We start from the raw sequence: 43,561 nt of genomic DNA, 5'->3' as shown, positions 1-43,561 counted from the left end.
CCCAAAGAGGGCGGGGGGCTCCGTTCCCGTGGTCCACCGGGGGTGGGGGGGGCCCGGGGCCCATGGGGTGGCCCGCGCCCCCGTGGGGGGCGGGGCGCCCCAACGAACGGCTGGCCTCGTTCCGTACGACGAGCGGCGGCCACGGACAGGTCCTCGTCCGGGACGCAGGGCTCGTGGATGCCGCGATCGAGGATGTCGCGGGGCGCTCGATCCGCCGTCCGGGCCGCTGAGAGGCCGTCCCGCCCCGGAGCGCGGTGTCAGGGCCGGTGGCGCAGCGCGCTCGGCCACCAGACCGTGGGTCCGATGTCCCTGACCAGGGCCGGCACCAGGAGCGTCCTCACGACGAGCGTGTCGAGCAGGACGCCGAAGGCGACAATGAAGGCGATCTGGACGAGGAACGCCAGCGGGATCACGCCCAGCGCCGCGAACGTCGCCGCGAGGACGACGCCGGCCGAGGTGATGACCCCGCCCGTGGCGACGAGGCCGCGGCGCAGGCCCTCACGGGTGCCGTGCAGCGCCGTCTCCTCGCGCACCCTCGACATGAGGAAGATGTTGTAGTCGACGCCGAGCGCGACCAGGAAGACGAATCCGTAGAGCGGAACGGCCGAGTCCGTGCCCGTGAACCCGAAGACGTGCTCGAAGACGAGAGCCGAGACGCCCAGCGTCGCCAGGAAGTTGAGCGCGACCGTCGCGACCAGGAGAACGGGCAGCAGCAGGGAGCGGAGCAGTCCGACCAGGATCACGAGGATGATCACCAGGACGACGGGGACGATGAGCGTCCTGTCGCGTTCGGCCGTGACCTGGGTGTCGTACTGCTGTGCCGTCGTGCCGCCGACGAGAGCGTCGGCACCCGGCACCGCGTGCAGGGCGGCGCGCAGCGCGGCGACGGTCTTCTTGGCCGCGTCGGAGTCCGCGGAGTCCGCGAGGGTCACGTCGACCCGGACCCGTCCGTCCGCGACCAGTGGACGGGTGCTGCCGGGGGCGGAGAAGAGGGCCGCGGAGTCGACGCCGTCCACGCCCTCGGCGGCCGCGCGCACCTGATCCGCGGCGCCCGCGTCGGCGATGACGACGGCGGGGTTGCCCGCGCCGCCCGGGAAGTGGTCGCTCAGGCGCTGTTGCGCGCTGACGGAGGGCGCGTCGTTGACGAAGATCTCGTCGAGCGGCACGCCCTTGGAGTCGAGCGTGAAGGAGAACGCTGCGCAGGCGAGGAGCGCCGCGAGGGAAGCGGCCCAGACCTTGCGGGGCGCGCGGTCGACGAGCGCCGCGATCCTGCGCCAGGCGGGGTGGGCCGCTTCGCCGCCGACGGCGGCCTTGGGGCGGGCGGGCCAGTACGCGGCGCGGCCCAGCAGGACGAGAGCGGCGGGGAGGAAGGTCACCGCGCTCAGGACGGCGCAGACGATGCCGATGGCGCCGACGGGGCCGAGGGCACGGTTGTTGGTGAGATCGCTGAAGAGCAGCGCCAGCAGGCCGAGCGCCACCGTGGCGGCGCTGGCCACGATCGGGCCGAAGGACTGCCTGAGGGCGGCGCGCATCGCGGGGACGCGGTCGCCGTCGCGCGAGGCCAGTTCCTCGCGGTAGCGGGCCGCGAGGAGCAGGGCGTAGTCGGTGGCGGCGCCGATGACCAGGATGGACAGGATGCCCTGGACCTGGCCGTCGACGCGTACGACGCCGTGGTCTGCCAGGACGTAGACGACGGCGCAGGCCAGCCCGAGGGCGAACACCGCCCCGATGATGATCAGCAGCGGGAGCAGGACGCTCCGGTAGACCAGGAGCAGGATCACGAGGACGGTCACCAGGGCGACGAGCAGCAGCAGGCCGTCGATGCCCGCGAACGCGTCGCCGAGGTCGGCCTGGGTCGCCGCGGGGCCCGCCAGCCACGCCTCGGTGCCCGGGACCCCGGATGCCTTCGCGTCGACCTGCTCCAGCACGGCGGCCAGGTCGTCACCGAGGTCGGGCCGCAGCTGCACGACGCCGCGCAGTGCCTCCCCGTCCTCGGAGGGGAAGGCGGGGGAAGGCGCGCCGACGACTCCTTCGGATCCCTGGAGGGAGGCCAGGGCCCGGGTGGCGTCGGCCCGCGCGGACGCGGGGACCGAGCCGCCGCCCCGGGCGGTCCAGACGACGAGGACGGGGAGGGTCTCCTCCTGCCGGAACGCCTCCTGGGCCCGGAGGACCTGGGTCGACTCGGCACCACGGGGCAGGAAGGCGGCCTGGTCGTTGGTGGCCACCTCGCCGAGCTTGCCCGCGTAGGGGCCGAGCCCTCCGCCGATGGCGAGCCAGAGGACGAGCACCAGCAGCGGCAGAAGTCTGCCCACCCAGCGCGCGGGTGTGGACATGGATCACTCCCGGACTATCTCTCGATGGTTAAGTATCTCAATGATCGAGACATAGTGCCACGACATCCGGGGCGCCCCGCAACCGCCCTCCCTCCGGGCCCCACCCGCACCGCTCGTCATCCCCCTTCCGTACTCCAGCACGGCGTGGATGCACTCGGGCCGAAGGAGCTGCCCGGGCGCGCCGCGGCGTTGCCCCGAGCGAGACGGAGAAGGGCTCCGCCGGGGCCGCCTCCGCGTCACCCGCCGAGGCCGCATCCGTCGCCGCCACTCGGGGCGAAGGAGTACCGGCGGTGCGCAGGGGCATCGCGCGGGCACGGACGGATGCGGCATGACGGACACTCATTGGCTCTTCGGGGACCAGCTCGGCCCCTCCTTCCTCGCACCGGGCGGGGAGGGCCCCGCGCGGGACGCGCCGGTGGTCATGATCGAAGCGCGGTCCGTCTTCCGGCGCCGCCGCTTCCACCGGGCGAAGGCCCATCTGGTCCTTTCGGCGATGCGCCACCGCGCCGCCGAACTCGGCGACCGGGTCACGTACGTCCGTGCGGACACCTACCGGGAGGGCCTCCGCCGGGCCGTCGGACACGGCCCGGTGACGGTGCACCACCCGACCTCGCGGGCCGCCCTGCGGCTCGTACGGTCGCTCGCCGGCGTCACGGTGCTCGCGCCGCGGGGGTTCCTGGTCCCCCCGGAGGACTTCGCGGCCTGGGCGGGCGGACAGCGCACGCTGCGCATGGAGGGCTTCTACCGGCAGGTCCGCCGCGACCACGACATCCTGATGGAGGCCGGGGAACCGGTGGGCGGCACCTGGAACCTCGACCACGAGAACCGCCGGCCGCCGCCGCGCGGGGCCCGCTCGCTCGGTGCGCCCGCGCCGTACCACCCCCGCGAGGACGGCATCGACGAAGAGGTCCGGCGCGACCTCGATCGCTGGGAGCGGGACGGCGACGTCTCCTTCGTCGGCCGCGACGGTCCGCGGTCGTTCCCGGCCGACCGCCGGGAGGCCCTGGCCGCGCTGCGGCGGTTCGTGAGCCACCGGCTGCCGGAGTTCGGCGCGTACGAGGACGCGGTGCTCGCCGACGACGGGACCATGAGCCACAGCCTGCTGTCCTCCTCCCTGAACCTCGGACTCCTCGACCCCGCCGAATGCGTGGAGGCGGCGGAGGCCGCGTGGCGGGCGGGCGGGGCGCCGCTCAATTCGGTCGAGGGGTTCGTCCGGCAGATCGCCGGGTGGCGCGAGTACGTCTGGCACCTCTACTGGCACTTCGGCGAGGGGTACCGGACGTCGAACGCACTCGGCCACCACGGCCGCCTGCCCGGCTGGTGGAACGAGCTCGACGCCGACGCCGTGTCGGCCCGGTGCGTGGCCACGGCCCTGCGCCAGGTCAGGGACACCGGGTGGACGCACCACATCCCGCGTCTGATGATCCTGGGCAGTTACGCCCTCCAGCGCGGCTGGGACCCCGCCGCCGTGACGGACTGGTTCCACCGCTGCTTCGTCGACGGGTACGACTGGGTGATGCTGCCCAACGTGGTCGGCATGTCGCAGTACGCCGACGGCGGCCGGATGACGACCAAGCCGTACACCTCCGGCGGGGCCTACATCGACCGCATGAGCGACCTGTGCGGGGACTGTCCCTACCGTCCCGACCGGCGCGTGGGCGAGGACGCCTGCCCGTTCACGGCCGGGTACTGGGCGTTCCTCGACAGGCATCGCGACGCCCTCGGCCGGAACGCCCGCATGGCCCGCGCGGTGCAGGGCCTCGACCGGCTGAAGGACCTGCCCGCCCTCCTGGAGCAGGAACGGGCACGCGAGCGCCTGCACGGGGGCGAACCGCCGTGACGGCGGACGGCACCGCGCGCACGACCGACGGATCGCGCGGGACCTCGGCCGGAACCGGCGTCGACGGTACGGGGAGGACGGCTCAGCGGCGCGGGGCGCGGGGCGCGCCGAGCTCCTCGTTCAGCGCGTCCAGGTACCGCAGGACGATGTCGAGCTCGTCGGCGCTGAACCGGTCGCACGCACGCGCCGCGGCCTCCGCGAGCGGCATGAAGTGGACCCGTGCCAGGGCCCGCGCTCCCGGGGCGTAGTGGATGCGGACCACCCTGCGGTCGTCCGCGGCCCGGCTGCGCCGGATGTGTCCGGCCTTCTCCAAGCGGTCGAGACAGGCGGTGACCGCCCCCGAACTGAGCCCGAGGTACTCCCTCAGGAGTCCGGGCGTGGCCGTGTCCGGGTGGTCGAGCACGAGCCCCAGCGCGTGGACGTCGGTGGGGTGCAGGCCTTCGTCGGACGCGAAGTCGTGGACCAGGCGGTTCATCTCCCCGATCGTCCGTCGCAGCGCGACCGCGAACCTCTGCAGGTCGGCCCTGTCCCTGTCGTCCGTCACGGTCGTCTCCGTCTGCGCGTCACCCACGCGCCCAGCCTATGCGGACATTCCGCGAACCGGCGCACCCCTCTCCTCGGGCCCCGCGACCGACCGTCGCGCGACAGATGTCGCATGCCGGACGCATCCGTGGGGACACGCCGGGCCGAACCATTGGGGAGAGTCCCGTCCCGCTTCCGGAGGCAGTCATGACGGACGTCAGGAGCGTGCTCGTCGTCGGGGCGACCGGAGTGGTCGGAGGGCTGGCCGCACAGCTGCTGGCCGGCCGAGGTGCCTCGCTGGCCCTTGCGGGGCGCGACCCCGCCCGGCTGGAAGACCGGTCCCGGCGGCTGGACGGCTGCCCGACGGCGGCCTTCGAGGCCTACGACCTCGACCGCTGCACCGGCCTCGCCTCCTGGGCCGCCGGAGAGCTGGGAGGGCTCGACGCGGTCGTCGTCACCGTGGGCGTCGCGGGCTTCGGCCCCGCGAAGGACGTCACGAACGCGGCCGCCGAGCACCTCATGACCGTCAACGCGCTCGCCCCCATGGCGGTGGTACGGGGAGCCCTGCCGGTCCTGCGGCCCGCGGGCACCGTCGCGGTCGTCACCGGCGCGATCGTCGACAGGCCGATGCGCGGCACGGCGGACTACGCGGCGGCGAAGACGGCGCTCGCCACCTGGCTCCGCGTGGTGCGACGCGAACAACTCGGCTACGGGATCTCGGTCGTGGACGTACGGCTCCCGCACCTCGACACGGGCTTCGCGGACCGGGCCGTGTTCGGCACCGCCCCGGCCCTGGCTCCCGGTGCCGACCCCGCCACGGAGATCGAACGCCTCCTGGTCGCTCCGGTGATGGGGCCCGCGGTGAGCTGATGCGTCCGAACGCCCCGGGTGCGCCGCGGGACGTCAGCCGTCGGCCAGCGCCGCCACGACGAGGTCGGTGAGCAGCGCGCCGGCGGTGCCCTCGGGGTCGAGGTCGGGGTCGTAGATGGTGACGTTGAGGCCGACACAGCGCGGCGAGCGGACGAGCGGGCGCAGGAGCGCGATCAGCTCGTCCGGAGACAGGCCGTCGGGGTCGGGGCTGTCGACGGCCGGCATCACGACCGGGTCGAGCACGTCGGCGTCCAGGTGCACCCAGAAGCCGTCCAGGGCCGAGGTCTCCAGGCTGACGGCCGTCGCGGAGCCGAGCTCCCCCGGCCCCCACGCGCGCAGTTCGGAGACGGTCACGACGGGGATCTTCAGTTCCCGGAGCTGGATGATCTCGGGGTCGTCCGCGTAGGCGTCCCGGGTGCCGAGCGCGCGGACGTCCTCGTCGCGGAGGTACGGGCGCAGCCCCTCCAGGTCGGTCAGGTCCCGCTGGCCTCGACCGGTCGCCAGGGCCAGCTCCTCGCCACCCGCCGCGCCGATCCGGTCCGAGTTGGCCGGGTTGCGGAAGTCCGGCGAGGCGTCGACGGAGGCGAGGCCGTAGCGGCCGAGCCGGCGCAGGGCGAGCGCGGCACCCAGCTGGATGGAGCAGTCGCCGCCGAGGACGAGGGTGAAGTCCCCTGCCGCCACGTGGTGCTGGATCCGGTCGGCGAGCCTCACGGTGTACGTGGCGAGGGCGGCCGCGTGGAACACCCCGTCGCCCTCCTGCCAGTCGCCGCGGTCGTACCGGGGCGGCACGACCACGCCGCCCTCGAACGCCTTCAGGCGCCGCACGATGCCGTTCTCGCGCAGCGCTCCGGCGAGTTTGTAGCAGCCGGGCACGGTACCGGGGGCGGGCGGGCGCAGGCCGAGATTGGAAGGGGCGTCGATGATCACGGTGTTCCGCATGGGGCCATCCTCACGTCGCCGGGGCCTGCGGGCAACGGCCTTCTGAACGTCGCCGGTCGGACGGTCCGCCGGAGGGCGGGTGCTGCCTGTCCGTCGGTTCAGTGCGGCCCGGTGGTCGGCTCGGTGAGTGTCCGTCGGTTCAGTGCGGCCCGGTGGTCGGCTCGGTGCGGAGGCCGAGGCGGGGATTGGGGGACGCCCGGCCTCGTGGGTCGTCCTCGGCGCGAGGGTGGCCCACGAGGCCGGGGCCGTCACGCCGCTGCCAGTGCCAGGGTCGGCGGCTGGCGGGCGGCGCGGATCGCCGGGTACAGGCCCGCCACGGAGCCGATCGCGAGGGTCGCGACGAATCCCGCGCCGGCGGCCCAGGGCGGGACCACCCAGGGCAGTCCGCCCGTGGACGCGTACACGGCCGTCGCCGCCGCGCCCAGCGCCACTCCCGCGATGCCGCCGAGGCCCGACAGCATCAGGGACTCCGTCACGAACTGGATCCTGATCTGCCCTCGCGTCGCACCGAGCGAGCGGCGCAGGCCGATCTCGTGACGCCGTTCCAGGACCGAGATGATCATGGTGTTGGCGACACCGACACCGCCCACGAGGAGGGCGATCCCTCCCAGGCCGAGGAGCAGCGTGGAGAAGGCGCCCTCTGTCGCCGCCTTCGCCTTGAGCACCTCGGAAGGGTCGCTCACCGCCACGTTCTGCGGGTTCTGCGGATCGATCGTCGGGGCGAGCAGCCGCTGGACCTGCCGTACGGAGGCGTCAGTGGACCGCTCGTACACCGAGGTCGGATGTCCGTCGAAGCCGAGGAGCCGCTGGGCGCCGTCCCAGCCGACGAGCGCCGAACGCTCGATCTCGGGGGCGAGCGGGAGGGGGTCGAGGATGCCGACCACGGTGAAGTACCGGTCGTCGATCCAGACCTGACGGCCGGGGCGGTCGATGCCCAGCCGTTCCGCCGCGACGTGCCCGAGCACCACGGCGGGGTAACGTCCGTTGGCCGCGTTCAGCCAGGTGCCGGACGCCGTCGTGCCGCGCAGCACGTCGAGCAGCCCCAGGGTCGCCGCCTTCACGGCGATGCCGCCGGTCTCCTCCTGCGGGATCAGCCGCGAGCGGCGCACCGTGTGCCGGAGGTCCCCGGTCGCCCCCGCCTCCTCCACGCCCTCGATGCGCCCGACCATGCCGACGGCGTCCTTGGGAAGTTTCACCTCCTGTCCACTGAACATCCCCTCGCCGGGCTTGGCGACCAGCATGTTCGTGCCGAGGGCGTCGAGCCGCTGGAGCAGCTGCGCCTGGCTGGAGGCCGAGATGCCGACCACCGCGATCATCGTCGCGATGCCGATGGCGATCCCGAGCGCCGACAGCACCACGCGCACGGGCCGGCTCCGCAGCCCGGCCGAGCCGACGTGCAGGACGTCGCGCGGGCCGAGCCGGCGGACCGTGAGCGCGACGGCCTGCCGTTCGGTCGCCCGGAGCGTCGTCCGCCTGCGCCTGCCGGGCATCAGACCACGACCTTTCCCCGGGCCGAGTCCGCGACGATCCTGCCGTCGCGGATCCGGACCGTTCTCGGCAGGCGCTGCGCGATGTCGGTGTCGTGGGTGATGACCGCGATCGTGGCGCCCTCCTCGTTCAGGGCGTGCAGCAGTTCCATCACGGCCTCGCCCGATGCCGTGTCGAGGGCGCCCGTCGGCTCGTCGGCGAGCAGCAGGTCGGGCCGCCCCACGACCGCGCGGGCGATGGCGACGCGTTGCTTCTGCCCTCCGGACAGTTCGTGCGGCCGGTGCCTGGCGCGGTCGGCGAGGCCGACGCGGGCGAGCGCCTCGGCGGCCAGCGTGCGGCGGCGGGCCCGGGGAAGGCCGGAGTAGAGCAGTCCCTCGGCGACGTTGTCCAGGGCGCTGACGCCCGGGGCCAGATGGAAGGCCTGGAAGACGAACCCGATGTGGCGGGCCCGCAGCGCGGAGAGCCGGCGGTCGGTGAGGGAGGCGACGGCGTGGCCCGCGATCGCGACCGTACCGTCGGTCGGGCGGTCGAGGGTGCCGACGATGTGGAGCAGCGTCGACTTGCCCGAGCCCGAGGGGCCGACGATCCCGACGAGTTCGCCCTCGCCGACGGTGAGGTCGACGCCGTCGAGCGCCCGGACGCCTCCGGCGTACTCCTTGACCACTCCCCTGAGCTCGACGACGCCCGGGGCCTGGACGGGGACGTCGTCACGGTCCGGCACGGCGCTCGCGGGCGAGTCCGAGCGAGGCGTCGGGGGTGGGGGCGTGCCCCGGGTCGGGCGGGAGTCCTCGGCGGGGCGGATGCTGTCGTTCATCAGGACGGCACCCCCACCTTCATGCCCGCACGCAGTCCCTCGCCGCTGATCTCGACCCTGCCCTGGGCGAACAGTCCGAGCTCGACCCGGACGTCCCTCGCCGCGCCGTCCTCGACGACCTGGACTCCGAACCCCCCGTCGGGGAGGGCGAGCAGGGCGTTGACGGGTACGGAGAGGACGTCCCGGCGCGTGGTGCCGCTGAGCTCCACGGTGACCGGGGACCGGTCGACGCCCTTGGCCCTGGCCGGGTCGTCGAAGGAGACCGTGATGTCGATCTTCGGGGTCCTGTCCTGCGGGTCCTCCCCCGCCGTCGCGGTCCTGCCGACGGCGGACACCCTCCCCGGCAGCCGGGTTCCGTCCGGGAGCGTGACCTGGACCCGTGTCCCGGTCCTCGCCGTGCCGGCCTGCGAGGCGGGCACCTTGAAGCTCACGACCTTCTCGGACCCGGTCACCGTGAGCACCGGGGAGCCGGGGGTGACGCGGTCGCCGGTGGCGATGCGGTCGCCGCCTCCCGAGCCCGTGCCGGAGTCGGCGCCGGTCTCCACCCGTACCGCGCTGCCCGCGAAGGCGATCCGGTCCGGGCCGAGGGTGCCGGTCTGCTTCAGGTCGTGGGACTTCTGCCAGCGTGCGACGGCCGCGGCGGTCTTCGCCGTGTACTCCTCGTCGACGTCGAAGCCGGTGTACCCGAGTGCGGCGAGGTTCTCCTCCAGCTGCCGTACGTCCTTGCCCTTGTCGCCGGTCCTGAGGGTACGGTACATGGGCTCGTCGCCGTACATCAGCCGGACGGCCTCGCCGTCGACCTCGTAGAGCCGCTCGTCGCGCCGCACGACGGAGCCGGGCGCGGCGAGCCAGGTCAGGGTGCCTCCCGGGCCGCCCGCGTTGATCTTCCGTTCGCCGAGGTGGCCGAGCGTGCCGTCCTGCTGGGAGCTGTCGGTGAGGTCGCCGCGGGTGACGGGAGCCGTGGCGGGCGGCAGCCCCTTGCCGTCCGCGGGGTCGGGCGAGGGCTTCTCCGGCGTGGCCAGGGCGGTGACGGCGACGCCGCCGCCCGCGAGGGCGACGACCGTGAGCAGGGCCAGACCGAGCCGGCGCCGCCCCAGCGGCCGCCGCTCGCCCGGGTGCGGGTCGGTCGCGCCGCCGCTCATCGGGCCGCGCCTTCGCATGCCTTGGCGGCCTTGTCGAACTTCTCCTTCTGGGCGCCCTGCGGAATCGGCATGGCCTGCTGCGCTCCGCCGTCGAACTTCGGGTCGGGCATGTTGAAGCTGTTCTCGCGCATGCACTTCGCGTAGGCGAGGGCCTTGTCCTTGTCGGCCTGCGTCGGGTCCTTGCCGAAGCCGGCGCCGCCGGCCTTGCTCGCGCAGGCCTTGAACGCCTTCTCCATCTTCTCCTTCGACATGCCGTCGCCTCCGATCGTGAGGCCGACACCGCTCTCGCCCGGCTTGGGCTCGGGCACGTCGAGGCCCTGCTCCCGCAGGCACTTGCGGTGTTCGAAGGCCTGGTCGGCCTTCTTGCCCTCCTCGTTCACGCTCCCGTCCTCCTTCGCGCCGGGGTCGTTGCCCGAGCAGGCGGTGGCGAACAGGGCGAGGGCGGCGGCCAGGGAGGGGGCGGCGGCGGTCCGGATGATCCGTCGAATCGTCATGCCGCCGAGCGTGCCCGGAGGGGAGGTTTCGCTTCTCTCAACGGTTCCGTTTACATCGGCGAAAGGTCCCTTTCGGATAGACAGGGGCCATGCGCGTACTGGTGGTGGAGGACGAGGCGTTCCTCGCGGAGATGATCGCCGAGGGGCTGCGCCGGGCGGCGCTCGCCGTGGATGTGGCGGCCGACGGCCTGGAGGCTCTCCGGAAGATGCAGCTCGGGGAGTACGACGTCCTGGTCCTCGACCGTGACCTGCCGGGGATGCACGGCGACGACGTGTGCCGTCGGGTGGTGGAGCAGCGGCTCATGACCCGGGTCCTCATGCTGACGGCGGCCGGAACCGTCCGCGACCGGGTCGAGGGACTCGGTCTGGGCGCCGACGACTACCTGACCAAGCCCTTCGCGTACGACGAGCTGCTCGCCCGGGTGCTGGCCCTCGGCCGCCGCGCCCGGCCCGCGCTGCCGCCGGTCCTCGAACGGAGCGGGATCGTCCTGGACACGGCACGACGCCAGGCCGCCAGGGACGGCCGGCACCTGCACCTGTCGCCGAAGGAGTTCGGCGTCCTCGAGGCGCTGCTGCGGGCCGAGGGAGCGGTGGTCAGCGGCGAGGATCTGATCGAGCAGGTCTGGGAGGAGCACACCAGCTACCGCACGAACGCGGTGCGGGTGACGCTGAGCAAGCTGCGGGCGAAGCTCGGCGAGCCACCGGTGGTGGAGACGGTGCCGGGCGCGGGCTACCGGATCGCGTCGTGAGCCGCGTACGGAAGCTCCGCACGTCGCTGCGCCGGGGCCCCGGCGGGCCGCGCACGCCGGATCCCGGAGCACGGTCCGGTCGAGTGCCGCCCTTCCGGTTGCTGCCCTTCCGGCTGTTGCCCTTCCGGTTGCTGGTGTTCCGCACCGAACGGGCCCGGCTGACGGCCCTCTACACCGGGCTGCTCGTGCTCGCCGGGGCGCTGCTCACCGGGGTCGTGTACGTGCTCGTGGAGGAGGGCCTGTACTCCTCGATCAGCATGGCCGTCACCACGGCCGTTCCGGCGCAGCGGCTGGAACGGCTGCCGTCCTCCTGGCAGACCGCCCTGCCCACCGGGGTGCCGAGCGCCGCACCCGCCAGCCCCGCCCCGTACACGGGCACGATCGTCCCGGGCGAGGCCCTGGCGATCACCCGGACGGTGAGTGACGCGGCCGGGTCCGCGGCGCTCGACCGGCTCCTCACCGTCTCGGTGATCGTCTTCGTCTGCTACGCGGTCCTGTCGCTGGCGCTCGCCTGGTGGACGGCGGGCCGGGTGCTCCGTCCGATCGCCGTCATCACCGAGACCGCCCGCCGCCTGTCCGGTGAGAACCTGCACGAGAGGATCGCCCTCGACGCGCCGCCCGGCGAACTCAAGCGGCTCGCCGACACCTTCGACGGCATGCTCGGCCGCATGGAACGGCTCGTCTCCGCCCAGCAGCGCTTCGCCGCGAACGCCGCGCACGAGCTGCGCACGCCGCTGGCCGTCCAGCGGGCGGCCGCCGAGATCGGACTCGGCGGCGATCCTTCCCCCGAGCGGGTGGCACGCATGCGGGCCAAGCTGATCGAGGTCGCGGACACCAGCGAGCAGATCATCGAGGGGCTCCTGCTCCTCGCGGCCTCCGAACAGGGCCTCAAGGAACGCCGCCGGGTCGCCGTGCAGAAGCTCGCCGGGGAGGTGGTGGCGGCGCTCGACGACGAAGCCGTGGAGCGGGACGTGCGAGTGAGCCTCCGGACCGAGCCGCTGTCCATCGACGGGGATCCCGTTCTCCTGGAGCGGCTCCTGCACAATCTGGTCGCGAACGCCGTACGGCACAACGTCCCCGGGGGCCAGGTCGACGTGCGGACCGGCCCGGACATCGGCATCGAGGTCACCAACACCGGACCGGTGGTGCCGGCCGCCACGGTCCCTCTGCTCTTCGAGCCGTTCCGCCGGCTCAACGAGCGCACCCACGCACCTGGGGAGGGCACGGGTCTCGGCCTGTCGATCGTCGACGCCGTCGCCCGGGCACACGGGGCCGAGGCGACGGCCCGGGCCAATCCTGAGGAGGGCGGCCTGACGGTCCGGGTGGTGTTCCCTCCGGCCACGCCATGACACGGCGGCCTGACGGTCCGGGTGGTGTTCCCCCCGGCCACGCCATGACGCTCGGGGCGGCCCGGGACGCGGGTGCGGCCACCCGGTGGAGAAGTGGTCGCCGACCTCGACGTGTTGGGTCAGCGGGCGATGAACGGCTCGGTCAGGTGCGGTGTCGCGAGGTGGACGGTGTCGGCGTTCCGGCGGCGGAGCACTCGCTCCCTCGACGCCCTCGCCCGAGCGGGGTCCCTCTCGTGGGCGTAGGCGAGTTCCGGATGGAGAAGCTGGACGGCGTGGACGAGCAGATCACCGGTGACGGCGACCCGTTCGCGCCCTGATGCGACGAGCACGCTCTGGTGCCCGGGCGTGTGACCGGGCGTGGCGACCACGCGTTCGCCCCGGCGCAACGAGGTGTCGCCGTCGAGGAGCCGTAGCCGGCCTGCCTCGCGGAGCGGGTCGATCACAGCGGATCGCACGTGCGGATCGGCCTCCTCGATCGCGTCGAGTTCGGCCTGTTGCACGAGGTACTCGGCGTTCGGGAAGAACGGCCGCGCCTGCGCGCCGCCGACGACGGCCCAGCCCACGTGGTCGGTGTGGAGGTGGGTGAGCACCACGGTGTCCACCGCGGACGGTTCGATGCCGGCGTCGGCCAGCGCGGCGGGGAGCTCCCCGGGGACGGGCGCCCAGGAGGCGGCAGGGCTGTCGGCGGGGCCGATTCCCGCGTCGACCAGCGTGACACCGCGGTCACTGCGGATCGCGAACGCACGGAACTGGAGCCGCCAGCGCCCGTCGGGGCCGACCGCCCCGGGATCGAACCGGTCCGCTGCCGCCCACTGCGCGGTGGTGGCGTCGGGGAACGCCTCCGCCCTGGAGGAGAAGAAGGGGCCCGCGCCGTCCGCGAGCGCGATGACGGTGTAGGGGCCGACCTGGAGAACAGGGAGCATCCCGCAGATCGTGCCACCGGCGGGCGGCCCGCGGCCAGACACCGCCGTACCCGGGGGTCAGTCGTGCGGTGCGGCCGTCCAGGTGACGCGGGGCGGCACGACCCGTGCGCACAGGGGTTCGCCGCGGGCGTCGGTGAGGCCCAGTCGTCCGACGAGCAGTCCGCCGTCGGCGGCGGCGTCCAGTTCACGGTCAGGGACGGCGTCGAGCATCAGCTTGGCCCGTCGGAACATGGTGAAGGAACCGCCGTCGTCGACCGCGCCCCACGACAGATAGATGAATCGGTCGCCGGGACGTCCTTGGACGTAGGGGCCTTTCACGTCCAGGCCGCCGGCGGGCGAGGCGACGGTGGTGCACTCCAGCGTCCAGGTCGCCCGCGCCGCGTCTCCGGGCTGCGGGTCCAGGAGTTCGGCCGGGCGGTCCCGGCGTTGGACCGCCACATGGACGTTCCGGTGGGCGGCGTCGGAGGGATCCCCGGGCGGACAGGTGAGGCCGGGGAGGTCGACGGCGTCGATACGGATGCGCATCGTCCCAGCATCCCGGAACCCTCCGTGGCCTCAGCGCCTTCTGGTCCCGTGGCCCGGCAGCAGCGCCTCGGTGGCGACCTCCGCGACCGCCTCGGCGACGGCGGACAGCGCCGGCGAGTCCAGTTTCCACTGCTGCCAGTACAGCGGGACGTCCATGGGCCGTTCTTCGGCGAGCTCCACGAGTCGGCCGGCCCGCAGCAGCGGCGCGGCCTGCGGTTCGGGCACCAGGCCCCACCCGAGTCCGGCGGCCACCGCGTCCCGGAACCCGTCGGAGGCCGGGACCATGTGCCGGACCGTCCCGGCCCCCGACCGGCCGCGGGTCAGGGCGCGGACGAAGGTGTCCTGGAGCTCGTCCCGCCGGTCGAACACCACCGTGGGCGCCTCGCACAGATCCTGGGCCAGGGATCCCGTCAGGTGCCGGGCCGCGAACTCCGGGGTCGCCACGGCCAGATAGCGGGCCAGTCCCAGCAGGCGTACGGTGCACCCGGCCACCGGGTCGGGCGAGGAGGTGACGGCCGCCATCACCTGTCCCTCGCGCAGCAGGGCGGTGGTGTGGGACTCGTCCTCCCGGTAGAGCTCGAAGCAGACGGGAGGCTCCTGCGGAACCCGGGTGAGCGCGGGCAGGAACCAGGTGGCGAGGGAGTCCGCGTTGACCGCCACCGGAACCCGTGCGGCGCCCTGGTCCGCCGCGAGCCCCAGTTCGGCGCGGGCGTCCCGTTCCAGCCGGGCCAGCTGCCGCGCGAACCTGACCACGACCTCGCCGGACTCGGTGGCCCGTACCGGCTTGGTGCGCAGCAGCAGGACCCGCCCGGTGCGCTGCTCCAGCGCCTTCACGCGCTGGCTGACGGCGGAGGGTGTCACGTGCAGGGCGGCGGCCGCGGCGTCGAAGGTGCCTTCGTCGACCACCGCCAGCAGGGTTCTGACCTGATCCAGGGGAAGCTCGTCCATAAGTAGGGCTAAGGCTACTTAAGAATCCTTAGCTGTACTCATCCGCCGTCGGTTCGTACGGTCGACGTCATGACCAGCACCATCGCCGCCGTACTCGCCGGATTCGGTACGGGCCTCTCCCTCATCGTGGCCATCGGGGCCCAGAACGCCTTCGTCCTGCGCCAGGGCGTCCGTCGCCACGCCGTCCTGGCGGTCGTGGCCATCTGCGCCGTCTCCGACGCGCTCCTCATCACGCTCGGAGTCGCCGGGGTGGGCGCGGTGGTCACGGCCTGGCCGGCACTGCTCACCGCGGTCGGTCTGGCGGGTGGGGCCTTCCTGCTCTGCTACGGGTTCCTGGCGGCCCGGAGGGTGCTGCGCCCGGATCCGGCGGCCTCGCTCTCGGCCGCCGGGCCGGGCACGGGCTCGGCCCGGCGGGCGGTCCTGACCTGCCTGGCGATGACGTGGCTGAACCCTCACGTGTACCTGGACACGGTTCTCCTCCTCGGGTCGCTCGCCTCCGACCGGGGCGACCTGCGGTGGGCTTTCGGCGCGGGCGCGGCCGTGGCGAGCCTGGGCTGGTTCTTCGCCCTCGGTTTCGGCGCCCGGCTGCTGTCGGGCGTGCTCTCCCGGCCCAAGGCCTGGCGCGTGCTGGACGGCCTGGTCGCGGTGACCATGCTGGCGATGGGCACGATGCTGGTCGCGGGCGCGTAGGGCGCCGGGCCTCTGCGGCCTCCGGGGAGCACTCACCGCCCGCTACGCGGCTTGGGGCGCCACGTCGTCCGGCGGTTCGGGCACGGGCTACCGGCGCGGGGCCGGGACGAGGCGCAGGAGCGTGTGGAGGACGGCGTCGATCGTGTCCTGCGCGGGCTCGTCGCTCACATGGGTCAGCAGTCGCGCCAGCACCCTCAGCAGGTGCGGCGAGGCCATCACCCGGGGGTGCAGCAGGGGACGGTAGCCGAAGCGGGAGAAGAGCAGATCGCCCGCGGCGTTCCCCAGCCGGTAGTAGCGCGCCCACCGACGCCGGATCTCGGCCGGGTAGTGGTGCAGTGCGTGTTCCCGGCGTGGTCCGGCCGGTCGGGCCAGCGCCAGGGCGATGATCTCGGCCGCCACCTCGGCGGCCTCCATCGCCTGGGCGATGCCCTCGCCGCTCCACGGGCTGACCATGCCGGCGCTGTCGCCCACGAGGAGCAGGCCCCGGCGGTACTGCGGACGCCGGTTCAGCCCCATCGGCAGCGGCGCGCTGCGCAGCGGGGAGTCGGCGCTCCCCTCGTGCACGTCCCACTCCTCGGGCAGGCGGGGAATCCAGTGTTCCAGCGCCGCCCGCAGGTCGACGGGACGGCGCCGACGCTGCTGTGGCAGCGCGCCGAGGCCCACGTTGACGCGACCGTCCCCCATGGGGAACACCCATCCGTATCCGGGCAGGTCGAGTCCGGTGCGGGGACAGCGCAGGTCGGCCCACAGCTCCAGGTAGGGGTCGCTGGTGCGGGCCGCGCTGCGGTAGTACCGGCGGGCAGCCGCCGCGACGGGGCGCTTCGCGTCCCGTTCGAGCCCGAGGCCGAGAGCCGTACGTGCCGAGGCACCGTCGGCCGCGACCACCAGGGGGGCCAGGTAGCGCACCGGTTCCTTCCCCGGCCCGTGGGAGGCGGTCACGCCGATGACCTGCCCCGCCCGGTCGGTCAGCGGGCCCGTCACCTTGACGTGGGTGCGCAGGCGTGCTCCGGTCGCGCTCGCGTGCGTGGCGAGCAGGTCGTCGAAGTCGTGCCGGCTCCGGGTCAGTCCGAAGTCCGGGAACGCGCCCAGTCGCGGCCAGTCCAGCTCCGCCCGGTGTCCCCCGCAGACCCAGCGCATGCCCCTGTTCCGCATCCAGCCCGGCGCGTCGATGTCGATGCCCAGCCGCACCAACTGGTGCACGGCGCGCGGGGTCAGCCCGTCACCGCACACCTTCTCCCGGGGGAAGCCGCCCTTCTCCAGGAGCAGGACGTCCACACCGGCTCGTGCCAGGTGCGCCGCGGCGGTAGAGCCGGCCGGGCCCGCCCCCACCACGATGACCTGGGCCTCCTCGTCACCCGCGCCGCCGGATCCGCCGCGGCCGCCACCACTGCCGCCACTCTCGTCACTTTTGGTGATCACTCCCCTACTATGCCCCTCGACGGGCAGCCGCAGTCCGTGCGGCACGACCGAGGCCCCGGACTCACCGAGTCCGGGGCCTCCTGCACGGCCGGCGTCAGAACGGCGGGCCGCCGAAGGGGCCGCCCAGGCCGTAGTACTTGACCAGGTCGTCGCGGTAGCGCGGCTCACCGAGGTGCGTGTCGCGGTGGAACTCGGGAGCGTCCTTGATCTGCTCCTTGGTCCGGTCCACGAAGATCTTCCGTTCGTCCAGGTCGATCCGCACCACGGTGCTCGCCGGAAGGAGGACCTCCTTGCCGAAGATCCAGACTCCGGTGTCCACGACCAGATAGGCGTCGTCCACCTCGTCGGAGTGCTTGTCCACCTTCCCGATGCCGCCGTCGACGGCCTCGACCTTGTAGCCCTTCAGGTCGGTGCCGGCCAGGTGGCCCGCGGTCGACTTGTAGCCCCACGCGTGCTCTGCCATGAAAGAACAACTCCTCTTGTCGCCGGGGACGGTTGTGCCGCTGCCGTCCCTCGTCCCGTCTCGGGTGGGTGGTGTTGTGCCGGCGTCTCCGCTACCAGCGGTACCAGCGGCCTGTGCTGCCCTTGGGCCGGGCCACGAAGCCCAGCAGCCACACCACGAGCACGATCACGGCGATCCACCAGAGGGCCTTCAGCGCGAATCCGGCGCCGAAGAGAAGCAGTACGAGCAGAAGAACCAGCAGAAGGGGAACCATTTCCAGATACCTCCAGACCTTCGAGCACCCGCGCCCACTCCCTCTCCACACGCAATCGACGCGCATGTGATCTCGGGATCACGAAGGGAGCGGCAGGCGGGATTCTCTTTCGACGTCTCTGAAAAGAACGGCGTGAACAACGCCGGTCATTCGTAAATCGGCGCGGTACCGCTCAGATACGGCCGGCCATGAGCCGGGAGAGCGGGCCGCGGGAGCGCCGTCCGCTCCGGCGCCACCGGACGTACGCGCCTCCGAGGGCAGCCGCGGCGACGACCGTACCGGTGCCGACCAGCACCTTGTGGTCGCGGAGGGCGGCCCCCGGCCGGGCGTCGGCGTCCCGGACCGTGGACTCGTCGTCGGTCCAGGTCGTCTCGTCGCCCGCTTCCCCGAATTCCTCCGGTTCGGGCAGGGAATTGTCCACGCCCCCGGCGGCGTCCTGCGGGATCGCCACCGAATTGACGTGACCCAAAACCTTCTCGTTGTCCTCTTCCGATGCGCTCATAATCACCGTCTAGCCGCGCACGGCCCGACCAAACCTGCTCGATTTCTTCGACGGCTTCGGTCGATCCGTCTCGGCGAAGCTGTACGGCGGCAGCGGTCCCGTCGCCCGGGTCCGGAGGTGCGCGTGTTCCTGCCGCAGGGTGCGGAGAGACTCCTCGAACTCGTGGCGCCGTTCCCTCTCCACGAGGAAGGTCAGGTCGGCCAGTCGGTCGGCGGCCTCCGGCCCTCGGACCACCGCGGCCGCGTGGGCGCCGAGCACGCGCTCGACGAGCACCGCGTCGGACTTTCCGCGCCCGGAGACGGCGCGGGCCACCAGTTCACCGAAGGTGACGTTGTCCTCGATGGTGGCGCGGCGGCTCATCAGGTGGGGTTCGTCGGCGAGCACCACCTGTCGCACGGCGTCTTCGTCGTGATGCACCGTGACGTTGAACTCGTCCTTGCCGGCGACCTCTTCCATCCTGTGCAGGTAGTGGTCGTGACGCTCGTCCAGGATCGCGGCGACGTTCTCGTCGTCGGGAGAGACCTCGCCGAACCTCAGCGGGAGGACCGTGCCGTCCCGGCCGGCCTCGATCACGACGTGCTGATGTGCCAGCAGGTCGGTGCGCCTCGGGACCAGGTCCGCGGGAGCGTCGCTGCAGAGGGCCACCAGGTCCCCGCTGCGTACGACGCGCAGGGGCATGGGCGGGTCGCCCACGCCCTCGATGCCGTCGGGGATCCTCTGGTCGGCCGGCGTGATGCCGTAGACGTACGTGGTCATGGCGTCTCCTCCCGCACAGTGCGCGTCTCTTCCGCTCCCCCGCCACGGGGACCTCGCGGAAGGACTCGGGCTGCGCCGGGGGACCCGCTCAGGCGCCTCGGGACGGGAGCGGGCACCGGACCGAGTGAGGCCGTGGGGCCGGTTCGGTGCCCTGGTCCTTCTCGTGTTACCGGCCGTGCCGCCCGCAAACCGGGCACGTGCTCCCCCGTCACCCAGGGGTGTGTGGCGACGGGGCTGTTCCGTCCGGAGCGGCGAGGGGCGGCACGGCATCCGGCTGAGGTTCGGCGGAGGACGATGAGAACGCGCCGGCGGGGGGGGGGGCGGGGCGGGGGGCGCCCCCCCCGCCGCCCCCCCGCCCCCCCCCCGGGGGGGGGGCCGGGGCGGCCGGCGCCCCCTGGGTGGGGGGGGGGGGGGGGGTGGTGCTCGTGTGGTGGTGGGGGGGGGGGGTCCTCGGGCGGGTGGGGGGGGGGGGGGGCCCCCGCGGGCCCCCCCCCCCCCCCGGGACCTCGCAGAGGTCAGCCCGGGCGGTTCGCCGGGGCCGCGGCCGCTCCCTCGCGGTGGTTCGGGGCCGTGGCCGCGCGGACGGCCTCGGCGTCGGCGCCGCTGTGGCGTTCCGCCCATGCCTCCAGGGCGGCCCGGCAGGCGTGGTCGATGTGGTGGACACCCGTCAGGTCCAGGACCACCCGCCGGTCGCTCGGCAGGGCTTCCAGGCTGTCGAGTATCTGGGGCAGCCGCAGGAAGGTGACCGTCCCGTGGAGCCGTACGCGGATCACGTCGCGTCCGTCGTCGCTGCGGTCGATCCTCAGCTGCGAGGCCTCCCACGCGGCCTTGCCGATCGACAGGGCGAGGCCGATCAGGACACCTTCGAACATGCCGACCGCGACGATCGCCGCCGCCGTCGCCACGAGGACGACGGCCTCGCCCCGGTGCCGCCGCCACAGCGTCAGGACGCCCTTGAAGGGGATGAGCTTCCAGCCGGTGTGGACGAGGATCCCGGCCAGCGCGGCCAGGGGGATGTACGCGAGGACGGCGGGCAGCAGGGCGACGAAGAGCAGCAACCAGACGCCGTGCAGGACCCGGGACGCCTTCGTCCTGGCGCCCGCCTCGACGTTGGCGGAGCTGCGCACGATGACCGCGGTGAGCGGCAGTGCGCCGAGCAGGCCGCACAGCGTGTTGCCCGCGCCCTGGGCGATGAGCTCCTTGTCGTAGTCCGTGCGCGGTCCCGCGTGGAGCCGGTCGACCGCCGCCGCGCTGAACAGCGATTCGGCGGAGGCGATCAGGGCGAACGCAAGGACCGTCCCGAGGAGTGCCGGCTCGGCGAGGGAGGAGAGGGCGTCCGTACCCGGCAGGTGGACGGCCTCCAGGACGCCGCTGACCCGCACGGTCGCCACCGGAAGGCCGAACACGGCGGTCGCGAGGGCGGCGAGCAGCACCGCGACCAGTGCGCCGGGGACCGCCCGGGCCCGGCGCGGTGCCCGGCGCCATCCGACGACGACGAGGACGGTGCCGGCGCCGACGGCGAGCGACACGAGGGCCGTACGGCTGCCCAGCGCCTCGACCAGGGCGCCCGGCAGGCCGGTGATCTTGTCGAGACCGGAGTCCGGGGCGGTGATGCCCGCGGCCGCGTAGAGCTGCCCGGCGATGATGACCAGGCCGATTCCCGCGAGCATGCCCTCGACGACGGAGAGGGAGATCGCGCGGAACCAGCGGCCCCACCGGAGCAGGCCCATGGCGATCTGCAGCAGACCGGCCGCCAGGACGATGACGCCGAGCGCGGCGAGACCGAAGGCGCGGACCGCTTCGAGGACGAGGACGGTGAGGCCGGCAGCCGGACCGGAGACCTGGAGGCTGCTGCCCCGCATGAGTCCGGTGACGATGCCGCCGACGATGCCGGTGATGAGGCCCAGTTCGGCGGGGACGCCCGAGGCGACGGCGACGCCGATGCAGAGCGGGAGGGCGACGAGGAAGACGACGAGCGAGGCGGCGAAGTCCTGCCGCGGGAAGGGGAGGGAGCGGAGCATGCGGAGGTCCTTCCTCACAGCGCCTCGAAGGCGTCGGCCCCGGAGCGGTACTCCAGGACGGCACCGGTGTGCACCTCGTAGTACCAACCGCGGAGGCGGACGCGGCCGTCCGCCAGCCGCCGTTCCACGCACGGGTAGGAGCGCAGGCGCAGCAGTTGGGCCAGGACGTGCCCGTGGACGGCGTCGGTGACGGCCGGGTCGTCGGCGCGCCCCGGGGCCCCGTCGGGGGCGGCGTGCGCGAGCCAGTCCCGTACGGCGGGGACCGAGTTCAGGTCGTCGCCGCGGACGAGGGAGCCCACGGCGCCGCAGTGGGAGTGGCCGCAGACGACGATGTCCTCGACGCCGAGGACCTCGACGGCGTACTCGATGGTGGCGGCCTCCCCGCTGGGGGTGCCCGTGCCGTACGGGGGCACGATGTTGCCCGCGGTGCGCAGTTCGAAGAGCTGGCCGGGCCGGGCACCGGTGATCAGGGCGGGTACGACCCTGGAGTCGGAGCAGGTGATGAACAGGACGGCCGGGGACTGGCCCGCGGCGTGCGCGGCGAACTCCTCCGGGTGCTGTCCGAATCGGCGGGCGTGGTCGATGAGGGGCTGCATGGATGTTTCCTCCTGGCGCGCCGTGGGGGCGCGTCGGGCTGACAGGTCGGCGCAGGGCGGGGCGCCTGTCAGCAGCGGAACACCTGCAGGGTGGAGGAGTCGTGGGGGGCGAGCGGTCTGGGCCGGGCGTCCGCGTCGCCGGGGCGGCCGGCCGGCGGCTCCGCGCGTGCGGCCGTGCGCGTGGCCGGGGGTGGGCCCGGGAGGCCGGCGGTCGTGGTGACGGGGCGCCGCCGGTCACGGTGGAGGAACGAGCCGCCGGCGATGTCGGCGCCGCCGTCGCCCGCGCGCGGGGGGTCGAGGGCCGCGGTCGGCGCGGTGTGCTGGGCGCAGGGCCGCTGCAGGTGTGCCGGGGAGCTCTCGGGGGTGAGGGGGAGGTCGGCGCAGAGGAGCGCGAGGACGAGGAGGAGGGAGGCGCGCAGCAGCGTGGACACGCGCGGTGCCGGGGGCGCGCGGAAGGGCCTCATCCCGGTGTTCCTCCCTCTGATTGAACCGTCATCAAACTTCGCCAAAGCAAGCCCAAGGGCGGGTCAAGAAACAGTAAGGCACGCAGGTGAACCGGTGTCGTCAAAGCCGTTTCCGTACGAATGTTTTCGAATGGAATCAGCCTGAAGTTGACGCGAACGGCGGCATGTTCAGGGACGCGCGGCTCGGAATCCGTCAAGTCCGCCGCCGCGCCGGGCGCCCCGGGAACGACGAGGGCCCACCAGAGATCCTGGTGGGCCGCTCCGGTTTCCCTCTTCGTTCAGTCGCAGCAGTCGCAGCAGCACTTGCAGGGGTTGCAGCAGCCTCCGCCGCAGCCGTCACACCCGCCGCCACCGGAACCACCGGAGCCGCCGGACCAGTTGCCTCCGCCGGAACCGCCCGAGCCACCGGACCCGCCCGAGCCGCCGGAGAAGCCGCCCGAGTTGCCGCCGCCGTGCCCGCCGAACCAGCCGTCGCCTCCAGAACCGTCCCTCCCGGAACCGCCCTGACCAGAGCCGTCCCGACCGGAGGAGTCACGGTTCGAGCCACCGCCGTTGCCGCCGCCGTCCCCGAACTGCCAGTCGCCGTCTCCCGAATCCACGTCGTCGTCGCAGCGGCAGCAGTCGTAGCAGAGCCCGCAGTCCGGACACAGCCGACGCTGCTCACGACACCGGCGGCACTCCCCCTCCGGCGGCCGCCCCGACGCCGTCGGAGCACCCTCAAGGGCTGCCCCGGCGAGCGCACCGACGCCGCACGCCGTACCCGCGCCGGCCTCCGGGGACTCTTCCGCGGCCGTACGGCGCCCCAGCCACGGCACCATGCGCAGGCCCCGCGCCGGGCGGCTGTGCTGAGCGTGGCGATGCCGGGGGTCGAAGACCCGGTCGACGGCGCGCTCCAACTCGCCGCCGAGAAGGGCCCGTACGAGCCGGTCGTCGACGAACACGGCGTCGGACAGGGAGAGCCTGATCCCGTGAACGGCGTCGTCGCAGAGCCTGCGCACCTCGGCGCGGTCCGCCCCGGTCACGGCGATCGGGTTCCACGCCCCCGACGCCGCGTCCGCGTCCAGGTCCTCCACCGCGTCCAGCAGATGCGCCAGGCGCCCGAAGAGACGGCCGGCCTCCGCCAGCGGTTCCGCGTTCTCCGGTCGCGCCGTGAGGACGGCGGTGTAGGCGAAGGCGGCGGCCGTGGCCGTCTCCGTGGGCTCCGTGACCGTCAGCAGGGAGCCGCCCGGGCCCGTCGAGCGCTCGATCCGCGGCTGGCGCTCGACCGCCTCGATCAGCACCGAGGTGTCGAAGCCGAGCCGTTCGCCACCCGCGGCACCCGCACGGTCCCAGCCGCGCGCGATCCGGCGCGCCGCCAGCGCCACCGGACGACGCCCCAGCAGGCCGTCGCCGTCGGCCGCATGGTCACGCAGCTTCGCGGCGGCGAGCACCAGGGACACCGTCGCCGCGAGCCGGGCGCCCTCGCCCTGCGCCACGTCCGCCGACCTCATCCCGCGCAGCGGGCACGGACCGGCCCCTCGCCGCCAGTCGCCGGTGCGCTCCGACTGCGCTTCGGTGAGGACGGAGACGATCAGGCCGTCGTAGTTGGTGGCAGCCCTGGCGAACTGTCCGTACTCCCCGCGCAACGCCAGGCACAACCCGCACAGGTGCGCCATCCACTCGGTACGCAGGCCCTCGCCCAGCCGATGACGGCACGGCCTGATGATTCCGAACACCGAAGATCCCCCCGTAGAACAGCTACCTGTGCGCAGAGCGGTCGTCATACTAAATGGGCGCCGCCGAGAGCGCCGACGCGCGCCTCTGACCTGCGGGTACAGGACGAAGCCACCGTCCGCGTCCCGCGGGCTGAAGTGGGGACGCGGTCCGGCCGATCACTCAGGCATGACTTCCGAGAACGTCTCCCCCGGCACCCCGCCGACGCACCCCCTTTCCGGCGAGTCCGAGCGGCACGCCTCATGGCTGGAGTTGTTCTTCGATCTGATCGCCGTCGCGGGAGTCGCCCAGCTGGCCCATCTGCTGCACGGCACTCCGGGCGCGGGTGACCTCGGTCTCTACTGCCTCCTCTACCTGGCGTTCTGGACGGCGTGGATGTGCTTCACGACGTACGGAAACGTCGCCGCGGACAAGGTGCACACGCGAGCCGTCCTGACGGGCATGTTCGGACTCGCCGTGATGGCCGCCGCCGTGCCCGGCGTCCGCACGGACCACGCCCGGGCCTTCGCCCTCGCGTACGTGCTCGTACGGGTGCTGGCGTCGAGGATCTGGCAGAGCCGCGGAGAGGTCGTCGCGGACTGGCCCCTCGCGCAGCTGTCCGTGGGGGTCGTCCCGTGGATCGTGTCGGTGTGGGCCGAGGCACCGGCCCGCTACTGGCTGTGGGGGGCCGGACTGGCCGTCGACCTGGGGCTCACGTTCGCCCTCTCCCGCAACCGGATCCTGGCCCGGGCCCAGGAGGAATGGCAGAAGCACTCCGCCGGGCGCGGGCCACGGGCGCACCCGCGGCCGGCCGCCGCCCTCTTCGACTCCGGGCATCTCGACGAGCGGCTCGGGCTGTTCACCCTGATCGTGATCGGCGAAAGCGTCGCGCTGACCGTGGAGGCCTCCTCCGAAGCCGAGTGGACGTCGCGCCTCGGCTCGATGGCGGTGGGCTCCTTCGTCCTGCTGCTCGCCCTGTGGGCACTCGCCGTGCGCCGTACGTGCGGGGTGCCGCTGCTCGGCTTCGGCGTGCTCGCTCCCCGCTTCGCGCTGCCGCTGCACTGCGTGACGACGGGTGCGCTCGGCGCTCTCGCGGCCTCCCTCGGCGGGGCGGTGGAGCACGTCGACGAGCACCTGCCGGCGGGGATGCGCTGGCTCATGTGCGGCAGTGTCGCCGTGTTCCTGGCCGTCGGCGTCGTCGCGGGGGTGGTGTCGGACCGTGGTGTCCGGTGGGCCCTGGGGGCCGGCGTGCCCATGGTCGTCGCACCGGTCCTCCTGGGCGCCTTCGCCGGCCGCGGGTCCCCGGCCCTGCTGGTGTGGGCGCTCGTGGTGGTGGCCCGATGGCCCTGGCTGTACGAGAGGCTGGCCGCTCGCCGTCCCGGGCGGCCCGTGACCCCGGGGTGAACCGGGCTGGTGACGCCCCCGCGCGGGGCGGCGAGTCCGATGGCCTCGGGCGGTCGACCGTCGGCCGCCCCGCCGAGGATTCCCCCCCCGAGCGTGTACGCATCAAAAACCTCGGCACAAACCCCTTGCGCAATGGTCAAGAAGTGTTGACCATTGGAGCATGCCAACTGACGATCTTCCAGAGACGTTCCGCGTCACCACGGACGAGCAGCTCCGAGCCGTCTCCAACCTCACCCGTCACCGGATCATGGCGGTGCTCCGCTTCGAGCCCGCGACGATCACCCAGATCGCCGAGCGCGTGGGGCTCGCGAAGGGCAGTTCGAGCTACCACGTGCGGCTGCTGGAGCGGGCGGGCCTGGTCAAGGTGGTACGGACGCGCAAGGTGCGGGGCGTCACCGAGCGGTACTACGCCATGGCCGCGCGGTCGATCGAGCTGCCGGATCCGGGCGAGGGAAGTCCGGACGTGCTGATGCGCCACGCCGTGGCCGACCTGGAGGCCGCCCCGAAGGACGGCGAGCGGCACGTCGGGATGATGCACCTGCGGCTCACCGACGAGCAGTTCGCGGAGCTGGGCGCGCGGCTGGAGGCGCTGGCGGTCGAGTACAGGAAACTGTCCGACCCCTCGCTGCCGGACGCGTCGCTCGTCTTCGCGCTGTTCCACCCGGGGTCGCGCGGCCAGGTCGGAGGGGATGCCAAGTGACGCAAGACGTACAGAAGTTGCCGGCCGGGTTCGGCCGCCTGTGGACCGCCCAGACGGTGTCCTCGCTCGGCGACGGGGTGATGCACGCCGCGCTGCCGCTGCTCGCGCTGACCCTGACGCGGGACCCGATGGCCCTGGCCGTCGTCACCGCCGCCGGAACGGTGCCGTGGCTCCTCTTCGGGATACTCGGCGGCGCGCTGGTGGACCGCTGGGACCGCCGCCGCACCATGTGGGTCGCGGACGCGGCCCGTGCGGTGCTGCTCGCGATACCGGCGGCAGCGGCCGCGCTCGACGTGCTGAGCATTCCGCTGCTCGCGGTCGTCGCCTTCCTCCTGGGCCTCGGCGGGCTCTTCTTCGACACGGCCGCCACGGCCTATCTGCCGGATCTGCTCGGCCGGGCTCCCGCTCTCCTGGAGCGCGCCAACTCCCGGCTGCGCGGCACCCAGACCGCCGCGTCCGGGTTCGCGGGACCGCCCGCGGGCAGTGCCCTGCTCGCGCTCGGGCGGTCGGTACCGCTGGTCGCCGACGCGGTGTCGTTCGCGGTCTCCGCCCTGCTCGTACGGTCGCTCCCCGCCACGCCCCGGCCCGTACCCCAGGCCCGTGAGTCGCTGCTGCGGCAGGCGCGGGCCGGAGCCTCGTACGTGTTCCGGGATCGGCTGCTGCTCGGACTGGCCCTGCGTCCGGCGGTCGGGAACATCGCCTTCGTCGCCGTGGAGACCGTGCTGGCCCTCTTCGCGCACTCCCGTCTCGGCGTCGACACCTTCGGCTTCGGTCTGCTCCTCACGGCGGAGGCCACCGGCGGCCTGCTCGGCGCGGGCATCGCCTCCTTCCTCGGGCGACGACTCGGCACCGGCGCCGCGCTGACCGTCACGGCCGCGGTCGAGGGCCTCGCCGTCCTGGGGCTCGCCTCCGCCCGGGACCCGTACGTCGCCGGCCTCGCCCTCGCCGTCTGCGGAGCGGGCGTGGGCGCCACGATGGTGCTCGCCCCCTCCCTCCGGCAGTCGATCGTCCCCGGCCATCTGATGGGCCGCGTCGCCTCGACCTCCCGCATGCTCTCCATGTGCGCGGCCCCGTTCGGCGCCTTCCTCGCCGGCTGGCTGGCCACCGCGTACGACGTGCGCACCCCGCTCTACACCGCGGCGGGCCTCCTCCTGACCATGACCGCCGTCACGTCGACCATGACGACGAACCGCCGGGTGGAGGCGGCGCTGCGCGCCGCCGCGGACGCCGCACCGGATCAGCCCGGGTCCCCGACGCGGCCGACCGCCGCCTCCGCTCCGGCCGGCACGGCCTGACCCGGGGCGGGCGTGGCGCCTCGGCCCCGCGAGCCCCCGCGGACGGGTGCTCCGAGGCACGGCCCGCGGGCGTCCGGCACCGCTGCGCGACCTGCGCGGCGGTCCCCGCTCGGCCGCGGTGCTTGAATGGAGCCTCGTTCCTGGTCCTGCAAGGAGATGCGCTGTGCCCCTGGTGTCTGTCGTGATGCCCGTGTTCAATTCGGCCTCCACCCTCGGCGCCGCCGTCCGCTCCGTCCTCACACAGACCCACACCGACCTGGAGCTGCTGGTCACCGACGACCGGTCCTCCGACGACTCCATGGAGCTGCTCCGCGAGTTCGCCGCGCGGGACGAGCGCGTCCTGGTCGAGTCGGCGCCCGAGCAGGGCGGTGCCGGCCGGGCCCGCAACCTGGCCATCGAGCGGGCCCGTGGGGACTACGTCGCCTTCCTCGACAGTGACGACATGTGGCTTCCGGAGAAGACGGAGAAGCAGCTCGCCTTCGCCGCCGAGGGGACCGCGCCCCTGACGTTCACCTCGTACTTCAAGATGGACGCCGACCACGACGGCGACAGCACGGACTGGGTCCCGAACGGGCGGGTGGTCCGTGCGCGGGAGCACGTGGACTACCGCGCGATGCTGGTCAGGGACTACATCGGCGCCCTCACCGCCATGTACGACCGCAACGCCCTGGGCACGAGGCTGATGCCGGAGATGCGCAAGCGCCAGGACTACGCCCTGTGGCTGTCGATCATGCGGGACGGCGCCGACGCGCGGGGGCTGACGGAGCCGCTCGCGGTCTACCGGGCCCATCAGGCCGGGTCCCTGTCCTCCAACAAGATGTCGCTCGTCCAGTACAACTGGTCCCTGTACCGCGAGCACGAGCACCTGTCGGTCCCGCGGTCGACGCGGGCGCTGGCCGGCGCGGTGTGGCAGTCCCTGCGCAACTCGCGCATCTAGCCGCGCCGCCGCGGGACGGTCACCGCGCACACGGCAGGGGCGGAATCCACGGTCGCGGCCAGGCGGCGCCCGGTCCCGTCCTGGTGCTCCCGGACGGGGGCGAGCACCAGGTGAAGGTGTGGTGGTTCGCATCGGGGCAGGCCGGCGATCCGGAGCGCTACGACATCCGCGTGTGGCTGTGCCCCGACGGGGGTGGACAGGGTTTCTCCACCCGTACCTCCACCCATGGGTGCAGGCCTCGGGAGGAGGGTTTCCCGATGCTTGAGCCATGACTCTCACCGACTGGCTCGTCGACATCGCGCTCATCCTCATCGTCTTCCGGCAGCTGCGGGAAGGGCGGCTGGGGCCCCGGTCCTACCTGCTTCCCCTGGGGACCGTGGCCTTCTTCGCCTCGCAGTACCTCGACGGTCTGCCTACGGAGGGCAACGACCTCGTGCTCATCGGCGCGACCGTGGCGGTGGGGGCGGCGCTCGGCATCGCCGGTGGCGTCTTCACCCGGATCCGCTCGCTGAACGGCGATCTCCTGATCAAGGCCGGGGCGGTCTCGGCCGTCCTGTGGGTCCTCGGCATGGGCGCCCGCCTGGCGTTCCAGCTGTGGGTCGACCACGGCGGCGCCGACGACGTCGCGAGGTTCAGCGTCGAGCACCGGATCACCAGCCAGCAGGCATGGGTCACCGCCCTGCTGCTGATGGCGGTCGCCGAGGTCGTCACCCGTCTGGCCACGATCTTCGTACGCAGCCGGATGGTCGCCCGTACGACGCGGCCCGCGACGCCGGCCGTGCCGCTGGCCGGCCGGGTGCGGTGATCATGCCGTATCGTCGCAGCATGCCACTGAGGAACCGGTGGATTCCCGGCCGGGCCGAGGAGACCGAGCCACGGCCCACGGAGCGGATCCGGCTCGCTCAGTGGGTGTGGGCGGTCGTTCTCCTCGTCGTCGAGGTCCTCACGCTTCGGCCGATGGGCCTCAGTGGCCGCGGTCTCGCTGTGGCCCTGCTCCTCGCGGTCAACTTCGGCGTCTTCGCCCTGCGGCTCGTTCCCCGGCGGTTCCTTCCCGAGCGCCTCCTCCTGCTCCTGATGGTGGTCGGTGTCGTGGCGGCGGCCGCGTTGATGGCGGTCGCGGAATCGGGGACGGCGTCGCTCTTCGCCTTCTTCCTCGCCGCCTTCATCGGCTACCGGCTGGAGGCCGGACAAGCCACGGTCCTCGCGGTCGCGCTGAGCCTGCTGAGCGGCGTCGCCCTCGCGTCGCAGGCCGAGCCCGGCCAGCAGGGGCTGCTGTTCACGGCCGGGCTGTCCACCGGCGCGCTGGTCCTGGCGGGCATGTCGGGCCGGAGCCGGAATCAGGCCGTCGAGGCCGCGATCTCGGCTGCCGAATCAGCCGAGCGAGCCGCTCGCGCCGAGGCCCGCACGCTGGTGCTGACCGAACGGGGCCGGGTGGCACGGGACGTCCACGACGTCCTCGCGCACTCCTTGGCCGGCATCAACATGCAGCTCGAACTGGCGGACGCGCTGATCGAGGTCGGTGAGACGGAGAAGGCCCGCCAGGCGACCGCGCGGGCGCAGAGTCTGGTGCGGGAGAGCCTGAAGCAGGCGCAGTGGACCGTCCGTGCGCTGCGCGAGGAGGCCTTGCCCCTGCTGGAGAGTCTCACCGCCCTGCTCGAATCGTCCGGGCACCACGAGGGACTCACGGTGACCGGGACGGTGCGCGAGCTGCCCACCCGGGTGACGCACGACCTCCTGCGGATCGCGCAGGAGGCGCTGACCAACGCCACGCGCCACGCTCCCGGGGGAAGGGTGCGGGTGGCGGTGGCGTACGACGAGGGGACGACCACCTTGACCATCGTCAACGAGCCGGGGACGATGCCGGCGTCCGCCACCGGTACGGGGAGCGGGATGGGGCTGATCGGCATCCGTGAGCGCGTCGCCCTCATGAACGGAACGGTGACGACGGGTCTCGTGCCGTCCGGCCCCCGGCGGGGGTCCTGGAAGGTCGAGGTGGTGATCCCGGTATGAGCGAGTCGGCCGCGGCCTCTCCCCTGATCAGCGTGGTCGTCGCCGACGACCAGGCCGCCGTCCGCGAGCCCCTGGCGATGGTTCTCGCGCTCGCCGGGGACATCCGCGTCGTCGGGACCGCCGCCAACGGACGCGAGGTGCTGGACATCGTCGCCGGAGAGCCGGTCGACGTCGTCCTGATGGACCTGCGGATGCCGGGGATGGACGGCACCGAGGCGACGCGTCGGCTGAGCGAGGCGCACCCGGACGTGGCCGTGGTGGTGCTCACGACGTTCGCCGACGACGACTCGATCATGGCCGCGCTGGCCGCGGGTGCCCGTGGGTATCTGACGAAGAACGCGGGCCGCGAGGACATCGCACGTGCGATCCGCGCCGCCGCCGCCGGCCAGTCGGTCCTGGACCAGGAGGTGCGCGACCGTCTGCTCGCCGCCGTGACCGGGGCCCAGCGGTCCGCGCCGACGGCTGCCCTGCCCGAGGACCTGACCCCGCGCGAGCGCGAGGTGCTGGCGCTGATCGGGCAGGGGCTCCCGAACCGGGCGATCGCCGAGCGGCTCTTCGTCAGCGAGGCCACGGTCAAGACGCACATCAACAACCTGTTCGCCAAGGCCGGCATCCGGGACCGCGCCGAGGCGGTGCGGCGGGCGATCGCCGCCGGCCTGGCGTGAGGCCGGACCCTCCGATCAGTTCAGCAGCTGGCCGAGGCGCTCCAGGTCGTCGTGCGCGGACTCCTGTTCCTCCGGAGTGAGGGGGACCGCGGTGGCGGCGGCGAGCGCGGACGTCGCGGTGTCCTTCTCGCCGAGGCGCGCGGCGACATCGGCCCGCAGGACGAGAAGACGCAGCAGTTGTACGGGCGCGGGCCGCTCGTCCCGAAGGCGCAGCGCCCGGTCGATGATCTTCGCGGCGGCCGCCGGGTCCTCCTTGGAGTCCGCGAGGAGGGATGCGTGGTGCAGGGCCCGGGCGAAGGTCTCCTCGGGGGCCGGCCGGTGGTGCTGGTCGTCGCTCGTCCGCTGCCCGAAGCGGATGCAGTTGCCGCCCGGGTCGGTCATGAGGAACTGGCGCACGCCGTGTGACGTGTTCTTCAGCGGCCCGATCCGTGGCAGCCCGCGGTTCGGCACTCTCCCGTACGCCGCCTTCAGGCCGGCCCGGAAGTTCGCGTACAGCCCGTCGACGTCATCGGTCTGGACGATGCACGTGCTGAACGACCCGGCCGGCTCGTACCGCTTCATGCCGAAGAAGTGCAGGTGTATGCCTCCGCGCTGGACGGCCAGGTAGGGACTGGGGCTCGCCTGTTGGAAGGTCACCTCGAACCCGAGGGTCGTGTAGAAGTCGCGAACGGGCTGGATCGTCCGGCACGGCAGGATCGGAATGGTCTTCTCACCCATGCAGACCACTCTAGTCAAGATTGACTAGAGAAGGCATCACGCGTCTCGGGACCTGATCCCGTCGCACGCGATGTGCAGATGGCGCGGCCCGCGCAGTACGGCGTTCTGGCGGTACGGGGGCGGGTCGTCGAGCAGACGGGGGTTCTCCAGCCTCCGGGCCAGCTCCGACAGGGCGAGCTGGGCCTCCAGCCGGGCGAGCGGTGCGCCGAAGCAGCTGTGGATGCCGCTGCCCAGGCCGAGGTGCTGGATGTCCGGGCGGTCCGGGTCGAAGCGGTCCGGGTTCTCGAAGCGCTGGGGGTCGCGGTTGCCGGACGCCAGGACCAGCCAGAGGGTCGAGCCCTTGGGAATGGTGACGCCCCGGACGTCGACGTCGGCGAGGGTGGTGCGACCCGGGAGCAGCTGCACCGGCGGCTCGAAGCGGAGCAGTTCCTCGACGATCGGGACGGCCAGGCGCGGTTCGGTCTTCAGGCGCTGGAGGACGTCGGGATGACGCAGCAGGGTCAGCATCCCGTTGGTGATGAGGTTGACCGTGGTCTCGTGGCCCGCGATCAGGAGCAGTGCCGCCGTGCTGAGCAGCTCCATCGTGGTCATGGGACCGTCCGGCCCCTTGGCCGTCGCGAGCTGGGAGAGCATGTCGTCCCCGGGGTTCTTCCGGCGCTCCTCGATGAGGCCCGCCAGGTACATGCCCAGCTCCATCCGGGCCTCGTGCGCGCCCTTGCCCCGCTCGGCCGGGTCGGCGTCCGGGTCGGGGTCGAGGCTGGCGGCGAGGGTGTCCGCCCAGGTGTGGAAGCGTGCCTCGTCCTCGCGCGGCACTCCGAGCAGTCTGCAGATCACCGTCACGGGAAACGGGTAGGAGAACTCCTCCACCAGGTCGATCCGGCCCGGGTCGGCGAGACCGTCGATGAGGCCGTCGACGATGGCGTGGAGCTCCGGGCGCATTCCGTCGACCCGGCGGGGGGAGTGCGGCGGGCCGAAGTGCCGGTTCGTCATGCGCCGCATGCGGTCGTGTTCGGGCGGGTCGAGCCGGAGGAAGCTCGGCGGCAGGGCGCTCTCCTCGGGGGACGACTCCGCCAGCGGGTCGGCGCCGGAGGCCTGGTTGCGGGCGTCGGAGCTGATCCGGGGATCGTGGAGGAGGCTGCGGATCTCGTAGTAGGTGCTGATCACGTACGGCCCGTCGGCCTCGTGATGGACCGGGGTCTTCCGCAGCTCCTCGTAGACCGGGTACGGGTCGGCCCGGTTGGCGTAGTCCAGGATCTGGTGCAGCAGGGTGGGCGTCATGGCAGGTCCTTGTGGCCGTGCGGATCAGTGCGCGGGGGTGAACGTGATGCGGCGGTCGGCCGGCGAGTATCCGCTGAGGGTCACGGTGGGGCCGTGGCTGGGGACCGAGGGGTCCGGGAAGTCCGCGTCCATCGGGCGCTGTCCGTCCGCGTGCCGGTCGACCGTGGGGAACTGCGGCGGGAACGGCGCGGTCTTCTCGATGAGTTCCTTGTAGAACGGCAGCCATCGCCCCTGGTCGAAGGAGACGGCGCCGATGACGCGCCCCTGGTATCCGTAGACGCCGACGAACCGGCGGCTGTCCAGGGAGCCCTGCGTGATCAGGATCTCCGTCGCCATCGACGGCACGCCGACCGACTTGATGTTGACGCCGAACTGGGAGGACCAGAAGGCCGGCACGTCCATGTGCGGCAGGCGGTCGATGCTCGCGCTGAGCATGTTGTGCGCCGCGATCTCGGCCTGCGCGACGGCGTTGCCCCAGTGCTCCAGCGACAGGAACTGGTACCCGAAGAGGGGGTGGGGGCTGCGGGCGACGTCGCCCGCGGCGTAGATGTCGTCGGTGACGATGCCGCGGATGTCGAAGGCCCGGCACCCGGCGTCGCAGGCGATGCCGCGGGGTCCGGCGCCGAGCCCTGATCCGTACAGCCATTCGGTGTTGCGGAGGGCTCCGAGCGAGACGACCACCACGTCGGTCTCGACGGTGGAGCCGTCGGACAGATGCGCGGCGCGCACCCGTCCCGAGGCGTCTCCCTCCAGAGCGGTGACCATGACCCCGCAGCGCAGGTCCACACCGTGCTCGCGCTGGAGGCCGTCGGCCACCGCGGCGACCACCCCGCCGAGCGCGCCGACCAGGGGCGCCGCTCCGCGCTCGGCGACGGTGACGGGGATGCCTCGTTCGCGGCAGGCGGAGGCGACCTCCGAGCCGGCGAACCCTCCCCCGATGACGAGGACCCGCCGGGGTCCCTCGTCGAGCCGCCGGGCGAGCGCGGCGCCGTGGGCGCGCGTGCGCAGCACGAAGACGCCGTCGAGTTCCGCCTCCTCCTCGCGCGGCCACGGCCGTGCCCGGACACCCGTGGCGATCAGCAGCCGGTCGTACGGCACCTCGTCGCCGTCGGCCAGCCGCACCGTCCTCGCGGCCATGTCCAGGGCCGTGGCGGGAACGCCGAGCCGCCAGGTGGCGTCGACGGACCGGAGCCGGGGCAGAGCGGTCCGATCGGCGCGCGCCCTGCCCAGCAGGACGCCCTTGGACAGCGGGGGCCGGTCGTACGGCTCGCAGGGCTCGTCGCCGATCATGGTCAGCGATCCCGTGAAGCCCTTGGCGCGCAGGGTCTCGGCGGCCCGCAGGCCGGCCAGCGAGGCGCCGACGACGACGATGCGGCCCTCGCGTCTGAGCTGCTCCAGGGCTCCGTCACCGAGCACCGGGCACCGCCTCGGCCGGCTCGTCCACGTCATCGACGAGGATGGCCTGTACGGGGCAGGCCGCGGCGGCCTGGGCCAGCTTCTCGCGCAGGGCCTCGTCGGCGTCGGGGTCGTACAGCAGCGCCTCGTCGCCGTGCATGGTGAAGATCTCGGGAGCGAGGAACGCGCACTGCGCGTACCCCTGGCAGCGGTTCAGATCGACGGCAATGCTCACCACGGGATCGGTCCTCTCCAATGACCGGTATGCCCCCTGCGCCCACTCTCGTCGGCCGGGGGGTCCCCGGCGATGGGGAGCGGACCGATCGAGTGAGCCGTCCGGCCGGGTCAGGCCGAGGCGGCCGGGCGTGCCGCGGCGGACTCGCGGCCCCCCAGGATGTTCAGGCTGAGGACCAGGACCCAGGCCGGGAAGACCAGCTCCGACCAGGGCAGGCTCGCTCCCACCACGAGCAGCGTCAGACCCGCCAGGTAGCCGACGACGGCCAGCGGGCGCGGGAGGACGCCGAGCCGGTGGCCGATGGTCGAGGTCGTGATGACGAACACCGCCGCCATCCGCATGGCGTAGGTGGTCAGCAGCGCGTAGGCGACGTCGCGGCCGAAGGAGGAGCCCTGACCGCCCTCGTCGATCACGCTCCAGGCCGCCGCGGCGGCGCCGAACAGCGTGGCGACGAAGACCAGACCGCTGCCGAGGAAGACCGTGGAGACGAACTTGTCCTCGCGGTCGCCTCCCTGCTCACGCAGGGCGCCCATGAACCAGAGGAACGCGATCCCGGCGAACGGAATCAGTTCCAGCGCCGTCCGCACGGCGCTCCGCTGCCCCGCGTCCACGGTCGCTCCGGCCGCGTCGACTCCGCTCGGCAGGGCGATGCGCACCAGGACGATCGCCGTGGCCGTCAGGATCGCGAACACCACTCCCGCGACCCCGGCGGCCCAGCGCGTCGCGAGGCGCTTGTCCTTCCGCTCCATGCTCTCCCACTTCCTGCCTGCGCTTCCTTCGTCCAGACACCCGTGGTCGCGGGGCGCGCGCCACCGGAATCACCCGAGTGGAGCGCTCGGTGCGCCATACAGTCCATGGCGGGGCGGGGCGCGTGGGTTCTGCCGGATCCGTCAGCCGGTCACCGTGATCTGCTGGGCCGGGTCGGTGGTGTCGGTGAGCTGGTAGGTCGCGCTGAAGGTCGCGGACTGGTTGCCGGTCGGGCAGAGGAAGCCGCCCGTGGCCGTCGCGGGAACGGGGGCGTCGGCGATGGCCAGCCGGGACGGGGTGCCGTTGGTCCAGGTCCCGTTGACGGCGGTCGGTCCGGCCGGTGAGGCGGTGATGGTGCAGCTGGCGAGGCCGCTGGTCTTGATGAGGACGCCGCCCTTGGGGATGGTGAAGCCGCCGGTGGCGGGGGCGCCGTTCTGGAGGGTGAGGGTCCAGGGGCCGTTGGCGGCGTTGCTCGTGATGGTCACGTTCACGCCGAAGATGCTGGTCGTGCAGCCGCTGAAGCCGGGCGGGTTGACGGGGACGGAGACGGGGCCCGCCGCGTTGTGGTTGCCGGGGGCGGCGGGGACGGCGTTGTTGGCTCCGCTCGCCGGTACGGAGGCGGAGACGGTGCAGGTCATCGTGGTCGACCCGGCGACGAAGGTGGCCTTGCCCGTGAGCTTGGCGGCGAAGGAGTGACCGGCCGGCAGGACGGTGGTCGAGGCGGCCTGGGTGCCGCCTGCCCCGAAGGCGAGGGCTCCGGCGGCGGCGAGGCCGGTGAGGGAGACGAGCAGCTTGGTCATGAGTTCTCCTCGGTGATCGACGGTGGGGTGCGAGGAGGTGCGGGTCGTCGCACGGTGCGGTGCGCGGGGTGCCTGCGCGTGAGGTACGTACGCGTGGTGCGTGGGGGAACCGCGCAAAGTGACTTGAGAGTAGAACCGGTCGGTAGGGGTCCCCAAGGAAGAATCGCGCCACTCCTGACGATCCGTCAGCAAGGTTGACGCGACGGGGCGCTTGACACCGGAGCGGCCGGATCTGGGAAGCGCCGCGGCAGCCGCACGGCCGGACCGGATCGGCGGGGCGCCACTCCCGGCCGGGAGGCCGCTGGCAGGCCGCCCTGGGCGTCTTGTATCGTTCTCCGCGAATCATCCAGAGGGGTGGAGGGACCGGCCCTACGAAGCCCCGGCAACTCCCCGTTCGACTCGGCGCTCCCTGTTCGCGCCGCGCCGCCGGGATCAGTGCCAACTCCGGCCCGCGCCAACGTGGCGCGGGAAAAGATGAGGAGACACGGTGCTCTCTGTGCTGTCCTTCGCCCTGGCCCTGCCCGCCCCGGGCCTCCCGCGTACCCGTCTCGTGATCGCCGCGGCGTATCGGCCGACCTCGTCGACCCTTCCCCGCTGAGCATCCCCTCCCTCCCTGCGTGAGATCGCCGCGAGCCTTCGCGCGCGAACCGAGACTGGAGTACCTCTTTTCATGGACATTCCGGATATTTCCAGTGGTGTCGGCGTGCTGGACAAGGCCGCGGTGATCCTCGGTGCGCTCGCGGCGGGCCCGGCCACCCTGGCCGGGCTGGTCTCCGCCACCGGCCTGTCGCGCCCCACGGCCCATCGACTCGCCCTCGCACTCGAACGCCACCGTCTGGTCGCCAGGGACCTGCAGGGCCGCTTCGTCCTCGGCCCGCGGCTCGGCGAGCTCTCGGCCGCCGCGGACGAGGACAGCCTGCTGACCGCGGCCGGTCCGGTCCTCATCTCCCTCAGGGACGCGACCGGCGAGAGCGCCCAGCTCTACCGCCGCCAGGGCGAGGTGCGCGTCTGCGTCGCCGCCGCCGAGCGGACCTCCGGACTGCGCGACATCGTGCCGGTCGGGTCCACGCTCCCCATGAAGGTCGGCTCCGCCGCCCAGGTCCTGCTCGCCTGGGAGGAACCCGAGCGCTTCTACCAGGGCCTGCAGGGTGCCCGCTTCACGGCCACGGCGCTGAGCGGCGTACGACGCCGGGGCTGGGCCCAGTCGATCGGTGAGCGCGAGCCCGGCATGGCCTCCGTCTCCGCCCCGGTCCGTGGCCCCTCCGACCGTGTCGTGGCCGCCGTCACGGTCACCGGACCGATCCAGCGCCTCACCCGGCAGCCCGGCGCCCGGCTCGCGAAGGCCGCCGTCGCCGCGGCCGACCGCCTCACCGCGGTCGTCTCCCACGCATGACCACGACGGAGCCTGGGGGCCGACCCTCCCCCGGACCGGCGCCGCCGGAGGACAATCGGGTCGACAGCGCCCCTTGCACCGGGCAGAGTTGCGGGCCGTGACAAGCAGTGAGCTGTGGACCCGTGAGACCGCCGAACGCTACGACGCCGGGGAGACCGAGATGTCCTCGGCCGCCGTCCTCGGACCGACCCTCTCGTTCCTCGCCGACCTCGCCGGAGACGGCCGGGCCCTGGAGTTCGCCATCGGAACCGGACGCGTGGGCGTCCCGCTCCGGGAGCGCGGCGTGCCGGTGACCGGCATCGAACTCTCCGAGCCCATGGCCGCCGTCCTACGGCGCAAGGTCGACGCCGGAGCGCTCCCGGTGACCATCGGGGACATGGCCACCACCGTCGTCCCAGGGGAGTTCTCCCTGGTCTACCTCGTCTACAACACCATCACCAACCTGCTCACACAGGACGAGCAGGTCGAGTGCTTCCGCAACGCCGCCCGTCACCTGGCACCCGGTGGCCGATTCGTCATCGAACTGGGGGTGCCGCCCTTGCGGTTCCTTCCTCCGGGCCAGGTCGCGGTGCCGTTCGACGTCTCCGAGCGGCATCTCGGCTTCGACACCTTCGACCTGGTCGGGCAGATCCTCGTCTCGCACCACTTCACGAGCGACGGCACGGACGGGCGGTACCGCAGGGACAGCTCCCGGCACCGGTACGCCTGGCCCGCGGAGCTCGACCTGATGGCGCGGATCGCCGGACTGGAGCTGGAGCGTCGCGTCGCCGACTGGGACGGGACCCCGTTCGCGCAGGACTCCACGAAACACATCTCCGTATGGCGCAAGCCCGCCTGAGGGCCGCGTGCGGCCGAGGGTCGGGGCACGGATCATGCACGGGTCACCGACCGGCTCCGGAAGGGAGCGGAGGCGTCACCCAGCGGATCGCCGTCGTGACCGCCCGCCCGCCGGGCCGCGCGAAGCGGAGGAGGATCCGGATCCGGCGGGGCACGGGCACCAGGTCCTGAGCCCACGACGGCAGGAGGTCCACCGCCGCTGCCGCGAGGAGGAGGTACGGCAGGCGCGCCGGCCAGGGCAGGGGCGGTGACACGAGCAGGTACCGGGCAGTCGCCGACGACTCGTCCGTCGCCTCCAGCTCCCGGCGACGGCCGCCGAGCGCCACGACGAGGTCGGCGCGGGTCCGCGGCGGATCGGGGACGCCCAGACGCACGGCGACCGACGCCATGTCCTCGACGTACGCGTCCTGTTGGCCGCCCGTCAGCGGACACAGACCGTAGCGCCGGTGGGCCTCCAGGAAGCAGTACGTCTCGGCCATGTGGACCCAGGACAGCAACGCCGGATCGGACGCACGGTAGGGCGCTCCGCCCGCCGCGCGCCCCGTCACCCGCGCGTGCACCGCGCGCACCCGCCCCACCGCCCGCTCGGCGTCCCGCTCCGTGCCGAAGGTGGTCTCGGCCAGGAAGGTGCTGGTCCGCTGCAGGCGCCCCCAGGGGTCGCCGCGGAATCCCGAGTGCGCCCAGACGGCCGCCATGGCGACGGGGTGCAGGGACTGGAGGAGAAGCGCGGCGAGGCCTCCGACGTACATCGAGGCATCGGCGTGCACGGTGCGCACGGGCCTGTCCGGGGCGAACCAGCGCGGCCCCGGGGTGCCATGGATCCGGGCACGCTTCCGATGCGCCTCCGGTCCGGCCACGCGCCGCAGGAGCGCGTCGCCCGCCTTCCTCCGCAGCCTTCCGACCAGGGGCACCGCGATCGCACTCCTCTCCTGGGCCTGCCGGGCGGCACACCGCGTCGTCGTCGTGTCACCGCACGCACGTCAGCGACCGGAGCTGGGGCCGGTCCCCCGCGAACATGCCACACTAGGACAAAGGTGCCACACGCGGCCGTTCTCGGAATCCGCGCACCGTTCCCTCCACGGTGTCTTCCGCGTCGAACCCTTGCGAAGTGCACAGCGAGCCTCACGGCTTCCGGCAATCGCCGCGCGAGTCGGAACGGCGCTCACACGCCGGCTGTCGCCGCGCTGTCCCCTTCCGGCTCGTTCGAAGGAGGAGTGTTTCATGACCACGACCATGAGAGTCCGCCGGCTGGTGGCGGGTGCCGCCGCGTCCGGCCTGTTGGCAGGTGGTGCCGCGCTCGGCATGGCCGGCTCGGCAGCGGCCGCTCCCGCCCCGTCGTCCGTCGCCACGTCCGTGGTGACCGACAACCACGGCGACCAGCACAAGCGACACGACCACCACGACCGGTGCGAGTGGAAGAAGGGGCACTGGGAGAAGAAGTGGGTCCCGGGCCACTGGGAGAAGAAGCAGTCCAACCATGACTCCTGGCGCCAGGGCCATCACGACGACCACGGGATGGGCGACCACGGGAAGGGCCAGCACGGGAAGTGGGTCTACGTTCCCGGGCACTGGGAGAAGGTGTGGGTGAAGGCCCACTGGGACTGCCACCAGCGGTGAGACTCGGCACATGACGTAAAGGGGTCGACCGCTCCGCCCCCGTGCGCCTCCATGGACGCAGCCCTTTCCCGAGCCGGCGACATGGAGGGGTTCGGGGCGCGCACAATACGGGGGTGCAGAGTTGGACGCCGCCGGAGCGCGGACCTTTCGTCGGACGGGACCATGAACTCGAGGCGCTGAGCGCCCGGTTGGAGCGGCACAGACTGGTGACGCTGGCCGGGGCCGGCGGAATCGGGAAGTCCCGCCTCGCGGCGCGCACCGTGCGTCTCCTCCCGCCCGACGCCTTCGAGAGCGTGCACTGGGTCCCCCTGTGGTCGCTGGGCGGCGGGACTCTCCTCGTCCCGCTGGTGGCCGACGCGTGCGGCCTGTCCGACCACTCGGCACGCGACCCCCTCGACGCGCTGGCCACCTGGCTCGGAACACGCCGCGTACTGCTCGTCCTCGACTCCTGCGAGCACCTGGTCGTCGCGTGCAGGGAGCTGGTGGAGACACTACTCGCACGCTGCCCCGGGCTCGTGGTGCTCGCCACCAGCCGGGAGCCGCTGGGCGGCGCCGGCGAGACCCTCTTCCCTCTGGGGCCCCTCTCGCTGGACTCGGACGCCATGGACCTGTTCGCCGCGCGCGCCGCGGCCGTGGGGGTGACCTGGGAGAGCCCCGAGGACCGGCTGGCCGCGAGCGAGGTGTGCCACTGGCTGGAGGGCATTCCGCTGGCCCTGGAGCTGGCCGCCGCACAACTCTCGGACCGGCCCGTACGCATCATGGCCCGCGTGCTGCGCGACAGGCTCTCGCTCGCGGAGCCTGCCGACAGCACGTTGCAGCCGGCCCGTCACCGTGCGCTGCGTACCACGATCGGGTGGAGTCACGAGCTGTGCGAGCCCCATGAGCGGCTGCTGTGGGCGAGGCTGTCGGTGTTCCGTGCCGACGCCGCCGTGGAGGACATCGCACGCGTGTGCGGTGGTGGTCCGTTGACCGGTGGCGCGCTGGAGAAGGCCCTCGACGGGCTGCGGCGCAAGAGCATCGTCACGGTGCTGCCCGACGGGCGGCTGCGGATACTCGACACCGTACGCGAGTACGGGGCCATGTGGCTCACGGAGCTCGCCGAGGCCCGGACGATCGCCGACCTCCACGCGCGGCACTTCCACGCACGCACCGCGTCCGCCGAGCGGGACTGGTGGGGGCCGCGCCAGGCCGCCGCGTACGCCCGGCTGGTCGGCTGCTTCGGCGACCTGTGCGCCGCGCTCGACCACCTGCTCGCCACCGATCCCCCGCAGGCGGCGGCGATGGCCGGGAGACTCGGCTTCTTCTGGGCCTGCTGCGGTCAGCTCCACGAGGCCGGGCACTATCTGGAGGAGTGCCTGCAGCTGGTCGCGGAACCCGCCGGCACCCTCGCGAGGGCCTGCTGGGCGCTCGGCGTGGTGCGCTGCCTCCGCGGGGAGTACGAGTCGGCCGCCCGGCTCGGCGCACGGGCACGGGAGCATGCGCTGCTGGCAGCGGACCCGGAGCTGCTCGCGGACGCCACGTACCTCCAGGGCCTCCTCATGCTGCTCCGCGGCGAACCCCTGCACGTGGTCGACGCGGCGGACCGGGCGCTGGCGCTTCTGGAGGGGAACACGCCCGCGGCGGCCCGGTGCCGGCTGGTCCGCGTGTTCGCGCTGACGGCCTCGGGCTCCCTTCGACGGGCGCGTGCCGAGGCGGAGGCGCTGCGGGCGGACTCGGTGTCGGCGGGGGAACACTGGACCCGTTCCTACGCCGAGTACCAGCTGGCGGTCATAGCGCTGGTCGAGGACCGCTCGGCCGAGGCCGCCTCCCACGCCAGGTCGATGCTGCGGGACAAGCGGACGATCGGCGACGCGTTCGGGCTGGCCCTCGGTCTGGATCTGCTGGCGGCCGCTCTGGCGGCGCTGGAACGGGCGGAGGAGTCCGCCACGGCGTACGGGGCGGGGCAGGCGTTCTGGGAGATGGTCGGGCATCCGCAGCGGGGCACCCCGGAACTGGGGCCGCTGCGGGAGCACTCCGAGCGGTCGGCCCGGCTGCAGATCGGAAGCGACGCGTACGACGCCGCCTATGTCCTGGCCACGCTCACCGACCCGTTCGACACGCTGAGCGACGTGCTCCGGCACCCCTGACGTCCCTGGGCCACAGGGGCCGGATGCCACGTGGCTCCGGCCCCTGCCGCACGGATGTGTCGGGATCGGGTCAGGTGCGGGGAACGCACGGGGCGCAGCAGGCCGGTGCCGGTTCGACGCAGACGGTGACGGAGTCGGTGTTGTCGGACGGGTCGGGGTCCTTCTCGGCGCCGGTGACGGTGGCCGTGTTGGTGACGCGGGCGGGCCTGGTGGCCTTCGCCCTCAGGACGAGGGTCGCGCGGGCCCCGACGGCGAGTCCGCCCACGGACCACTGCCCCGTCTCCGGGGCGTAGGCACCGGCGTCGGCGTCGGCGGACAGGAAGGTGAGTCCGCCCGGGAGGCGGTCGGCGACCGTGACGCCGGTCGCCGGACTGGGACCGGCGTTGTGGACGGTCAGTCGGTAGGTCACGGTCTGTCCGACGGTCACGGTGGTCGCGTCGGCCGCCTTCGTGACGTCCAGGTCGGCGGCCGGCCTGACCTCCGTCACGGCTTCGTCGGACGTGGCCGTCAGCGGCTCGGGGGTGGGGCCGAGCCGGTTCTCGTACGTGGCGGCGGCGGTGTTGGTCACCCGGGTGCCGGCCGTCTCCAGGCCGAGGGTGACCCGGTACTCGACGGTGGTGCCGTCCGGCAGCGCGGCGGTGTTGGCCAGGCTGCCGCCCTGGGAGGCGGAGGCCCCGGTGCCGAGCCGGAAGACCACGGTGTCGCTCGCGGGGTCGTACGCGGCCTGGTCGTCGCCCGCCCGGTCGGTCTTCACGCCCTCGTTCGGTCCGTCGATGATCCGCAGGGAGCCGGGCACGTACGTCGTCCCCGGCGGCAGGACGTCGGTGAGGGTGAGCCGTTCGGCGGCGCCGCCCCCCTCGTTCCTGGCCGTGATCCGGTACGTGACGACGTCGCCGACGTCCAACGGGCCGGCCGGTACGGCGGTCTTGCTGAGCACGACGTGGGGGGCGGTGCCGAAGAACACTCCGTCGAGGAAGTTGCCGATTCCGCGGTTGCCGCCGGCCGCCGAGACGGACCGGAATGCGAAGCGGGTGGTGGTCTGTCCGGCCGGGACGGTGTAGGTGCCGGTGTAGTACCCCCACGCGGTGTTCCCGTCGGTGAAGGTGCGCTGTTCGACCACGCTGCCCGGGGTGCCGATGTCCAGGGCCATGGTGTCCTGCCCCTGCCGCCCGCGGTGGGAGAGCCGCCAGTACAGCTTGGTGCCGGGGGTGGTCGGCAGGTCCTGGTAGAGGGTGGAGACCTGGTTGGCGTTCAGTTCGGCGAACTGCTCGCCCTCGGCCGAGGGCACGCCGTTGAAGCCGGAGTGCCAGACCTCGACCATGTGGTCGGTGGCGGTGGTGAGCCAGCCGGGGACGTGCCGCGGGGCCTGCGTCTGGGACGCGTCCGGCAGGAAGGCCATGTCGGTGACGGACGGCTGCTCGAAGCTTCCGTTGACGAGGGCGACCCTGAGCGGGACGGAGGGAGGTGTGCTCATGGTGACATCTCCGATCGGTCGACGGTGCGCGAGGGGCTCCACGGGCCCCGGGGGGGGGGGGGCGCGCGGGGGGGGGGGCGGGGGGGGTGAGTAGCCTGCAAATGACAGAACACCACCGCCAGCTCAGGAGATCACCGGG

The 43,561-nt window shown here is 73.1% G+C and carries 43 protein-coding genes and 1 riboswitch; of the genes, 16 read left to right on the top strand and 27 right to left on the bottom strand.

What is annotated here, in order from left to right; all coding sequences use genetic code 11:
* Positions 1 to 257: 257 nt before the first annotated feature.
* Positions 258 to 2,333: an MMPL family transporter gene (locus ACFV2S_RS10660; protein WP_385556187.1), complete on the bottom strand. Its 2,076-nt coding sequence runs from the start codon at positions 2,331 to 2,333 to the stop codon at positions 258 to 260.
* Between the two features lie 328 nt (positions 2,334 to 2,661).
* Here ACFV2S_RS10660 and ACFV2S_RS10655 point away from each other — a divergent pair, with 328 nt between their 5' ends.
* Positions 2,662 to 4,173: a cryptochrome/photolyase family protein gene (locus ACFV2S_RS10655; protein ID WP_385556185.1), complete on the top strand. Its 1,512-nt coding sequence runs from the start codon at positions 2,662 to 2,664 to the stop codon at positions 4,171 to 4,173.
* An 82-nt stretch (positions 4,174 to 4,255) separates the two neighbouring features.
* Here the strand turns inward: ACFV2S_RS10655 and ACFV2S_RS10650 are convergent, their stop codons facing one another.
* Positions 4,256 to 4,744 (bottom strand): MarR family winged helix-turn-helix transcriptional regulator, encoded by a 489-nt coding sequence (locus ACFV2S_RS10650; protein WP_385556183.1) that lies wholly within the window; start codon positions 4,742 to 4,744, stop codon positions 4,256 to 4,258.
* Positions 4,745 to 4,902: 158 nt separating this feature from the next.
* Here ACFV2S_RS10650 and ACFV2S_RS10645 point away from each other — a divergent pair, with 158 nt between their 5' ends.
* Entirely contained in the window at positions 4,903 to 5,565 is a 663-nt protein-coding gene (locus ACFV2S_RS10645) for an SDR family NAD(P)-dependent oxidoreductase (protein ID WP_385556181.1), read from the top strand.
* A gap of 33 nt (positions 5,566 to 5,598) precedes the next feature.
* Here ACFV2S_RS10645 and ACFV2S_RS10640 read toward each other — a convergent pair whose 3' ends face one another.
* From ACFV2S_RS10640 to ACFV2S_RS10620, 5 genes are all read right to left on the bottom strand, one after another.
* Positions 5,599 to 6,504, bottom strand: coding sequence for an arginase family protein (locus ACFV2S_RS10640; protein ID WP_385556179.1), 906 nt, complete (start codon positions 6,502 to 6,504; stop codon positions 5,599 to 5,601).
* A gap of 248 nt (positions 6,505 to 6,752) precedes the next feature.
* Complete coding sequence (locus ACFV2S_RS10635) at positions 6,753 to 7,994, bottom strand: ABC transporter permease (protein WP_385556177.1); 1,242 nt, start codon at positions 7,992 to 7,994, stop codon at positions 6,753 to 6,755.
* Positions 7,994 to 8,806 carry an ABC transporter ATP-binding protein gene (locus ACFV2S_RS10630; RefSeq protein WP_385556175.1) on the bottom strand — a complete coding sequence of 271 codons (813 nt, stop codon included), beginning with the start codon at positions 8,804 to 8,806 and terminating at the stop codon, positions 7,994 to 7,996. The genes ACFV2S_RS10635 and ACFV2S_RS10630 overlap by 1 nt, the downstream gene beginning before the upstream one ends.
* Positions 8,806 to 9,948, bottom strand: coding sequence for a peptidoglycan-binding protein (locus ACFV2S_RS10625; RefSeq protein ID WP_385556173.1), 1,143 nt, complete (start codon positions 9,946 to 9,948; stop codon positions 8,806 to 8,808). Before ACFV2S_RS10625 ends, ACFV2S_RS10630 begins: the two co-directional genes overlap by 1 nt.
* The gene (locus tag ACFV2S_RS10620; protein WP_385556171.1) at positions 9,945 to 10,442 is read right to left on the bottom strand and encodes a hypothetical protein; all 498 of its coding nucleotides are present in this window, start codon (positions 10,440 to 10,442) and stop codon (positions 9,945 to 9,947) included. The genes ACFV2S_RS10625 and ACFV2S_RS10620 overlap by 4 nt, the downstream gene beginning before the upstream one ends.
* Before the next feature lie 89 nt (positions 10,443 to 10,531).
* Here ACFV2S_RS10620 and ACFV2S_RS10615 point away from each other — a divergent pair, with 89 nt between their 5' ends.
* Both ACFV2S_RS10615 and ACFV2S_RS10610 read left to right on the top strand, forming a co-directional pair.
* Positions 10,532 to 11,191, top strand: coding sequence for a response regulator transcription factor (locus ACFV2S_RS10615; RefSeq protein WP_383789057.1), 660 nt, complete (start codon positions 10,532 to 10,534; stop codon positions 11,189 to 11,191).
* Positions 11,192 to 11,307: 116 nt separating this feature from the next.
* On the top strand, positions 11,308 to 12,540 hold the full coding sequence (locus tag ACFV2S_RS10610) for a sensor histidine kinase (RefSeq protein WP_385556169.1): 1,233 nt from the start codon (positions 11,308 to 11,310) through the stop codon (positions 12,538 to 12,540).
* Positions 12,541 to 12,659: 119 nt separating this feature from the next.
* On the opposite strand, the gene ACFV2S_RS10605 is transcribed toward ACFV2S_RS10610, so the two are convergent.
* From ACFV2S_RS10605 to ACFV2S_RS10595, 3 genes are read right to left on the bottom strand one after another with little or no spacing between them, the layout of a single operon-like run.
* The gene (locus tag ACFV2S_RS10605) at positions 12,660 to 13,463 is read right to left on the bottom strand and encodes an MBL fold metallo-hydrolase (protein ID WP_385556167.1); all 804 of its coding nucleotides are present in this window, start codon (positions 13,461 to 13,463) and stop codon (positions 12,660 to 12,662) included.
* Between the two features lie 57 nt (positions 13,464 to 13,520).
* Positions 13,521 to 13,988: a DUF5990 family protein gene (locus tag ACFV2S_RS10600; RefSeq protein WP_385556165.1), complete on the bottom strand. Its 468-nt coding sequence runs from the start codon at positions 13,986 to 13,988 to the stop codon at positions 13,521 to 13,523.
* A 30-nt stretch (positions 13,989 to 14,018) separates the two neighbouring features.
* The gene (locus ACFV2S_RS10595) at positions 14,019 to 14,936 is read right to left on the bottom strand and encodes a LysR family transcriptional regulator ArgP (protein ID WP_385556163.1); all 918 of its coding nucleotides are present in this window, start codon (positions 14,934 to 14,936) and stop codon (positions 14,019 to 14,021) included.
* Positions 14,937 to 15,005: 69 nt separating this feature from the next.
* Here ACFV2S_RS10595 and ACFV2S_RS10590 point away from each other — a divergent pair, with 69 nt between their 5' ends.
* Entirely contained in the window at positions 15,006 to 15,626 is a 621-nt protein-coding gene (locus ACFV2S_RS10590) for a LysE/ArgO family amino acid transporter (protein ID WP_385556161.1), read from the top strand.
* An 87-nt stretch (positions 15,627 to 15,713) separates the two neighbouring features.
* Here the strand turns inward: ACFV2S_RS10590 and ACFV2S_RS10585 are convergent, their stop codons facing one another.
* From ACFV2S_RS10585 to ACFV2S_RS10545, 9 genes are all read right to left on the bottom strand, one after another.
* Positions 15,714 to 17,045 (bottom strand): geranylgeranyl reductase family protein, encoded by a 1,332-nt coding sequence (locus tag ACFV2S_RS10585; RefSeq protein ID WP_385556159.1) that lies wholly within the window; start codon positions 17,043 to 17,045, stop codon positions 15,714 to 15,716.
* A gap of 94 nt (positions 17,046 to 17,139) precedes the next feature.
* Positions 17,140 to 17,508, bottom strand: a complete 369-nt coding sequence (locus tag ACFV2S_RS10580; RefSeq protein ID WP_383789076.1) for a PRC-barrel domain-containing protein — start codon at positions 17,506 to 17,508, stop codon at positions 17,140 to 17,142.
* 91 nt (positions 17,509 to 17,599) lie between these two features.
* Entirely contained in the window at positions 17,600 to 17,761 is a 162-nt protein-coding gene (locus ACFV2S_RS10575; RefSeq protein ID WP_385556157.1) for a DUF5670 family protein, read from the bottom strand.
* Between the two features lie 172 nt (positions 17,762 to 17,933).
* Positions 17,934 to 18,263 (bottom strand): hypothetical protein, encoded by a 330-nt coding sequence (locus tag ACFV2S_RS10570; protein WP_385556156.1) that lies wholly within the window; start codon positions 18,261 to 18,263, stop codon positions 17,934 to 17,936.
* Between the two features lie 9 nt (positions 18,264 to 18,272).
* A complete protein-coding gene (locus ACFV2S_RS10565) occupies positions 18,273 to 19,019 on the bottom strand; it encodes a GvpL/GvpF family gas vesicle protein (RefSeq protein ID WP_385556154.1) in 747 nt (248 codons plus the stop codon).
* Between the two features lie 515 nt (positions 19,020 to 19,534).
* Positions 19,535 to 21,040 carry a SulP family inorganic anion transporter gene (locus ACFV2S_RS10560; RefSeq protein WP_385556152.1) on the bottom strand — a complete coding sequence of 502 codons (1,506 nt, stop codon included), beginning with the start codon at positions 21,038 to 21,040 and terminating at the stop codon, positions 19,535 to 19,537.
* Between the two features lie 14 nt (positions 21,041 to 21,054).
* Complete coding sequence (locus ACFV2S_RS10555) at positions 21,055 to 21,636, bottom strand: carbonic anhydrase (RefSeq protein WP_385556150.1); 582 nt, start codon at positions 21,634 to 21,636, stop codon at positions 21,055 to 21,057.
* A 68-nt stretch (positions 21,637 to 21,704) separates the two neighbouring features.
* Positions 21,705 to 22,100, bottom strand: coding sequence for a hypothetical protein (locus ACFV2S_RS10550; protein ID WP_385556148.1), 396 nt, complete (start codon positions 22,098 to 22,100; stop codon positions 21,705 to 21,707).
* A gap of 278 nt (positions 22,101 to 22,378) precedes the next feature.
* Positions 22,379 to 23,815 carry a DUF5685 family protein gene (locus ACFV2S_RS10545; RefSeq protein WP_385556146.1) on the bottom strand — a complete coding sequence of 479 codons (1,437 nt, stop codon included), beginning with the start codon at positions 23,813 to 23,815 and terminating at the stop codon, positions 22,379 to 22,381.
* 166 nt (positions 23,816 to 23,981) lie between these two features.
* Here ACFV2S_RS10545 and ACFV2S_RS10540 point away from each other — a divergent pair, with 166 nt between their 5' ends.
* The 7 genes from ACFV2S_RS10540 (at position 23,982) to ACFV2S_RS10510 (ending at position 30,803) form a co-directional block, all read left to right on the top strand.
* Complete coding sequence (locus ACFV2S_RS10540) at positions 23,982 to 25,196, top strand: low temperature requirement protein A (protein ID WP_385556144.1); 1,215 nt, start codon at positions 23,982 to 23,984, stop codon at positions 25,194 to 25,196.
* 160 nt (positions 25,197 to 25,356) lie between these two features.
* Positions 25,357 to 25,896, top strand: a complete 540-nt coding sequence (locus tag ACFV2S_RS10535) for an ArsR/SmtB family transcription factor (RefSeq protein WP_385556142.1) — start codon at positions 25,357 to 25,359, stop codon at positions 25,894 to 25,896.
* Positions 25,893 to 27,191 (top strand): MFS transporter, encoded by a 1,299-nt coding sequence (locus ACFV2S_RS10530; protein ID WP_385556140.1) that lies wholly within the window; start codon positions 25,893 to 25,895, stop codon positions 27,189 to 27,191. Before ACFV2S_RS10535 ends, ACFV2S_RS10530 begins: the two co-directional genes overlap by 4 nt.
* Positions 27,192 to 27,354: 163 nt before the next feature.
* Positions 27,355 to 28,128, top strand: a complete 774-nt coding sequence (locus ACFV2S_RS10525; RefSeq protein ID WP_385556138.1) for a glycosyltransferase family 2 protein — start codon at positions 27,355 to 27,357, stop codon at positions 28,126 to 28,128.
* Positions 28,129 to 28,396: 268 nt separating this feature from the next.
* On the top strand, positions 28,397 to 28,933 hold the full coding sequence (locus ACFV2S_RS10520) for a hypothetical protein (protein ID WP_385556136.1): 537 nt from the start codon (positions 28,397 to 28,399) through the stop codon (positions 28,931 to 28,933).
* A gap of 20 nt (positions 28,934 to 28,953) precedes the next feature.
* Positions 28,954 to 30,138, top strand: a complete 1,185-nt coding sequence (locus tag ACFV2S_RS10515) for a sensor histidine kinase (protein ID WP_385556134.1) — start codon at positions 28,954 to 28,956, stop codon at positions 30,136 to 30,138.
* A complete protein-coding gene (locus tag ACFV2S_RS10510; RefSeq protein ID WP_385556132.1) occupies positions 30,135 to 30,803 on the top strand; it encodes a response regulator in 669 nt (222 codons plus the stop codon). The genes ACFV2S_RS10515 and ACFV2S_RS10510 overlap by 4 nt, the downstream gene beginning before the upstream one ends.
* Before the next feature lie 15 nt (positions 30,804 to 30,818).
* Here the strand turns inward: ACFV2S_RS10510 and ACFV2S_RS10505 are convergent, their stop codons facing one another.
* The 6 genes from ACFV2S_RS10505 to ACFV2S_RS10480 form a co-directional block, all read right to left on the bottom strand.
* Positions 30,819 to 31,520, bottom strand: a complete 702-nt coding sequence (locus ACFV2S_RS10505) for a bleomycin resistance protein (RefSeq protein WP_385556130.1) — start codon at positions 31,518 to 31,520, stop codon at positions 30,819 to 30,821.
* A 36-nt stretch (positions 31,521 to 31,556) separates the two neighbouring features.
* The gene (locus ACFV2S_RS10500) at positions 31,557 to 32,798 is read right to left on the bottom strand and encodes a cytochrome P450 (protein WP_385556128.1); all 1,242 of its coding nucleotides are present in this window, start codon (positions 32,796 to 32,798) and stop codon (positions 31,557 to 31,559) included.
* A gap of 24 nt (positions 32,799 to 32,822) precedes the next feature.
* Complete coding sequence (locus tag ACFV2S_RS10495) at positions 32,823 to 34,247, bottom strand: NAD(P)/FAD-dependent oxidoreductase (protein WP_383789120.1); 1,425 nt, start codon at positions 34,245 to 34,247, stop codon at positions 32,823 to 32,825.
* Positions 34,204 to 34,428, bottom strand: coding sequence for a ferredoxin (locus tag ACFV2S_RS10490; protein WP_383789125.1), 225 nt, complete (start codon positions 34,426 to 34,428; stop codon positions 34,204 to 34,206). Before ACFV2S_RS10490 ends, ACFV2S_RS10495 begins: the two co-directional genes overlap by 44 nt.
* Before the next feature lie 110 nt (positions 34,429 to 34,538).
* Positions 34,539 to 35,177 carry a hypothetical protein gene (locus ACFV2S_RS10485; RefSeq protein WP_385556126.1) on the bottom strand — a complete coding sequence of 213 codons (639 nt, stop codon included), beginning with the start codon at positions 35,175 to 35,177 and terminating at the stop codon, positions 34,539 to 34,541.
* 141 nt (positions 35,178 to 35,318) lie between these two features.
* Positions 35,319 to 35,975: a hypothetical protein gene (locus ACFV2S_RS10480; RefSeq protein ID WP_383799475.1), complete on the bottom strand. Its 657-nt coding sequence runs from the start codon at positions 35,973 to 35,975 to the stop codon at positions 35,319 to 35,321.
* 339 nt (positions 35,976 to 36,314) lie between these two features.
* Positions 36,315 to 36,456, top strand: a riboswitch (SAM riboswitch).
* A 189-nt stretch (positions 36,457 to 36,645) separates the two neighbouring features.
* Here ACFV2S_RS10480 and ACFV2S_RS10475 point away from each other — a divergent pair.
* Both ACFV2S_RS10475 and ACFV2S_RS10470 read left to right on the top strand, forming a co-directional pair.
* On the top strand, positions 36,646 to 37,368 hold the full coding sequence (locus tag ACFV2S_RS10475) for an IclR family transcriptional regulator (RefSeq protein ID WP_385556123.1): 723 nt from the start codon (positions 36,646 to 36,648) through the stop codon (positions 37,366 to 37,368).
* Positions 37,369 to 37,465: 97 nt separating this feature from the next.
* Complete coding sequence (locus ACFV2S_RS10470) at positions 37,466 to 38,206, top strand: class I SAM-dependent DNA methyltransferase (RefSeq protein WP_385556121.1); 741 nt, start codon at positions 37,466 to 37,468, stop codon at positions 38,204 to 38,206.
* Between the two features lie 43 nt (positions 38,207 to 38,249).
* On the opposite strand, the gene ACFV2S_RS10465 is transcribed toward ACFV2S_RS10470, so the two are convergent.
* On the bottom strand, positions 38,250 to 39,116 hold the full coding sequence (locus ACFV2S_RS10465; RefSeq protein WP_385556119.1) for an oxygenase MpaB family protein: 867 nt from the start codon (positions 39,114 to 39,116) through the stop codon (positions 38,250 to 38,252).
* Positions 39,117 to 39,426: 310 nt separating this feature from the next.
* On the opposite strand from ACFV2S_RS10465, the gene ACFV2S_RS10460 reads away from it, so the two are divergent.
* Positions 39,427 to 39,822, top strand: coding sequence for a hypothetical protein (locus tag ACFV2S_RS10460; protein WP_385556118.1), 396 nt, complete (start codon positions 39,427 to 39,429; stop codon positions 39,820 to 39,822).
* A 113-nt stretch (positions 39,823 to 39,935) separates the two neighbouring features.
* Positions 39,936 to 41,948 carry an ATP-binding protein gene (locus ACFV2S_RS10455; RefSeq protein WP_385556117.1) on the top strand — a complete coding sequence of 671 codons (2,013 nt, stop codon included), beginning with the start codon at positions 39,936 to 39,938 and terminating at the stop codon, positions 41,946 to 41,948.
* A 70-nt stretch (positions 41,949 to 42,018) separates the two neighbouring features.
* Here ACFV2S_RS10455 and ACFV2S_RS10450 read toward each other — a convergent pair whose 3' ends face one another.
* Positions 42,019 to 43,422: a hypothetical protein gene (locus tag ACFV2S_RS10450; protein ID WP_385556116.1), complete on the bottom strand. Its 1,404-nt coding sequence runs from the start codon at positions 43,420 to 43,422 to the stop codon at positions 42,019 to 42,021.
* Positions 43,423 to 43,561: the final 139 nt, after the last annotated feature.

Source organism: Streptomyces sp. NPDC059695 (genome assembly GCF_042733785.1).
In the GTDB taxonomy this organism is placed as follows: Bacteria; Actinomycetota; Actinomycetes; order Streptomycetales; family Streptomycetaceae; genus Streptomyces.
This window is presented reverse-complemented; position numbering and strand designations above follow the sequence as displayed.

What these genes read in the sequence shown, in the direction of transcription:
- ACFV2S_RS10635 (WP_385556177.1), bottom strand. Translation starts at nt 7,994, where the DNA reads ATGCCCGGCAGGCGCAGGCGGACGACGCTCCGGGCGACCGAACGGCAG.
- ACFV2S_RS10535 (WP_385556142.1), top strand. Translation starts at nt 25,357, where the DNA reads ATGCCAACTGACGATCTTCCAGAGACGTTCCGCGTCACCACGGACGAG.
- ACFV2S_RS10510 (WP_385556132.1), top strand. Translation starts at nt 30,135, where the DNA reads ATGAGCGAGTCGGCCGCGGCCTCTCCCCTGATCAGCGTGGTCGTCGCC.
- ACFV2S_RS10505 (WP_385556130.1), bottom strand. Translation starts at nt 31,520, where the DNA reads ATGGGTGAGAAGACCATTCCGATCCTGCCGTGCCGGACGATCCAGCCC.
- ACFV2S_RS10485 (WP_385556126.1), bottom strand. Translation starts at nt 35,177, where the DNA reads ATGGAGCGGAAGGACAAGCGCCTCGCGACGCGCTGGGCCGCCGGGGTC.
- ACFV2S_RS10630 (WP_385556175.1), bottom strand. Translation starts at nt 8,806, where the DNA reads ATGAACGACAGCATCCGCCCCGCCGAGGACTCCCGCCCGACCCGGGGC.
- ACFV2S_RS10560 (WP_385556152.1), bottom strand. Translation starts at nt 21,040, where the DNA reads ATGCTCCGCTCCCTCCCCTTCCCGCGGCAGGACTTCGCCGCCTCGCTC.
- ACFV2S_RS10500 (WP_385556128.1), bottom strand. Translation starts at nt 32,798, where the DNA reads ATGACGCCCACCCTGCTGCACCAGATCCTGGACTACGCCAACCGGGCC.
- ACFV2S_RS10620 (WP_385556171.1), bottom strand. Translation starts at nt 10,442, where the DNA reads ATGACGATTCGACGGATCATCCGGACCGCCGCCGCCCCCTCCCTGGCC.
- ACFV2S_RS10600 (WP_385556165.1), bottom strand. Translation starts at nt 13,988, where the DNA reads ATGCGCATCCGTATCGACGCCGTCGACCTCCCCGGCCTCACCTGTCCG.
- ACFV2S_RS10460 (WP_385556118.1), top strand. Translation starts at nt 39,427, where the DNA reads ATGACCACGACCATGAGAGTCCGCCGGCTGGTGGCGGGTGCCGCCGCG.
- ACFV2S_RS10575 (WP_385556157.1), bottom strand. Translation starts at nt 17,761, where the DNA reads ATGGTTCCCCTTCTGCTGGTTCTTCTGCTCGTACTGCTTCTCTTCGGC.
- ACFV2S_RS10615 (WP_383789057.1), top strand. Translation starts at nt 10,532, where the DNA reads ATGCGCGTACTGGTGGTGGAGGACGAGGCGTTCCTCGCGGAGATGATC.
- ACFV2S_RS10480 (WP_383799475.1), bottom strand. Translation starts at nt 35,975, where the DNA reads ATGACCAAGCTGCTCGTCTCCCTCACCGGCCTCGCCGCCGCCGGAGCC.
- ACFV2S_RS10595 (WP_385556163.1), bottom strand. Translation starts at nt 14,936, where the DNA reads ATGGACGAGCTTCCCCTGGATCAGGTCAGAACCCTGCTGGCGGTGGTC.
- ACFV2S_RS10475 (WP_385556123.1), top strand. Translation starts at nt 36,646, where the DNA reads ATGGACATTCCGGATATTTCCAGTGGTGTCGGCGTGCTGGACAAGGCC.
- ACFV2S_RS10580 (WP_383789076.1), bottom strand. Translation starts at nt 17,508, where the DNA reads ATGGCAGAGCACGCGTGGGGCTACAAGTCGACCGCGGGCCACCTGGCC.
- ACFV2S_RS10605 (WP_385556167.1), bottom strand. Translation starts at nt 13,463, where the DNA reads ATGCTCCCTGTTCTCCAGGTCGGCCCCTACACCGTCATCGCGCTCGCG.
- ACFV2S_RS10640 (WP_385556179.1), bottom strand. Translation starts at nt 6,504, where the DNA reads ATGCGGAACACCGTGATCATCGACGCCCCTTCCAATCTCGGCCTGCGC.
- ACFV2S_RS10515 (WP_385556134.1), top strand. Translation starts at nt 28,954, where the DNA reads ATGCCACTGAGGAACCGGTGGATTCCCGGCCGGGCCGAGGAGACCGAG.
- ACFV2S_RS10540 (WP_385556144.1), top strand. Translation starts at nt 23,982, where the DNA reads ATGACTTCCGAGAACGTCTCCCCCGGCACCCCGCCGACGCACCCCCTT.
- ACFV2S_RS10590 (WP_385556161.1), top strand. Translation starts at nt 15,006, where the DNA reads ATGACCAGCACCATCGCCGCCGTACTCGCCGGATTCGGTACGGGCCTC.
- ACFV2S_RS10660 (WP_385556187.1), bottom strand. Translation starts at nt 2,333, where the DNA reads ATGTCCACACCCGCGCGCTGGGTGGGCAGACTTCTGCCGCTGCTGGTG.
- ACFV2S_RS10550 (WP_385556148.1), bottom strand. Translation starts at nt 22,100, where the DNA reads ATGAGGCCCTTCCGCGCGCCCCCGGCACCGCGCGTGTCCACGCTGCTG.
- ACFV2S_RS10520 (WP_385556136.1), top strand. Translation starts at nt 28,397, where the DNA reads ATGACTCTCACCGACTGGCTCGTCGACATCGCGCTCATCCTCATCGTC.
- ACFV2S_RS10570 (WP_385556156.1), bottom strand. Translation starts at nt 18,263, where the DNA reads ATGAGCGCATCGGAAGAGGACAACGAGAAGGTTTTGGGTCACGTCAAT.
- ACFV2S_RS10495 (WP_383789120.1), bottom strand. Translation starts at nt 34,247, where the DNA reads ATGACGTGGACGAGCCGGCCGAGGCGGTGCCCGGTGCTCGGTGACGGA.
- ACFV2S_RS10645 (WP_385556181.1), top strand. Translation starts at nt 4,903, where the DNA reads ATGACGGACGTCAGGAGCGTGCTCGTCGTCGGGGCGACCGGAGTGGTC.
- ACFV2S_RS10655 (WP_385556185.1), top strand. Translation starts at nt 2,662, where the DNA reads ATGACGGACACTCATTGGCTCTTCGGGGACCAGCTCGGCCCCTCCTTC.
- ACFV2S_RS10625 (WP_385556173.1), bottom strand. Translation starts at nt 9,948, where the DNA reads ATGAGCGGCGGCGCGACCGACCCGCACCCGGGCGAGCGGCGGCCGCTG.
- ACFV2S_RS10450 (WP_385556116.1), bottom strand. Translation starts at nt 43,422, where the DNA reads ATGAGCACACCTCCCTCCGTCCCGCTCAGGGTCGCCCTCGTCAACGGA.
- ACFV2S_RS10565 (WP_385556154.1), bottom strand. Translation starts at nt 19,019, where the DNA reads ATGACCACGTACGTCTACGGCATCACGCCGGCCGACCAGAGGATCCCC.
- ACFV2S_RS10555 (WP_385556150.1), bottom strand. Translation starts at nt 21,636, where the DNA reads ATGCAGCCCCTCATCGACCACGCCCGCCGATTCGGACAGCACCCGGAG.